This window comes from Streptomyces sp. NPDC004610 (assembly GCF_040609715.1).
Classification (GTDB): domain Bacteria; phylum Actinomycetota; class Actinomycetes; order Streptomycetales; family Streptomycetaceae; genus Streptomyces.
This window is the reverse complement of the sequence record NZ_JBEXLA010000003.1, coordinates 112452-168993: the sequence shown is the minus strand read 5'-3', so window position 1 is coordinate 168993 and position 56542 is coordinate 112452. Positions and strand designations below refer to the sequence as shown.

The following is a 56542-nucleotide window of genomic DNA, read 5'->3' as shown; positions in this document are numbered from 1 at the left end:
CCCGGGGTGCATGTCCCAGCCCTGGTAGTAGGCGCGGGCCAGGGCGCGCCGGGTGAGGCGGTAGTGGAGCCGCCAGGCGTCGTGGACCCGGTCGGTCGGGCCGACCGGCAGGACGTTGGTGGAGCCGTCGGAGAGGCGTACGCCGGTGCCCGCGGCGGCGACCTGCATGACGGCCTTGGCATGGTCGGCGGCGGGGTGGTCACTGGACTGGTGGGCGGCCGACACGCCGAGGCAGGCGCTGTAGTCGAAGGTGCCGTAGTGCAGGCCGGTGGCGCGGCCCTCGGCGGCGTGGATCAGCCGGGCGACGGTGGCGGTGCCGTCGGCGCCCAGGATGGACTGGCTGGTCTCGATCTGGATCTCGAAGCCGAGCCGGCCGGGCTCCAGGGCGTGTGCCTTCTCGAAGGCGTCCAGGAGCCGGACCATGGCGGTGACCTGCTCGGGGCAGGTCACCTTGGGCAGCGTCAGCACCAGTCCGCCGGGCAGGCCGCCCGCCTCGACGAGTCCGGTGAGGAAGATGTCCAGGGTGCGGATGCCCCGGTCGCGGACCGGCGCCTCCATGCACTTCATACGGATGCCCATGTAGGGCGCGGCGGTGCCCCCGGTGTACGCCTCGGCGATGAGCCGGGCGGCGCGGGCGGCGGTCTCGTCCTCCTCGGCGTCGGGGCGGGGCCCGTAGCCGTCCTCGAAGTCGACGCGCAGGTCCTCGATGGGCTCCTGGGTGAGTTTGGCGCGCACGCGCGCGTGGACGGGTTCGGCGAGGGCGTCGTCCAGGCCGAGGACGGCGGCGAAGGAGGCGGCGTCGGGGGCGTGTTCGTCCAGGGCGGCGAGGGCCTGGTCGCCCCAGGAGCGGACGGTGTCGGCGGTGAAGGCGTCGCCGGGGACGTAGACGGTGTGGACGGGCTGGCGGGTGCCGGGGTCTCCGGGGTAGCGGCGCTCCCGTTCGGCGTCGACCGGGGCGAGGAAGGCGCTGATCTCCTCGCTGACGGCGCCCGCGAGGCTCGTGCGCACCCGCTCCTGCTGGCCCTGACCCATGCCACACCCTCCGCTTTTCCGCTTCATGGAATCAACAATCCGTTGAATGAAGCTATCCGCCGCTCCACCCCGGGTCAACACCCCTTCCATGTCGGGACACTCCTGCATATCGGCATGTTCACGCCCAACTCATACGGCGGTAGAACACTTCGGTACACACTTCGGTACACCCGCCTCGCCCCGCGCCGGTCCGGCCGCCGGGCCACCCCGCGAAGGAGCCCCCGTGCCGAACCGCAGCCGTGTCAGCCGCCGTACGGGTCTGAAGAGCGCGCTCGCCGCCACGGTCGCCGTGCCCCTGTCGGGCGCCGCCGTGACCGCCGCCGCGTCCGGCGACGAACGCCCACAGGGGCGGCTGGAGGTCATGTCCTTCAACCTGCGCTACGCGAGCACCGCCGAGCCGAACAGCTGGAGCGTCCGCAGACCGGTCATGCGCGCCCTGCTGCGCCGGGAGCGGCCCCATCTGATCGGCACCCAGGAGGGCCTGTACCAGCAGCTGCGGGACATCGAGAGCGACCTCGGGCCGCACTTCGACTGGATCGGCACCGGCCGCGCGGGCGGCAGCCGGGACGAGTTCATGGCGATCCTGTACGACACCCGGCGGCTCGCACCGCTGGAGTTCGACCACTTCTGGCTGTCCGACACGCCGGAGGTGATCGGATCGAACACCTGGGGCGGCGGTTCCATCCGGATGGTCACCTGGGTCCGGTTCCGCGACCGGGCCGACGACGGCCGGGAGTTCATCGCGCTCAACACCCATCTGGACAACAGCAGCGCGCACGCCCGCACCCGCGCCACCGAGCTGCTCGTGCGGCGGATCGCCGCCCTGGACCCCGCCCTGCCGCTGGTGGTCACCGGCGACTTCAATGTGGCCGCCCACCGGAGCCCCGTCCACGACACGCTGCTGGCCGCCGGACTCACCGACACCTGGGACACCGCCGCCGAACGCGGCCCCCTGTACGCCACCTTCCACGGCTACCGCCCGCTGACCCCGGACGGCGACCGCATCGACTGGATCCTCACCACGCCCGGGGTGACCACCCACCGCGCGGACATCAACACCTTCTCCCTGGACGGCCGGTTCCCGAGCGACCATCTCCCGGTGCAGGCGACCCTCACCCTCGGCTGAACGCCACCGTGCCCCACGACACGCCCGAGGCCCCCGCGCCCGCCACAAGAGCGGTCACAGGGGCCTCGTACAGCGTTCCAGGGGCCTCGCACAACGTCCCAGGGGCCTCGTCCGACGTCCATAGGGACCCTGTAGGGCTCCACAAGGGCCTCGTAGGGCGTCCGGGGAACGAACCCGCCCTCGCGGGTGATCAGCCCTTGCGGGTCTTGATCTCCTCGGTGAGCTGGGGCACGACGGCGAAGAGGTCGCCGACGATGCCGTAGTCGACCAGGTCGAAGATCGGGGCCTCGGCGTCCTTGTTGACGGCCACGATGGTCTTGGAGGTCTGCATGCCCGCGCGGTGCTGGATCGCGCCGGAGATACCGGCCGCGATGTAGAGCTGCGGCGAGACGGACTTGCCGGTCTGGCCGACCTGGTTGGTGTGCGGGTACCAGCCGGCGTCCACGGCGGCACGCGAGGCGCCCACGGCCGCGCCCAGCTCGTCGGCGAGGGCCTCGATCACGGCGAAGTTCTCGGCGCCGTTGACCCCTCGACCGCCGGAGACCACGATCGCGGCCTCGGTCAGCTCCGGGCGGCCGGTCGACTCGCGCGGCGTGCGGGAGGTGACCCGGGTGGTGGTGGCCAGGTCGGAGAAGGTCACCGAGAGGGCCTCGACGTCACCGGCGGCCGGCTCGGCCTCGACCGCGGCCGAGTTCGGCTTGACCGTGATGACCGGGGTGCCCTTGGAGACGCGGGACTTGGTGGTGAAGGCTGCGGCGAACACCGACTGGGTGGCGACCGGGCCCTCGTCACCGGCCTCCACGTCGATGGCGTCGGTGATGATGCCCGAGGAGACCCGCAGCGCGAGGCGGGCGGCGATCTCCTTGCCCTCGGCGGAGGACGGCACCAGCACGGCGGCCGGGGAGACGGCCTCGTAGGCGGCCTGGAGGGCGTCGACCTTGGGGACGACCAGGTAGTCGTCGTACTCGGCGGCGTCGTGGGTGAGGACCTTGACGGCGCCGTGCTCGGCGAGGACGGCGGCGGTGTCGGCGGCGCCGTTGCCCAGGGCGACGGCGACCGGGTCGCCGAGTCGGCGGGCGAGGGTCAGCAGCTCCAGGGTGGGCTTGCGGACGGCGCCGTCCACGTGGTCGACGTAGACGAGAACTTCAGCCATGGGACTTCTTCTCTCCTGCTGTGCGAAGGGGGCGGGGCGGTCGGCGAATCAGAGTCGGCGGGCAGGCCGGGCGGCGGGCGGGATGCCTCGCCCGCGCGGGCGCCGGTCGAGCTGCCGTGCGGCAGGCTCAGACGAACTTCTGACTCGCGAGGAACTCGGCGAGCTGCTTGCCGCCCTCGCCCTCGTCCTTGACGATCGTGCCAGCGGTGCGGGCCGGGCGCTCGGTGGCGGAGTCGACGACCGTGTAGGCGTTCTCCAGACCGACCTCGTCGTCGTCCAGGTCCAGGTCGGACAGGTCCCAGGACTGCACCGGCTTCTTCTTGGCCGCCATGATGCCCTTGAAGGACGGGTACCGGGCCTCGCCCGACTGGTCGGTGACCGAGACGACGGCCGGCAGGGAGGCTTCGAGCTGCTCGGAGGCCGCGTCGCCGTCCCGGCGGCCGGTGACCTTGCCGTCCTCGACGGCAACCTCGGAGAGCAGCGTGACCTGCGGGACCCGCAGCCGCTCGGCGAGCAGCGCCGGGACGATGCCCATGCTGCCGTCGGTGGAGGCCATGCCGGAGACGACCAGGTCGTAGCCGGCCTTCTCGATCGCGGCGGCGAGCACCAGGGAGGTGCCGATGGCGTCGGTGCCGTGCAGGTCGTCGTCCTCGACGTGGATGGCCTTGTCGGCGCCCATGGACAGGGCCTTGCGCAGCGCGTCCTTGGCGTCCTCGGGGCCGACCGTCAGGACGGTGACCTCGACGTCGTCGTCGGAGTTCTCGGAGATCTGGAGGGCTTGTTCGACCGCGTACTCGTCCAGTTCGGAGAGCAGGCCGTCGACGTCGTCGCGGTCGACGGTCAGGTCATCGGCGAAGTGCCGGTCGCCAGTGGCGTCGGGCACGTACTTCACAGTGACAACGATCCTCAAGCTCACGCCGGCTCTCCTACTGCAATCGTCATTTCTCGGCTGCCTTCCAGCAGGCAGCATAGGCGCCCCTGGCAGCCGGTCCCGGTCGGGGCGACCTGCGCACCTACCAGAATATTACTCGTCAGTACACCCAGTTCATGCCCGCTAAGCAAGCGCTTTGAACTGTGACCTTTGCAACGCAGCGTAACCGGAACTGGACGGTCCCGCAGGCGCGCGGCCACGTGATCAATCCCGCAGGCCGGTGAAGTCCCCCCGGTGGTACAGCAAGGGACTTCCGGACCCCGTGGGGTCACCCTGGACGACCTCGGCGATCACGATCCGATGGTCACCCGCGGGCACGCGCGCGTGCACCCGGCACACCGCCCACGCGAGCACCCCCGCCAGCAGCGGCACCCCCTCGGGGCCCTCCCGCCACCGGGTGGGCGGCCCGAAGCGGTCGGCCCCGCTGCGCGCGAACGTGTCCGCCAGCTCCCGCTGGCGCTCCGCCAGCAGATGCACCCCGACGTACTCCGCCGTCTCGACCGCGGGCCAGCTGGAGGCCCCCGTGGCGATCCCGAAGGACAGCAGCGGGGGTTCGGCCGCGACCGACACCAGGGACGTGGCCGTGAAACCGGCCGGACCCCGGGCACCGCGCGCGGTGATCACCGCGACCCCCGCCGCGTGCCGCCGGAAGAACGACCGCAGCAGTTCGGGCGAGCCGGGCCGGACCCCGCTCAGGGCGGACTCCAGATCCGGTACGGCCGTCATGGGGCGATCCCGCGCATGGCACCAGGCTCCCGACGCCCGGCGGCCCCGGTCAAGTACGCCAGGGCACATGGGACCTGATTCACCGCCGGTGAGTGACCCAACCGACGCTCCGCCACCTCCCGGCTCACACGGCCTCGCCCAGTGCCGCGATCACATCCGCCCGGCGCGGCTGCCCGGTCGCCCGCCGCACGATCCGCCCGTCCGCGTCGAGCACCAGCACGGTCGGCGTCCTGAGGATCTCCAGCGCGCGGACGAGGTCCAGCCGCGCCTCGGCGTCGATCTCCACATGGGCGACGCCCGGCACCATCCCGGCGACCTCCCCCAGGATCCGGCGGGTCGCCCGGCACGGGGCGCAGAAGGCGCTGGAGAACTGCACCAGGGTGGCCCGCTCCCCCAGGGCCCCGCCCAGTTCGGCCGCGCCGAGCCGTTTGCCGTCGTCCCGCCCGCGCACCCGTACTCTCCCGCTCCGCCGCTTGTGCAGCACTCCATAGGCGCTCGCCACCGCGAGCACCGCCAGGCACACCATCAGTCCGGTCATCGACGGGTGCAGCGTTCATCAGACTGCAAAGATTCCCGGCCGGTCGAGCCGTCCGGACTACGGAATAGTTGATTCATGGACATCGATGTGAGGGGGCCCCGGTTCGGGGCGGCCGTGACCGCCGTGGTCCTGGCGGTCGTACTGGTCACCGGGAGTGCCTGGCTGCTGGCCTGGCAGACCCTGGCGTTCGCGCTCGGCGCGGCGGGCGGGGTGGGCCGCTCGCCGTACGGCTGGCTCTACCGGCGGCTGGTACGGCCCCGGATCGGGCCGCCGACGGCGTTCGAGTCACCGGAGCCGCCGCGCTTCGCGCAGGCCGTGGGGCTCGGCTTCGCCCTGCTCGGTCTCGCCGGCTACGCGCTGGGCCCCCAGTGGCTGGGCCTCGCGGCGACCGGGGCGGCCCTCGCGGCGGCCTTCCTCAACGCCGCGTTCGGGTACTGCCTGGGGTGCGAGATGTATCTGCTGGCGCGGCGGGTGGCGGTGCGGCCGAGGTAGCGCGGCGGGGCGGGAAGCGGGCCCCGGGAACGGCGTCCCGCGCGCGATGTGCCGCCGATGGCATGGGACGTGACGAGGATTACGCCGGTCGCGGGCACCAGGGCTGGCCCCCTGTTCGTTCTTCGGGCACCATCTGCGAGATGCCGTAAACCTACGGCCGCGTAACTTTCCGCCGGGAGTCCCTTCCCAGGCAGAGCAGGAAGGGCCTGTCCCGCCCATGGCAGAGCTTGTGTACCGCCCGGTGATCGGTTTCGCCCGCACGCTGTTCAAGGTGTGGGACCTGAAGATCGACTGCCAGGGTTCGGAGAACATCCCACCGTCGGGCGGTGCCGTGCTGGTCAGCAATCACATCAGCTATCTGGACTTCGTCTTCAGCGGTCTGGCGGCCCTGCCCCAGAAGCGGCTGGTCCGTTTCATGGCCAAGGAATCGGTTTTCCGGCACAAGGTGTCCGGTCCGCTGATGCGCGGCATGAAGCACATCCCGGTGGACCGCAAGCAGGGCGAGGCCGCCTACCGGCACGCGCTGGAGTCCCTGCGCTCCGGCGAGGTGATCGGGGTCTTCCCAGAGGCCACCATCTCGGAGTCGTTCACGCTGAAGAGCTTCAAGTCGGGCGCGGCCCGGCTGGCGCAGGACGCGGGCGTGCCGCTGGTCCCGATGGCCCTGTGGGGCACCCAGCGGCTGTGGACCAAGGGCCACCCGCAGAACTTCAAGCGCAGCCACATCCCGGTCACGGTCCGGGTGGGCGAGGCGATCGAGGCGACCCGCGAGGAGTACGCGGGGGCGCTGACCCGGCGCCTGCGCGGCCGGGTGCAGGAGCTGCTGGAGGCCGCCCAGCGCGCGTACCCGGTCCGCCCCAAGGGCACCGACGACACCTGGTGGATACCGGCCCACCTGGGGGGCACGGCACCGACCCCGGAGGCGGTCAAGGCGGCGGAGGCCCGCTGAGCGCTGACGCGCGGGTGGGGGGGTGCTCGCGAGCGCGTTCCCGGCCTGGCTGGAGTTCTGGGCCCTCCCGCGCGCGCAGGACAGTGCTCGTCGTCTGTCATGGCCCCGGTTGGTGGCTGGGGACGCTCCCGTGCGCGTGAGGCGGTGTCGGTGGGAGGCGGTAGCGGTGGCGACCTTGGTGCCTAGCACCCCGATAGGGGCACTTCCGCGCACCTAGGGCGGCGGCCAAGTCGTGCGCCCCGTTGCCTGCTTGCCGCCCGATGTTTGTGCCGCCCATGGTTCGTTGCCGCCTGCCCTCGCGTACGTCTGCCGGGGCCGTACGCGCGCGATCGTTACCGCGCTGCCGGTGCCCCCGGGCCGGTCGTCGCGCCGCCGAGTGTGATCTCCGCCCCGGGGCTGAACTTCTCCAACAGCTCGGCGAGTTCCGTCGCCGCCGTCCGCACCTCGGTGACGGGCATCGGGGCGAGGCTCTCCAGCAGGAAGATGCCGGAGACGGTGTCCTCGTCGAGCCGGGTGCGCGGGCCCTGGCGCCAGTTCCAGCGGCGGCAGGTGACGCCGAGGTCGTCGCGCCACACCACCTCGCCGGGCTCCGGGTGCTCGACCGTCTCCGCACCCCCGGCGGCGGTCACGAAGTCCTCGTCGCCGCGCGCCCGCACCAGCCGCATCCCGCCCTCGATCCGGTCGATGTCCTCCCCGCCGACCGGGATCAGATGGGCCACGCTGACGGCGTTGTAGAGGTCCACCAGGAGGTTGATCCGGGGCAGTCCGGCATCGGTCAGCGCCCGCCGGGCCAGTGCCTCCGCGGAGTTGCGGGTGCGGGACGGCTTGGCACCGAAAGCGCTGTACGCCGTACGCCAGGCGGCCATGTGGGGGTCCTCGTGGGGTGCCCTTCCGGCCAGACGTACGGCGAGTCGGCGGGTGGCGTCGTCCAGGAGGGCCGCACTGGCGTCGGTGCTGGGTCCGCCCACCAGTCCATGGGCCTCGACGGTGACATGGGTGAATCCGGGCGCGAGGGCGCGGACCTCGTCGGAGACGGTCAGGGAGAACGTCATGGCTGCCTCGGGAGTGCGGTGGGGAGCGTCTGCCAGAGCTGGGCCCGGTCGGTGGCGGCCTTGAGGGCGTCCAGGACGACCGGGTGCGGTTCAGCGTACAGGACTGGATAGTCCACCTCACTGGACTCTTCGTCCGGCGCACCGGCCACCGGGAAGGCCAGCCGCTCGCCGGTCAGCGAGAACCGGGCATCCACCCCCGGTTTGTTGCCGCGCGGGTCCTGCCGGTGCCAGGCGCCCCGGAACCGGACGGCGATCAGGCCGTGCACCACATAACCGCTGCCGTCGTCGTGCCGGAGGCGCTGGTAGCAGAGCGCGGCCGGGATGTCCTCGGCGCGCAGCAGGGCGGCGAGGGCGTGGGCCTTGGCGTAGCAGATGCCGGTTCGCTGCTCCAGGACGTCCGATGCCCGCCAGGTGACCCGCGGATCGCCGCTGTCGGCGGAGTGCGGGATGGTGTCGCGGATGAACTCGAAGGCGGCCCGCGCATAGTCATACGAGTCGGTGACGTTCCGCGTGAGCCGGGCGGCGGTCCGCCTCACCAGCGGATGGTGATGGTCGATGACCTCGTCGGCGGCCAGGTAGGCGGACAGGTCGGGGGTGTGCTGGATGAGCTGCATGCCCGCAGAGCATAGAAAGGCGATCACCCAGGAGTCAATGAATTTCCGGATTACCGCATATCTATGCAATGCATGCTTGTGGGAGTCGCGCGCCCCGGCTCAGCGGGCCATCTCCTCCTTGAGGGCCGCGACGAAGGTGTCCACGTCCTCCTCGGTGGTGTCGAACGCGCACATCCAGCGCACATCCCCGGCCGCCTCGTCCCAGAAGTAGAAGCGGAACCGCCGCTGGAGCCGGACGGTCACCTCGTGCGGGAGCCGGGCGAAGACGGCGTTGGACTGGACCGGGTGGAGCAGTTCCACCCCGTGCACCGCGCGGACGCCCTCGGCGAGCCGCTGGGCCATCTCATTGGCGTGCCGGGCGTTGCGCAGCCACAGGTCCCGCGTGAGCAGGGCCTCCAGTTGCACGGACACGAACCGCATCTTCGAGGCGAGCTGCATGGACAGCTTGCGCAGATGCTTCATATGGCTGACCGCGTCCTGATTGAGCACCACAACCGCCTCACCGAACAGCGCCCCGTTCTTCGTGGCGCCCAGGGAGAGCAGATCGACGCCCGCCGCATTGGTGAACGCCCGCATCGGAACGTCCAGCGAGGCCGCCGCGTTGGCGAGCCGCGAGCCGTCGAGATGGACCCGCATCCCGAGCGCGTGGGCGTGGTCGCACAGCGCGCGGAGCTCGTCCGGGGTGTAGACGGTCCCCAGTTCGGTGCTCTGCGCTATGGACACCACCTGCGGCATCGCCCGGTGCTCGTCGTCCCAGCCGTACGCCTGCCGGTCGATCAGCTCGGGGGTGAGCTTGCCGTCGGGAGTGGGGACGGTGAGCAGCTTCAGCCCGCCGACCCGCTCGGGCGCCCCGCACTCGTCGACATGAATGTGCGCGCTCTCGGCGCAGATCACCGCACCCCAGCGGTCGGTGACAGCCTGGAGGGCGACCACATTGGCACCGGTGCCGTTGAAGACCGGGAAGGCTTCCGCGGTGGCTCCGAAGTGGCTGCGGACCACACTCTGGAGATGCTCGGTGTAGTCGTCCTCCCCATAGGCGACCTGGTGGCCGCCATTGGCGAGCGCGAGCGCGGCGAGGATCTCCGGGTGGACGCCGGCGTAGTTGTCGCTGGCGAAGCCGCGGACCTCCGGGTCGTGGTGGCGGCGCGCGTCGGTCTTCGGGGGGTTCACGGCTTCTCGGTCAGCCACAGACGTCGTCCATTCACTTCGGCGGCGGGCTTGTCCCAGACACCGACGACGGCCTCGGCCAGGTCCGTGACATCGGTGAAGCCCGCGAACTTCGCGTGGGGTCGCTCGGCGCGCATCGCGTCGTGCACCAGCGCCTTGACGACCAGGATGGCAGCCGCCGCGTTCGGGCCGCCCTCGCCTCCCGCCTTGCGGAAGTAGTCGCCGAGGGCCAGGGTCCACGCCTCGGCGGCGGCCTTGGCGGCGGCGTAGGCGGCGTTGCCCGCGGTGGGCTTGCCCGCGCCGGCCGCGCTGATCAGTACGTACCGGCCCCGGTCGCTGCGCTGGAGTGCCTCGTGGAAGGCGAGCGAGGTGTGCTGGACCGTGCGGATCAGCAGCAGCTCCAGGAAGTCCCAGTCGTCGAGCCGGGTCTTGGTGAAGGTCTCGCTGCCGCGCCAGCCGCCGACGAGATGGACCAGGCCGTCGACCCGGCCGAAGTCCTTCTCGATGCGGTCCGCCCACTCCTGGGCCGACTCCCGGTTCAGCAGGTCCACCGTGTCGCCGACGACGGTGGCACCGCCGTGCGCGTACCCGGCCGCGTCGACGGCCTCGGCCAGCCGCTCCGGATCGTTGTCGGCGCCGATGACGGTCGCACCGGCCTCCGCCAGCCGCAGCAGCGTGGCCCGGCCCGCCGGCCCGCCCGCGCCGGCCACCGCGATCACCGCGCCGCTGAGCGCCCCGTTCCCCATGATCCTCGCCTCCGTAGCAGCGTTCTCGTTGCGTGCGTCGCTCACGCGGCGACGCGCTCGGCGGTGTCCGCCGTGATGCCCCGGGTAGAGGCGATCACCTTCTTCAGCTTCTTGGACAGCGCCTCATAGAACATGCTCAGCGGAAACTCGTCCGGAAGCACGTCATCGACCAGTTTGCGGGGCGGCAGGGACAGGTCCAGGGCGTCGGGGCCCTTGGCCCACTTGGATCCCGGGTGCGGGGAGAGATAGGTGGCGACCAGCTCGTACCCCTTGAACCAGTGGACCAGCTTGGGGCGGTCGATGCCGTCGCGGTAGAGGGTCTCGATCTCGGCGCAGAGCTGGTTGGTGATCTGCGGGGCGCGTTCCCAGTCGATCGACAGCTTATTGTCGGTCCAGCGCACGACGTCGTGCCGGTGCAGGTAGGCGAAGAGCAGCTGGCCGCCGAGCCCGTCGTAGTTGCGGACCCGCTCACCGGTGACCGGGAAGCGGAACATCCGGTCGAACAGTACGGCGTACTGCACGTCACGAGCCTGCGGGACACCTTCCCCGGCGAGCCGCACGGCCTCCTTGAAGGCGGTCAGATCGCAGCGCAGCTCCTCCAGGCCGTACATCCAGAACGGCTGGCGCTGCTTGATCATGAACGGGTCGAACGGCAGATCGCCATGGCTGTGCGTACGGTCGTGGACCATGTCCCAGAGCACGAACGCCTCTTCGCTGCGCTTCTGGTCATGGACCATCGCGGCGATGTCCTCGGGCAGTTCGAGGCCGAGCAGGTCCACGGCGGCGGCGGTGACCCGGCGGAAGCGGGCGGCCTCGCGGTCGCAGAAGATCCCACCCCAGGAGAAACGTTCAGGCGCTTCGCGTACGGCGATGGTCTCGGGGAAGAGAACGGCGGAGTTGGTGTCGTACCCGGCCGTGAAGTCCTCGAAGGCGATCCCGCAGAACAGCGGGTTGTCGTAGCGGGTGCGCTCCAGCTCCGCCAGCCAGTCCGGCCAGACCATCTTCAGCACGACCGCTTCGAGATTGCGGTCCGGGTTGCCGTTCTGCGTGTACATCGCGAACACGACCAGATGCTGGAGGCCGTCCCGGCGATCGGCGGCCGGCTGGAACGCCAGCAGCGAATCGAGGAAGTCCGGCACCTGGAAGCCTCCGGCCGACCAGCGGCGGAGGTCCTCCACCAGGGCGGCGTGGTAGGGGGCGTCGTGGGGCAGCAGGGGGGAGAGGGTCTGGATGGATTCGATGATCTGGGTGATGGTTTGGGTGGCGAGGGTTTGGGTTGGGGTTGGGGTGAGGGCGCGGGATGGGGTGGGGGTGGAGGTGGGGGTGTTCCCGGGGGTCGGCTCCGCGGTGGGGACGGGCTCGGTCGCGGGGGTGGGCTTCGCGGCTGGGGCGGGGTTCGTCGCCGGGGCAGGCGCAGCGGCGGCCGGGGTGGGCTCGGCGGTCGGGATGCCTTCAGGGGCCGAGGTGTGGTCGGTGGTGAAGTCGATGGAGCCGTCCGCGGACTGCCAGCTGCGGATCCGCTCGACGGCGTCCTTCAGCACGGGCCAGGCCGGGTGCTCGACCACCCGGGGCGCAGCAGAAACCTGCCCATCGATCGTCGGGTGATCAAGAATTTCCGTCATGTCCCATCCTCCACGGGAGAACCTTGCGTATGGACACCGTATGCGTACGACCTTTCTTCCAGCAAGGGGAGTCGCCGGAGATCCTCCTGCGCTTACCCGAGGTCCACCGGATTATTTCCTGCGGGATGGGGAAGTGGGGGTGGGTTGGCGGGGGCGGGGTGGGCGCGGGGTGGGTGCGGATTGGCGGGGGCGGGGTGGGCGCGGAGGGCGGCTCGCGGCGGGGCGGGTTCCGGGCTGAGCGGGGGGGCGGTTCGGGGTGAGGGCGGGTTCGGGGCTGGGCGAGGGGCGGTTCGGGGTGAGCGCGGGTTCCGTGACTGGGCGGGGGCGGTAGAGGGCTAGGAGAGGCCGGTGCAGGGCCAGGAGAGGCCGGTTCGAGGTTGGGCGGGGCCGGTTCGGGGAGCAGCGGGATTCGGGGAACCACCGACGGGGCTCGGCTCGGGGGATGACGGCGAGGGACGGCGGAACGGGACGGCGGCACGGCACGGCGATACGGGACGGAGGACTGGGGCGACGGACGACGACCCAAGGCGAGCGCGGCGGAATGTCGCGATGATGGCGTTCGGGTGAGGATGGGAGGGGGAGCGGAACGAGAGGGACGGGTGCCCTCCCGGGGTGCTGTTCCTGGGGCCCTCGTCCCCGGCACGGCGGCGCCGCCACGCTTGTCCCTCCCCGGCACGGAGGTGCCCGGCCGTGTCGCTCTCCCGTTCTCCGCCACTCACCGAATCCGCAGCGTACGTACGGGTTTCATCTCACGCCCCGGCCACTAAAGTGCGGAACTCACACCGTGCGGACGGTTGCTGGTCCGCTCGGCCGCCTGCCCGTCGACGGAAGCGAGCCGAACCTTGAACTTCCTCACCATCGGACACCGCGGAATCATGGGCGTCGAGCCCGAGAACACCCTCCGTTCCTTTGTCGCCGCCGAACAGGCCGGCCTCGATGTGATCGAACTCGATGTTCATCTGAGCAAGGACGGCGCTTTGGTCGTTCTGCACGACGAAGACGTCGACCGGACCACCGACGGCACTGGTCCCGTCGCCGAGAAGACCCTCGCGGAACTACGCGCGCTGGACGCCGGTCGCGGCGAGCGGATCCCGGTCTTCGAAGAGGTGCTGGACGCCGTCCGCGCCCCGCTCCAGGTCGAGATCAAGAACACCGCGGCGGCCCGCGCCCTGTCCGAGGTGCTGCTCACCCGGGATCTGGTGGAACGCGTGGAGGTGTCGTCCTTCCACGACGAGGCGATCACCGAGATCACCCGCCTGGTGCCGGGCGTACGCACCGCGCTGATCGCGAGCCGCTATGGCACCGATGTCGTGGACCGGGCGGTCGAGGCCGGCGCGCGGACCGTCTGCCTGAACATCCGCCGCCTGACCCTGGAGATCACGGAAGCCGCCCATGACGCGAACCTGCGGATCATCGGCTGGGTCGTGAACACCCAGGACCATCTACGTCTGGTTCGCGCACTGGAACTGGACGGAGCGACCACCGATCATCCGGACATCAAACGAACAGGCCGCTTCACGGCGTGAGAGGCGAGGGCCCAGCGGCTTCTGGACCGAGGGGCCCACGACACCGCCGCCCACCCGCGACAGGGGTAGCGCCCCTGCCCGATCCCGCTACCGCTACAACCCCTTGACCAGCAGCTCGAACTCCAGGTCGTCCCGCTGCGGAACCCCGAACCGCGCCTCGCCGTAAGGGAACGGGGTGGTCCGCCCGGTGCGCCGGTAGCCGCGCCGCTCGTACCAGGCGATCAGATCCTCCCGGACGGTGATCACGGTCATGTGCATCTGTGCGGCGCCCCAGAGATCGCGGGCCCGCCGCTCGGCCTCGGCGATGATCGCTTTGCCGAGGCCGGCGCCCTGGAGTACGGGACTGACCGCGAACATGCCGAAGTACGCATGATCACCGCGGTGTTCGAGCTGGCAGCAGGCGATGATCCGGCCGTCCCGCTCCACCGTCAGCAGGGTGCCGTCCGGCGCCTTGATCACCTCGAGCACGCCCGCGGCGTCGGTGCGCTGCCCCTCCAGGATGTCCGCCTCCGTCGTCCATCCGGCCCGGCTGGAGTCCCCGCGGTAGGCCGACTCGATCAGCGCGACGAGATCGTTCACATCGGCGTCGGTGGCATCGCGGAACGTCAGTCCGTCGGTGGTGGCGGGGCGGGCGTTCATGGGGGCACTTCTCCGTTCGGCGGTGCGGGGTTCGGCACGGACGAGACTAACGCGCACGGGAGGCACCGTCCCGGCGCTGCCCAGGGGTGCGGGCAGCGCCGGGCTCAGGGGTGATCGTGTCCGGACTCACGGACGGCCCTCGGCCGACTCGCGACGACGGCCGGACGGTCGGCTCACCGGCGGCCGACGGCTGACTCAGTGGCGGCCGGTGCCGGGTCCTCGGGGGCGGTGTCGTCGTCGGGGCGGTAGCGCCACCCGCGATCGGTCCGGGTGAGTTCCCGGAAACCGATCGCGATCAGACGATCGATCGCTTCCTGATCGTTTGATCCTTCGTACGCCAGAAGCCGATCCGTTCCGCACCACCGCAACCAGTCCGCCGCCTGCCCGAGCAGCCACTCCTCCCAGCCCTCCTTCTCCCGTACGACGACCAGGTCGCCGATGTCCGCGAGACCGGCAGCACGGGAGTGCCGTTCAGGGCGGGCGAGGGAGGTGTCGATCTCGATGTGCCCGAGGGCGTCACCGTCGGCCGCGTACGCGGTGAACCGGGTGCCGCACTCCCCCAGGGTGCGCTCGACCCGGACGCCCGGCCGGTGCTGCGGCTCCGGCAGGTCGTCGACCCGGGTGATGAGCAGTATCTCGGTGTCACCGGTGTGCCGGAAGCCGGCGTTCTCGTACACGGCCCGGATGTGCGGCCAGGGGCGCGGTACGCCGTAGACGGCCGGTGCGGGGAGGGCGCCGTCGGCGAGGCACGCCCGGACGTCCCAGCGGGCGAGCTGGGCCAGGCAGGCGTTCATGAGCAGTTCGGCGGCCTTGTCGGCGTCCGGCTGGAGGGACGTCCCGGGGCGGCTGACGAACCAGCCGATCTCGCCGGTGCCGCGGTAGTCGTCGCCGACCTCGTCGTCCGCGCGGTAGCGCAGCAGATGCGCCGCCGCGACGACGTGGCGCCGGGATTCGGCGATCAGGGTGATCCGCTCGGCGACCCAGGGGTCGGTGATGAACTCGTCCGGCTGCCGCTCCAGTGAGCTGAGCACGGTGTTCACGGAGACTGAGACGCCGGGCAGCACGGCGGCGACGTGCAGATTGATCAGATCGGTGAGCTGATCGCGGTCCGCGCGGTGAAAGGGGCGGACAGTGGGCATGGGTGACCTCCGGTCGAGGAGTGAGCTACTGGGAGGCCGCCATGCGATGCGGTATGCGAGCACCCTACGACGGGTAGGGCGCCGGGCGCGAGGCGGTATCGGGCACCGGGCGCGAGGCGGTATCGGTCGACCGGGGGGGGCGGTATCTCTCGCCGTCGCCCCGGCCACGGTCGTGATCGTCACCTGCCGTGCTCCCGCGCGTGCTCCCCGTATACGACCGTGCGCTGGCGTGCGCGCCGCACGGGTCGGGCATCGCTTCCGTGGACCGTGTGTCGAGCGGGGAGGTGCGTGTGCACGGACCGGCCTCGCCCGGGTGGCTACTGGTGGCGCTGTGTGCCGTGACCGGCGCCTATTGCGTCCTGCGGATGCGCAGCACCGTCGCGGAGCAGCGCCGTACGGCTGGCGACGAGGCGCTGATGGGGTTTGGCATGGCCGCGATGGCCGTACCCGCGACCGTGTTCACTCCACCGGCGTGGACCTGGCCCATGTACGTGATCGTGTTCGGTCTGGCGGGGCTGCGAGCTCTGTGGGCCGCTCGGGCGAGCGCCCATCACGCACACCACGCCGTGGGCGCGTTGGCCATGGTCTACATGGCGGTCGCAATGACCGTCTCCGGCGGGCAGGGTCACGTCCATGGGGGCGGTTCCGCCGGACTGCCGCTGGTCACCGGGGCGTTCCTGCTGTACTTCACGGGATACGTCCTCGTCTCGGGAACGCGGCTCCTGCCGGTGGCGGGCGTCGCGGACGCCTCGGTGGGTTCGGCGGGGTGGGGTGACCGGCCGGAGCTGGCTCGGGCGTGTCGGCTGTCCATGGGGATCGCCATGGTGGCGATGCTGATGCCGATGTGATCGATCGATCGATCAGAACCGTGGTCTGCGTCACTTTGCGGTCGAGGGCCGTACCCGTCAACCACCGCGCACTCATAGGCTTTCGCCATGATGGTCCCCGCGGCACTGCTGCTGCTCGGCGCCCTGATCGCCGTTCTCGGCCCCAGGACACTCGCACGGGCCGACTGGCCCGATCGTGAACCGGTGGTCGCCCTGTGGGCGTGGCAGTGCGTCGTGGCGGCCGTGCTGCTGTGCTGCGCGCTGTCGATGACACTGAGCGCGGCGGCGGCCTGGCAGGCGGTGCGCGGGCAGGTGTTCGCGTCCGCGCCGAACGGGGTCATGGAGGCGTACGCGCTCGGTACGACCGGGCCCTGGGCCGCGGCGACTGCGGTGACGCTCGCGCTGGCCGGGCTGTGGAGCGGCGCGATGCTCCTGCGGGAGATCGTCGGCGCGCGGGCCCGGCGCAGGCTGCGGCGGGCCGAACTCCGGCTCCGGTCCCCGCTGTTGCCCGGCGAGGAGACCGGCACCGCGGGTCGCCTGGTGGTGCTGGAGGGAGAGCGACCGGACGCCTGGTGGGTGGCGGGGACGCCGCCCCGGATGGTGGTCACGACAGCCGCGCTGCGCCGCCTGAAGGGCCGCCAGTTGGACGCGGTCGTGGCCCACGAGCAGGGCCACGCGCAGGCCCGGCACGACTGGCTGCGGCACTGCTCGGCGGCGCTGGCCGCCGGGTTCCCGCAGGTCCCGGTATTCGCGGCGTTCCGGGGCGAGATGCACCGCCTGGTCGAACTGGCCGCCGACGACATGGCGTCCCGCCGTCACGGCCGGCTCACCACCGCCCTGGCACTGGTCGAACTGAACGAACACCGCGGTGTGTTCGGCCCCTCCCCCGCACCCCAGGCGCATGTCCCGCAGCGCGTACAGCGGCTCCTCACGGCCCCGGACCGGCTCCCCGCGATCCACCGGCTGCGTCTGACGGCGACGGCGGCGCTCGTTCCGGTCGTCCCGGTCCTGGTCGCTTTCGTGCCCGGCCTCAGGGCTCTGGGTTAGCGATCGACAGGCATCGGATCGATCGGATCGACCGAACAGCGGATCAGCGACCGAACACCGGATGAACGACCGATCAGGGATCAGCAATCGATCTGCGGGCCCCGGCGGTGGCCTTGCGCCCCACTGGTCGGCGACAATCGCAGTATGACCCTCACGCCCGTCGACCGTCCCACCCGTCCGGCGGAGCGGCACCTCGCCGTGCGCGCGGCACTCGGGTTCGCCGCGAGCTCCCTGGTGCTGCTGATTCTGGTGGCGGCGTCATGGGGACCGCTGATCACCGTGGACCGGGAGATCGCGGTGACCACCCATCGCTGGGCGGTCACCGAGGACGGACTGACGCACACGTTCCGGATTCTCACGGACTGGGTGTGGGACCCGCTCACCATGCGCATTCTGTGCGGCGCGGTGATCATCTGGCTGGTGTGGCGGCGGGCGGCCTGGTTCACCGCGGGCTGGCTGCTGGTGACCGTGGCCATCAGCACCCTGATTCAGCAGGGCCTCAAGGCGGCCGTGGGCCGCGAACGCCCCGTCTGGCCGGACCCGGTCGACTCGGCCCACTACGCCGCCTTCCCGTCCGGCCACGCCATGACCCTCACCGTCGTCTGTGGCCTCCTCGTCTGGCTCCTGCACCACTACGGCGCCTCCCGTACGGTCCTGCGCTGGGCCACGGCCGTCGCGGCCGTTTCGATCGTCGGCGTCGGCCTCACCCGGGTCTGGCTCGGCGTCCACTGGTTCAGCGATGTGGTGGGCGGCTGGCTGCTGGGCGCGATGGTGATCGCGGCGGCGGTCGCGGTACATGAGCGATTGCGTCCGACCGGGTCCTGATCGGGGGATCCGGGGTCGGTCGTCGAACCGGGCCTGGATCGGTGACCCAGGGCCGGGGATACGGCATAGCGCATATGGCATCCGGGGCCGACACGGTCATGGCCGTCGCCGACGGCGGCAGCACACGGCGGTGCCGCCGCCGCATGGAAGCCGCTCCCCGGCCCGACAGCTCGGCTGCCATCCGATACGCATCGCGGCCTGGCGCATACCGGCGCCCTCCCCAAGCAACCGCCCCTAGGATCACCGCATGACCGCCGTCCTGTTCGACTTCTCCGGCACCCTCTTCCGCGTCGAACCCACCCACTCCTGGCTGCGCGCGGTTCTCGACGCGTCCGGACTCGACCTTCCGGAGACCGAGAGGGCCGCCCTCGCGGAGGCGCTGGAGGCGGCCGGGGCACTACCGGGCGGACGGAACCCGCAACGACTCCCGGAGGAACTGGCCGGCCTGTGGGCGGTGCGCGACGAGAGCGCCGAACTCCACCGTGCCGCCTACACCGGCCTCTCCCGCCAGGTGCCACTGCCCGCTCCTGAGCTGCATGAGGCGCTCTACGACCGCCATATGGCGCCGGCCGCCTGGACCCCGTACCCGGATGCGGGAGAGGTGCTGGCCGGGCTGCGCGCGCGGGGCATCAAGGTTGGTGTGGTCAGCAACATCGGCTGGGATCTTCGCCCGGTGTTCCGTGCGCACGCTCTCGATGTTCATGTGAACACCTACGCGCTGTCCTTCGAGCACGGGATCCGCAAGCCGGACCCACGCCTCTTCGCGACCGCCTGTGCGGCGCTCGACGTGGATCCGAGGCAGGTGCTGATGGTCGGGGACGATCGAGGGGCGGACGGCGGGGCCGCAGCCCTGGGGTGCGCGGTGCACTTCGTCGATCATCTGCCGGTCGCCGAGCGCCCGGACGGGCTGCGCCCGGTTCTCGACCTGATCGATCTCCTGTCTGATCGATCTCCAGCCTGATCGAAGGAAATGAAAGGCACGCGGTCGATCGATTGATCAATCGCCCCTCTGATCCGTACCCGATGGCCCGCCACCCACGGGGTAGTAGCCTCAGCACACTACTTCGGCAGAGAAAGCCGCCCACCTCGGACGATCCCCCGTGTCGCCCGAGGCAGGCGGCGGCCAGGCCGGGCCTGTGCAGGAGCCGGTCCGGACGCCCTGAGTATAGTTGGCTGGCAGCCAGTCAACGCAGGAGTTACAGGATGTCCCCGCGCAGCGCCCAGGTCAATGAAGAGCTGCGGCGCCGTTCCCGGGAGCGACTCCTCCAGGCGGCGATCGAGTTGGTCAGCGAACGCGGCTACGAGGCGACAACGTTGGCGGACATCGCCGACCGGGCGGGCTCGGCCCGTGGCCTGGTGTCGTACTACTTCCCCGGCAAGCGCCAGCTCGTCCAGTCCGCGGTGCACCGACTGATGCATCGCACACTGGAGGAGGGTCTGGAGCGCGAGCCGCACACGGACGACGGACGTGAGCGGATGGCCCGAGCGATCGACGCGATCCTGAGCCTGGCCCGCGACCAGCCCGTACTGATGCGGCAGCACATGGCCGGCCTGCTCCAGGCCGAGGGTTTCGTCCAGTGCCCGGAACAGCGCCGACTCGCGGAGCTGCTCCGGGACACGGTCGCCCGGCGCGGCTCGGGGGACGTGGAGTCCGCGTACCCGATGCTGCGGTCCCTGCTGATGGGCTCGGTCTACGCGATGGTGCTGCCGAACGTCCCGATGCCGATCGCCGCCGTGCGCGCCGAACTGTTCGAGCGCTACGGCCTCGGCTGGGAGCAGGGCGTCCCGCCGGACACCGAGGTGCCCGGCGGGACGTGCGAGGGAGACCTGTCACGGTTCTTCGCTCCGGGCCGACCGCCCGGCGCTCCGGACGACCGCCCGACGTGAGACCAGGTGAACCGGCCACCCCAGCGGAGCCGACCACACGGCCGACCCGACCGATCCGGTGGGACCGGTGGGACTGACGGGACCGCTCTGGTTTTCCGCTGGGATCGGCGCACCGATTGTGAGACCGATCGATTCGATCGATCGACAGGTGACCATTCGATCACTCGATCGTTTGATCGCTCAACCGGTCAGTCGAAGTAGTCCGGCTGGGTCTGGACGTTCAACTCCCGCAGATGCACCCAGCGCGCCGGGTCCGTTCGACGGTCGTTGAGCTTCAGAACGTCGAAGCCCTTCGCGATGTCGTTCGAGTAGATGTAACCGTTGTAGTAGTACGCCGACCACGAGCCGCCGACCGTGAGCGTGTCCGTCGTGAGCGGACCGCGCTCGAAGTAGCCGATCTCCTTGGGACGCTTGGAGTCGGTGAAGTCCCAGACGGAGACACCGCCCTGGTACCACGCCTGGACCATCAGGTCCTTGCCCTTGACCGGGATCAGCGAGCCGTTGTGGGCGACGCAGTTCTCGGTGTCGGCCTGGTGCCGCGGGATCTTGAAGTAGCTACGGAAGACCAGCTCGCGCTTGTCGCCCTTGCCCACGATGTCGTAGATGCCGTTGGCACCCCGGTTCGGGCCGATCGCAGCGTTGCAGGTGGCGCCACCGCCGCCGCCCAGCTCGTCGGTGAAGACGATCTTGTTGGCCTTCTGGTTGAAGGTGGCCGAGTGCCAGAACGCGAAGTTCACATTGTCCTGAACCTGATCGATGACCTTCGGGCGTTCCGGATCCTTGATGGAGAACAGGATGCCGTCACCCATGCAGGCGCCCGCGGCGAGGTCCTCCTCGGGCAGCACGGTGATGTCGTGGCAGCCGGTGGTCTTGGACACGCCCGGGTTGGTCGGTCCACCCGGGTTGCCGCCGCCGTCCGGGCCCGTGCCCGGGAACAGCACCGGGAAGCCCACGACCTTCGCCTTCTCGGGGGCGCTGCGAGGCACCTTGATGATCGAGATGCCGTCGTGCGGCGGCTGGCAGTCCGGGTAGGCGGAGCTCGGCGAGTACGAGGAGACGTACACGTAGACGTTCTTGCGCTCCGGCACCAGGGTGTGGGTGTGCGAACCGCAGGCGGTCTCGACGGCGGCGACGTACTTGGGGTTGCGCTTGTCGCTGATGTCGAAGACCTTCATGCCCTCCCACGAGGACTTCTCGGTCGCGGGCTGCGTGGTGCTGTTGCAACTGTTGTCGCTGCGCGAGGAGTCCGTCGACAGGAACAGCAGGTCGCCCGAGACGGAGATGTCGTTCTGGGAACCGGGGCACAGCACCTGGGAGACGGTCTTCGGCGCCTTCGGGTTGCTGATGTCGAAGATGCGGAAGCCGTCGTAGTTGCCGGCGAAGGCGTACTTGCCCTGGAAGGCCAGGTCCGAGTTGGTGCCGGGCAGAGCATCCTTCGGGATGTTCGCGAGGTGCTCGATGTTGGACGAATGAACAACTTCGTCCTGGGCCGGTATCTCGCCCGCGGCTATCGCCGCACGCGCCTCGGCCTGATCTGACGTCGACACGGACTGCTCTCCGGCCGGGGTGTCACCCGGGTCCGGGGTGGCTGCGGCCTGTTGGGCCGTCAGCAGCGTGGCCAGAAGGCCGGCTGCGGCTACGACAACTCCCAGCCGTCTGTGTCGAGTCCGGGATCTTTTAAACAGGGTCACTGCGTCCTCCCTTGTTCCGTTCGCGAGGGAACGCTTAACGGATCAACGGAAGTATCGTCCGAGTCATGCACAGATCAATAGGGTGCAACGGAGTCGTAATGCAGTTTTCTGATCGGTCGAGCACAGAAGCGTGCTAGGACAGTCACCGGCGCTCACAAAGCGCCACCTTGCGGTACTGGCCGTCACTCCCCGCGAGGGGTCACCCCCAGCCACAGGAGGTAGTTGTGCTCTTCCGTCGCGCTTCCCGCGCGTCCCTCACCACCGCGGGCCTGGCCATGGTCGCGGTGCTGGCGCTCGGGGCGTGTGAGTCCGGGTCGGACGACGAGTCCAAGTCCCCCACACCAACCGGACCTTCGGTTTTGATGCCGGGCAATCCGGGCGAAGGGAATGAGACCCTGTCCGCCGAGGAGGCCGCCGAGCAACGCATCGAGGACGACTCGCCGAACTCGGCCGATGTGTCGTACGCGCGCATGATGATCGAGCATCACACCCAGGCCCTGGAGATGACCGAACTCGCCCCGAAGCAGGCCGAATCGGATGAGGTGAAACGTCTCGCCGAACGGATCTCGGCGGCACAAGAGCCCGAGATCGCCGCCATGGAGGCATGGCTGAAGCGCCACGGCAAGGACGGCGAGGACAACAGCGGTCACGACCACTCCTCGATGCCCGGCATGGCGACCGAGGGACAGCTCAAGAACCTTCGCTCAGCCACAGGCGGCGCGTTCGATCAGCTCTTCCTGACACTGATGATCACCCATCACGAGGGGGCGATCACCATGGCATCGGACGTCAAGGGGCAGGGCAACAACATCCAGATCGAGGAAATGGCCGACGATGTGATCGCCCAGCAGACGGCCGAGATCGGACGGATGCGCGAGATGGGCTGACGACGGCTCCTACCGCCCGCCCTGCCGGCTGGCCAGCAGGGCGTGGGTGCAGGTCAGCGACGGGCGTGACGTGGGGGCACAGAGCCCGCGTCACGGGCCTGCGCGAACAACAGGAGCGACTTGCGGCGACTGTTCCCGGTTGCGCACACCACCGCGAGCACGGGATCGACGCCGCCTTGCCGAGCGGCGCGATACTCGTGGGCGACCAGCCAGCGCCCTTAGATGCCACGAGGCCAGGAGGGCCAGGCAGGTCGGGGAACGCCGAGGCAGGCCGGTTTCTCGCCATGACGACCTGGGCGCGGGCCCTCGTATCAGCGTGGGGAGGATAGGCGAACGTACGGGCCTCGCTGTTCGATTCGACGCGACCCTGCGCATCCTAGTCATAGGTGGTGCACGAGACCGTCCGATCAATCTGATCGCAATCGCTCAATCGAACATGAGAAACGGCCTCTGCGTTCCGCACCCACGGATGAACGGACGCCGAGAGTACGCGATACGGACCCGAATCGGCTTCGCTCTGCGCGATGTCACCGTGAGGCGACACACCGAACCACTACGACCCCGTCCCCCCAACCCTCTCCCCCGCGCTCCGCGAACACCGCCGCCTCGATCCACTCCTTGAGCACGGCCAGATCTCACTGCGACAGGGCGGGGCGAGCACTGATGTCCTCCAACAAGACGCGCCCCTGATCCAGCACCGCCAGCGCGTCCACCCGAGCACCGTCCGCGAAGGCGAGCCGCACGGTGAACCATCACGTGGCGGTACCCTCCCTCGCACTTCCCACGCCGACCACACGGACACCTCACCGCCCTCAGGCCGACGATCGGAAGGGTGAAGAGCGGACGCTTCAGATACACACGCAACGTAACCGCCTAATCACATTCCATACGAACGAACACGCACGGTGGCACACCGTCGGCGCAGTGCTACACCCCTCCCCCTCCGGCTGAGCTGGTGGGATGCTGGGGGCATCAGCGATCTCCTGCCAGGCTCCGGGTGACCGGACAGGACGGACAAGGAGAGTTCCGCCGTGTTGCGTGTTGCCATCGTCGGCTCCGGCCCCAGCGGGGTCTACACCGCCCAGAGCCTCGTCCAGCTCGATCCCGAAGTGCGCGTCGATGTGATCGACCGGCTGCCGTGCCCGTACGGCCTGGTGCGTTACGGCGTGGCACCCGATCATGAAAAGATCAAATCGCTCCAGAACAATCTCCGAACCGTGCTCGAACAGGATCGAGTGCGCTTTCTCGGTGGAGTCGAGATCGGCGCCGGTGGTGTTCCGGTCGAGCGACTGCGGGAGTTGTACGACGCGGTGGTGTACTGCGTCGGCGCCGCGAGCGACCGGCGGCTGGGCGTCCCGGGCGAGGATCTGCGGGGCAGTTGGTCAGCGACCCAGTTCGTGTCCTGGTACAGCGCCCATCCGGACGCCGTGGACGACGGATTCGTGCGGGGCGCGCGCTCGGCGGTGGTGATCGGGGTCGGCAATGTCGCGGTGGACGTGACGCGGATCCTGGCGCGCGGCGCGGGGGAGCTGAGCCCGACGGACATGCCCCAGACGGCCCTGACCGCGCTGGCCGAGAGCCGGGTGACCGACATCCACATGGTCGGCCGGCGGGGCCCGTCCCAGGCCCGCTTCACGACGAAGGAGCTGCGCGAGCTGGGCGGGCTCCCGGACGCGGACGTCCTGCTGCGGCCGGAGGAGTTGGACCAGGACCCGGCGTACGGCGATCCGTCCGGGCTGCCGACCGTACGGCGGCGGAACGTCGAGGCGCTGCGCGCATGGGCGGATCGTCCGGCCGGAGGAGCGTCGCGGCGCATCCATGCTCGGTTCTTCCTGCGCCCGGTCGCGTTCCTCGCCGATTCGACGGGTACGCGAGTGGCGGGGGTCCGCTTCGAGCGGACTCGTCCGGAAGGGGACGGCGGGGTCACCGGCACCGGGGAGTACGAGGAGATCGAGGCGCAGTTGGTGCTGCGCTCGGTGGGCTATCGCGGAGTGCCCGTGGAGGGGCTGCCGTTCGACACGCGCGGCGGGACGGTGCCCCATCGGGCCGGGCGGGTGCTGCGGGAGGGCGCGGTGGCACCGGGCGAGTACGTGGCGGGCTGGATCAAGCGCGGCCCGACGGGTGTCATCGGCACCAACAGGCCCTGCGCGAAGGAGACGGTGACGTCCCTGCTGGAGGACGCCTCCGTGATCGTACGAACATTGCCGCGCGATGATCCGATCACGCGGTTGCGGGCCGACGGGATCACTCCGGTCGAATGGGCAGGCTGGCAGGCGATCGAGCGGGCGGAGGCCGCCCTGGGGGCGTCTCTGGGCCGCAGCGGAGTGGTAAAGCTGCCCGACTGGCCATCACTCATGACCGCCGCCGCGCATGGCGATACCGCGCCGTAGGGCGCGGAGTTCTGCGGCTCCGAAGTGCACCGGGCGCCTGGTCCGGCAAGCGCACCGTTCTGCAGACGGGAGTTCGTTCGCGCAAACAGCATGCGCGCGATCAATCGATCACCCCCACACACGGACACGAACCAGAAACCCACCTGAAATCAACAAACTGTTTAAGCGACCTACGGTCTCGCCCATGACGAAATCCGGCTCCACAGAGCCCGCGATACACCCCGTGGACGAAGTCCCACCCCTACGCCAACTGACCGCTTTCGGCCTCCAACACGTGCTGGCGATGTACGCGGGCGCCGTGGCCGTCCCTCTGATCGTCGGCGGCGCGATGAACCTTCCGCCCGCCGATCTGGCCTATCTGATCACCGCCGACCTTCTGGTGTGCGGCATCGCCACGCTGATCCAGTGTGTGGGCTTCTGGCGGTTCGGTGTTCGTTTGCCGATCATGCAGGGCTGTACGTTCGCGGCCGTCTCACCCATGGTGCTGATCGGTACGACCGGCGGCGGACTGCCCGCGATCTACGGCTCGGTGATCATCGCGGGGCTCGCGATCGTGCTGCTCGCGCCGGTCTTCGGACGCCTGCTGCGTTTCTTCCCGCCCCTGGTCACCGGCACAGTGATTCTGATCATCGGCGTGTCGCTGCTGCCCGTCGCGGGTAACTGGGCGGCCGGCGGCGCGGGCGCCGAGGACTTCGGCGAGCCCAGGAACCTGGCCCTGGCGGCGTTCGTGCTCGCGGTCGTCCTGGGCGTGCAGCGGTTCGCGCCGGTGTTCCTCAGCCGGATCGCGGTTCTGATCGGGATCGCGGTGGGCCTGGCGGTGGCGGTGCCGTTCGGGTTCACGGACTTCGGCGGGGTGTCCGGCGCCGACTGGCTGGGCATCAGCACGCCGTTCCACTTCGGAGCGCCCACCTTCGAGGTGTCGGCGATCGTGTCGATGCTGGTCGTGGCACTGGTATGCATGACGGAGACGACGGGTGACTTCATCGCGGTCGGTGAGATGACCGGCCGCAGGGTCGAGCGGCGCTCGCTCGCCGACGGGCTGCGCGCGGACGGCCTGTCGACCGTGCTCGGCGGAGTGTTCAACACATTCCCGTACACGGCGTACGCGCAGAACGTGGGCCTGGTCGGGATGACTCGGGTGCGCAGCCGCTGGGTGGTGGCCGCGGCGGGCGGCATCCTGGTGCTGCTGGGGCTGCTGCCGAAGCTGGGCGCGGTGGTCGCCGCGATTCCGGCCCCCGTACTGGGCGGCGCGGGCCTGGTGATGTTCGGGACGGTCGCGGCGAGCGGGCTGCGCACCCTGGCCGAGGTCGACTTCCGCGGCAACCACAATCTGACCGTGGTCGCGGTGTCGGTGGCCATGGGCGTGCTGCCCATGGGTGTGCCGACGATCTATGACGCGTTCCCCGACTGGTTTCAAACGATCATGCACAGCGGGATCAGTGCGGGCTGTCTGACAGCGATCATCCTGAACCTGCTCTTCAATCATCTGCCCGGCCGGGCGGGCTCAGCTCTCACCGAGGCGGGCGGCCTGACGGTCGGCGCCGGTGAGCACGGAGGCCAGCAGGTTCGGGAAAAGACCGTCTAGATCACTCAGGCGAAGGCTGTTCATTTTGGCCGTGCCCCGGTAGTTCTGCTGGATCATTCCGCTCTCACGCAGCACCCGGAAGTGATGCGTGGTGGTTGATTTGGTGACCGGAAGATCGAAATGCGAACACGAAAGCTCGTCGCCCTGGACGGCGGCGAGCTCGCGCACGATCCGCAGCCGCATCGGATCGGACAGCGCGTGCAGCACCGCCTCCAGCCTGATCTCCTCACGAGTGGGGTGCGGCAGTTCACGGGCGCCCACAGCGGCGGTACTGGTCATTTCGGCTCCACTTCGTCAGGGACGCCCCTGGCGGACGCTCTCCGCCGCCCGGACCAGCAGGCGCTGCCACGGCCCTGGCGGGCGATTCCCATACTACGAAGACCCTCGTAGTTTGACATCCACCGTACTACGGCGTCTATCGTACGAGTCGACCGCTCGTCCTCGACGAATGGAGGCGCGCCGTGAGCGCACTCTTCGAGCCCATCACCCTGCGCGAAGTGACGATCCCGAACCGGGTCTGGATGCCGCCGATGTGCCAGTACTCGGCCGCACCCGACGGCCCCCTGGCCGGCGTCCCGGGCGACTGGCACTTCGCCCACTACGCCGCCCGCGCGACCGGCGGCACGGGTCTGATCATCGTCGAGGCGACCGGCGTGAGCCCCGAGGGCCGGATCTCGCCCTTCGACCTCGGCCTCTGGAACGACACCCAGATCGAGGCGTTCCGCCGGATCACGGGCTTCCTGACCTCGCAGGGGACCACGCCCGCAATTCAGCTGGCCCACGCGGGGCGCAAGGCTTCGACCGAACGGCCGTGGAAGGGAGGAGGACCGGTCGATCCCGACGCGCACGGATGGCAGCCGGTGGCACCGAGCGCGATCCCCTTCGCCGAGCGTCATCCGGTGCCGACTGAACTGACCATCGATCAGATCCAAGTGATCGTCCGGCAGTTCGCCGACGCCGCGCGCCGCGCGCTCGCCGCCGGATTCGAGATCGCCGAGGTGCACGGTGCCCACGGCTATCTGATCAACGAGTTCCTGTCGCCGTACTCCAACCGCCGCACCGACGCCTATGGCGGCTCGTGGGAGAACCGCATCCGCCTCGCCCTGGAGATCGTCGACGCGATCCGCGCGGTCTGGCCGGACGACAAGCCGCTCTTCATGCGGCTCTCCGCGACCGACTGGCTGGACGACGCGGGCTGGACGGCCGACGACACGGTCCGTTTCGCGCGGGTTCTGCACGAACACGGCGTCGATCTCCTCGATGTCTCCAGCGGAGGAAACTCGCCGGGCGCGAGCATCCCGACCGGTCCCGGCTACCAGGTTCCGTTCGCCGCACGGGTCAAGGCGGAGACACCCCTGCGGGTGGCCGCGGTCGGCCTGATCACCGAAATCGAGCAGGCCGAGAAGATCGTCTCGAACGACGAGGCCGACGCGGTTCTGCTGGGCCGCGAGCTCCTGCGCAATCCGTCCTGGGCACGGCAGGCGGCGAAGGAACTGGGCGGTGCAGTGCGGGTGCCGGACCAATACCTCAGGTCGGTATGAGTTGATCCGCCGGACTGGCGGTCCGATCGATTGATCGATCACCCCGGCACTGATCGTTTCGGCGGGACAGGGTGGGACAGAGCGCGGGCACGATCACTCAGCGATCGTGCGTGCGTGTCACTGCGCACCTGATCGTCGCCCATGCACATCTTCGATCACGCACGTTCAGCGCACATCCCCGATCACTCGACCGCACATCTCCGATCGTTCGACCCCATCTCTTTTCCCTCACGTGACCCCGCGCGCGGACAGCCGTACGCGACGCGCAGGCTCGGGATTGCCCCCATCCACCGCGTCCGGCCACTGCGTCACGTCCGGGGCACCAAGCCTCCGACTTCCCGCCGATAGGCCCCGTAGGCGGCCCGCAGGGCCGGTCCGGGCCAGTCGGCGGGGAGCAGATCCGCGGGTAGGACCGGGTCGGCGAGCAGATGCCGTACGACGGCCGCGAAGGCGGTGAAGCGATCGGATGGGCGGCCCGCTCGCGCGACGTGGGCCAGGAGGGACCGTGCGGTGCCTGCCCAGTCGTCAAGGGGCCACAGGCTCACCACCAGGTCGCTCACGGGTTGCTCGGGGCGCGCCGTGTAGTGCTGGGCGACCGCGGCGAGGTCGGCCGGCAGCGGGCGGAGCAGGTTGGCCGGGCGCAGCCACACACCCTCACGGAGTTCGGCCAGCCTCAGCGCGATCAGCCGGGCACGCAGATCGGCGCGCTCGGCGGGACCACGCCCGGTGGCGGTGATGACGGCCATCTCCCAGTCGCCATCCCACGCGCGCGTGCGGGGCTCCACGGCATCATCCTGGCGGCGCTGGCGTTCCAGCAGACGGTCGCTGAGCCCGTACACGGTTCCTGCGCGCCGTAGATCACCGGCCGCCACCATGCGGCTGAGAGCCGCCCTGAGCGTGGACCCGCCGACTCCGAACGGCGACACCGCGCTCACCAGATCCCGTACCGGCAGTTCGGGCGGATGCACTCCCAGGAGCAGACTCAGGACGACTGATCGGGCCGACAAAGGACGCAGTTCGACGCCGCGCTCGGTGGCGCGGACGGCTGGGTTCATGGGCGTGCCTGCGCATGCATGGGCGTACCCTACGCGGGAGCAGTGTTGCACTATTGCTGCACCCGTCGAAATAGTGCAACACTTCTGGTATGACCATCACTCCCGCGCACAACCCGGTCTCGGCCGATGGGCAGCACGCCACGCACGAGGTGATCAATCAGCCGCCTCCGCTCGCGCCCTACGACGCCTCCGACGACGTGGCTCTGCTGGAAGGGCTGCACAGGGAGGGCGCCGGGTGGGCCGAGGACGCCCTACGGCGGCTCGGACGACACGCCGGTGGGGTGGAGGCACAGGAGTGGGGCGAGCTGGCCAACCGGAATGAGCCCGTTCTGCACACTCACGATCGTTTCGGCCATCGGATCGACGAGGTGGAGTTCCATCCGAGCTGGCACGAATTGATGCGCGTCGCCGTGGAGGAGGGTCTCGCGGGCGCGCCCTGGGCCGACGACCGGTCCGGCGCGCATGTCGCCCGTACGGCCGGCGGTCTGGTCTGGGGGCACAGCGAGGCCGGGCACGGCTGTCCGACGTCGATGACCTATGCGGCCGTTCCCGCGCTGCGCCGCCAGCCGGATCTGGCGAAGGTGTACGAGCCCCTGCTGACCAGCCGGGTCTACGACCCCGGACTGCGGGTGCCGACCGAGAAGCGCGGGCTGCTCGCGGGCATGGGGATGACCGAGAAGCAGGGCGGTTCGGATGTTCGAATGAACACCACAATCGCGATTCCGACGTCCGAACAGGGCGTGTACACCCTGCGCGGGCACAAATGGTTCACCTCGGCGCCGATGTGCGATCTGTTCCTGGTGCTGGCCCAGGCACCGGAGGGACTGTCCTGTTTCCTGGTCCCCCGCGTGCTGCCCGACGGCACCCGCAATCCGTTCCGTATCCAGCGGCTCAAGGACAAGCTGGGCAACCGGTCGAACGCGTCGTCCGAGCCCGAGTTCGACGGAACGATCGCCTGGCTGATCGGATCTGAGGGCCAGGGCGTCAAAACGATCATTGAGATGGTCAACTGCACGCGCCTGGACTGTGTGATGGCCTCGGCGACACTGATGCGCAAGACCCTGGTCGAGGCCGGGCACCATGTCCGGCACCGCAGCGCCTTCCGTGCACCGCTGATCGATCAGCCGCTGATGCGCAATGTGCTCGCCGATCTGGCGCTGGAGTCGGAAGCCGCCACAACGCTCACGCTGCGGCTGGCGGGCGCGGCCGACCGCGCGGTGCAGGGCAACGAGACCGAGCGCGGTTTCCGGCGGCTCGCGACAGCCGTCGGCAAGTACTGGGTCACCAAGCGCGGCCCGGCGTTCACGGCGGAGGCCCTGGAGTGTCTCGGCGGCAACGGCTACGTCGAGGAGTCGGGGATGCCCCGGCACTACCGCGAAGCACCGCTGCTGTCGATCTGGGAGGGCTCCGGCAATGTCAACGCGCTCGATGTCCTGCGCGCCCTGGGCCGCGAACCCGGTACCGCCGACGCCCTCTTCACCGAACTCGCCCTCGCGCGCGGAGCCGACGCCCGCCTGGACGCTGCGGTGACCCGCCTCAAGGACCTTCTCCCCTCCGCCGCGCCGACGAACGCGCGCCGACTGGTCGAGCAGATGGCCCTGACCCTCCAGGCGTCCCTGCTCGTCCGCCACGCCCCGCCCGCCGTCGCGGACACCTTCTGCGCGACCCGGCTGGGCGGCGACTGGGGGCACTCCTTCGGCACGCTCCCGGACGCGGCGGACATCGACACGATCCTGGAACGGGCACTGCCGAGCGGCCGGTGAACGGTGATCGAGCACGAGGGCCGCGGGCTGAAGCGGCGGTCCTCGGTGACGGGTGGATGACCGAGATCATCGGCGCTCACGGTTGATCGTAGATGATCAACCGATCAATGCTCCCGGCTTCGGAGTAGCCGGGCTCGCCGGACCGGACCCGGCCCATTTCATGGCTGATCCAGGCCGAGCCTCCGCCATTCTGCGCTCGCATGCGGGTGTGCCTACGCTTCACTCCAGGAAAGATGCACGCGGACGAGCGGGTGCCGGACCTGCTGCGGCACTCGTGGGAAGGCGCAGAAAGGGCTACCTGCGCGCGGGCAGGTACCGAGCCGGGAACCGGACATCGGCGCCCACTGAACATCCCCACGCCTGAGCCGCGATGCCGCCGAGGGACGCCCACCTCCCCGCCGTGCTCCCGCACGCGCGCGACCCGCGATTCCCACCTCGCAAGGGCCCCGGGGCACGTCCACCCGCGCGCGGGTCCTCGTTCGCCGCCCAGCCGCCGCCGGTCGCGGCGGGAACGTCCACCCGCGCGCGGGTCCCCGATTTCGCGGTCTCCCGCCCGCACGTGTCGGAGATCCCATATCCTCCCGGCCGGATTCCGGTTCGTTGTCAGTGCCGTGGTGCAGACTCCAGATCGGAAGGGCAGTGTGACCGCTGCGCCCGGGGGAGGACGGGATGTTCACGGGGATCGACGACATCGACTGGGCATCGCTCACGCATGCGTACGGCAGCGCACGGGACGTGCCGCGACTACTGCGGGGACTCGCCTCTGACGACCCGGCCGAGCGGGAAACCGCGCTCGACGGGATGTACGGCGCGGTGCACCACCAGGGCAGCGTGTACGACTCGACGCTCGCGTGTGTTCCGTTTCTGCTCGCTCTGGCGGAGCGCGAGGAGGGCCGGGACCGGGCCGGGATCGTCGAGTTGCTGGTGAGCATCGGAGGCGGGGCGGACGACGCCGAGGATGGCTCGGACGGCACCGCGGGTGGTTCCCGGAGGGGCCGGGAGTTGCACGCGCGGGCGCAGGCCGCGGTGCGGGCGGGTGCGCCGGTGTTCGCGCGTCTCGCCGGGGACGCGGACGCGGGGGTGCGCCAGGTGGTGCCCCGCGCGGTGGTCCGCTTCCTGGACGAACCGGCGCGTGTGCTGGCCCTGTTGCGTGACCGGATCCAGCGCGAGCGCGAGGACCACGTCCTGATCGCGCTGGCCGAGGGGCTGGGGCTGTTCGCGCGCCGGCATCCCGCGTACTCCGGCCCGGCGCTGGACATCCTCGCCGTGCAGAGTGCGCCGCCCAATGGGCCGGCGTTGCGTCTCGCCGCGCTCGGGCAGCTCGCCACGGGCGCCCCGGACCGCCTCCCGGAGAACCTGGTCCCCATGGCCGTGGAGCTGCTCAGGGAGCGGTCGACGGTACGGCAGCTCGGGGAGCCGTGTCATGCGGTCACGGATACCCTGGCCCGGCATTTCCGGCGGCTTCGCCCGTCGGACGAGGAAGGCTCGCAGCTGCTGAGGACGCTCCACAGGGCGCTCGACGACCGCGTACCCGAGCGCATCGCGCTGCTGAACGGCCAGTTGACGAGCCCGAGCACCTCGGACCGCTGCAACGCGGTGTGGATGTCCTCGGGCCTGTTCCGGGAGTGGCGGGGCGACTACACCGGGCCCGTGGCACTGATCGGGCAGCAGCTGAGCGCGGAGGAGGGCGGATTGCGGGACGCGGCGGTGTCCGTCCTGGGTGACCTCTTCGAGTTGGCGTCCCCGGCCGCCGACGCCCTGCACGCTCTGTCGACGACACGCCCGGATCTGTGGATACGGCACTGGGAGCATGGCACACCCACCCTGGGCGGCCCTCTCAAGGCGCTCGCCAGAACCGGCGACCCGCGCGCGGCACCCCTGCTCGCCCAGGTCCTCGCAGGGCCCGTCGTCCCCGACGGCCTCGGCGCCGCGGTCGGGCTCCTCGGCCCGCACGCGGCCCCGCTGGCACCCGCGCTCCGGCGTGAACTCGCCGCCGTCACCCCCGGCTCCCCCACCGCGATCAGCCGCGCACTGCCCCTGCTCAAGACCCTGACCGATCTCGGTGACGAGGCCGCGGCGGCCGAAGCACTGCGGCTGCTGCGGAGCGGACCGGGTGAGGGGCTGAGCGGGCTGATCGCGCAGGCGGCCCTCCGCGCGGTGGGCGCGCTCGGCCCGGCCGCGCGTGAAGCGGCGCCCGTGCTGCGCGGCTACCTGGACAGCGGCTCCGCCACCGCCGCCGCGGGCGCCCTGTGGTCGATCGAGGGCGACGCGGAGGCCGTCCTCCCGGTACTGCTCGGCGAGCTGAAGGCCAAGGACCCCTATCGGCGTACGGCGGCTGCGGGCGAGGTGGCGAGCCTGGGACCGTCGGCCAGGCCCGCGCTCCGCGCGCTGAAGCGCATGGCGCGGTCGGGCACGGTCTGGGAGCGCACGGCGGCGGCGTACGCCCTCTGGCGCATCGACGCGCAGGCCCTGGAGCCGGTCCTGGCCGCACTCCGGTCCGCCTGGGCGGAGAGCCCGTACCCGCGCGTGCGGATCGCCGGGTATCTGCGCGAGATGGGGGCGGCAGCGGACCCCCTCCGGGACCTGCCGGAGGCCGAATTGAACGCGCGGCGACGCCATTTGGCCCAGCAGGGCGGCCATGGCAGTGATGACATACCCAAGGACGAGCGCCTGCTGAGAGTGTGCCGTGAGGTGGTGCGGGGCGGCCAGGGGGACGCCTGAGGCGGGTCTGACAGTTCCCGCCCGCTCCGCCGCGCCCTGCCCGAACCGGCCACGCGCTGGACACCCGGCATGGGCCATCGAGGGCCGAACACCGAGATCAGCAGCCGGCTGGCGGCGTACCCGCGCCCATGCGGCGCATACGGGACGCCACGGGACGTCACCCCATGTGCCGCCCCCACAGCGCGTCGAAGCGGGCCCAGTCCGCGTCCCACCGGTCCAGGCGACGCCGTTCCAGGCGCCCACGCACCGCGCTCCCGGCGACAAACGGAACGACGGCCGCGACAACGCCCGTCAGGCCGCCCACCAGGAACGAGCGCACCTTGGCCTCCGCGGCGGTGGCGGGCTCCGCGACCAGGCGTCCCGTGGGATCCGTCCACACAGTGGTCTCGCCGCCCTTACGACTGCCCGGTGCGACCCGGGCCTGTCCCGTGCGCGCAGAGCCGTCCGGGCCGGTCCAGGTCACCCGTGCCCACACCAGCTCTCCGACAGCCCTGGACGAAACCCCTGGAGCCGGTTCGGTCAACACGGCGGGGATCGGACGCCAGTCGACGCGTTCGCGCGCGAGGGCGTCCCCGACCGAGCGGGCCGTCACCAGCCCGGCGAGCGCGGCGACCAGGACGGCGAGCGTCCAGGTGGCCAGCAGGACCCATGCGTCCACCGCGTCCGACCGCCGTCTGAGCGGATTGCTCCGCCAGCGCCACAGCCACACCGTCCGACCCCGGATCGCCATCGAAGGCTTCCTCCTCGTCCCCGCACGCGGCGGGCGGTCGGGCCCACGGGAGCCCGAGCACCGCACCGGTATCTCGTCCCCCCGCGCGCGGGCGCCCGTCCTCTCCAGCCCCCTTCGGGGCCTTCGTCGTCCTCGTCCCGGCACACGCGCGGGCGCCCGGCCGTCATCCTCCGCACCGCCGGTGCCCGGTACCTGGCCCCTGCACGCACGCGGGCGCCCATCGTCGGGCAACAAGACCGTGTGTCCTGGTCGGCCCGCCCCCGCACGCACGCGGGCGCCCGCCGCACTGGCCCCACCGTCCTGCCGTACGAGACCTCGTCCCCCGCGCACGCGGGTGCCCGGCGAGTGCGCTGTGCCCGCGCTCGCCTCCGCCCGCCCGCGCCCGGTGCCGTGGCCCTCCATCCATACGGACATCGTCGGCCCGGCGCTCAGGCGTGGATCGTGACCTGGCGCGTTCCGTGCGGTCGGCCGGTGGCCGGACAGCTCGGTTCCGGGCCATGGCGCCCACTCCCCTCGCACCACGACCCGACGGCTCTGACCTGCGCGGACGGCGCTCACGGAGGAGACTGTCAGTGCCAGGGTGCAGACTGGCCGGTGTCTGGGACAACGACGTCGCGGAGGTGACCGGCATGACCGAAGCACTACTCGCCGTGGGGACGCGCAAGGGCCTGTTCATCGGGCGGCGGCGCGGCGGTACGTGGGAGTTCGACGAGAGCCCGTACTTCAACGCGCAGGCCGTGTACTCGGTCGCCGTCGACACGCGTAGCGGCACCCCGCGGCTGCTGGCAGGGGGCGACAGCGCGCACTGGGGGCCGTCGGTGTTCCACTCCGACGACCTGGGCCGGACCTGGACCGAACCGGCCCGCCCGGCGGTGAGGTTCCCCAAGGACACGGAGGCGTCGCTGGAGCGGGTGTGGCAGTTGCACCCGGCGGCGGCCGAGCCGGACGTGGTGTACGCGGGCACGGAACCGGCGGCGCTGTACCGCTCGGAGGACCGCGGGGAGACGTTCGACCTGGTCCGGCCGCTGTGGGAGCACCCCACGCGCGCGAAGTGGGTGCCGGGCGGCGGTGGCGAGGGGCTGCACACAGTGATCACCGACGCGCGGGACCCGGGGACCGTGACAGTGGCGGTGTCCACGGCCGGGGTGTTCCGCACCACGGACGGCGGCGAGAGCTGGGCGCCCTCCAACTCGGGCGTGTCGGCGGTGTTCCTGCCGGATCCGAACCCGGAGTTCGGCCAGTGCGTGCACAAGATCGCGAAGGATGCCGTGGACCCCGACCGGATGTACCTCCAGAACCACTGGGGTGTCTACCGCACGGACGACGCGGGCGCGCACTGGACCGACATCGGCGAGGGCCTGCCGTCCACCTTCGGCTTCGCCGCCGCCACACATCCCACGCGCGGGGACACGGCGTACGTCTTCCCGATCAACGCGGACGCGGACCGGGTGCCGGCCGACCGTCGCTGCCGGGTGTACCGCACCGGGGACGCCGGGCGGAGCTGGGAGGCGCTGACGGCGGGGCTGCCGCAGGAGGACCACTACGGCACGGTGCTGCGCGACGCCCTGTGCACGGACGACGACGACCCGGCGGGCGTGTACTTCGGCAACCGCAACGGCGAGGTGTTCGCGTCGCCCGACGACGGCGACAGCTGGCGGCAGTTGGCCTCCCACCTGCCCGATGTGCTGTGCGTACGCGCGGCCGTCGTGGCCTGACACGGGAGGGTGGCGGAGCGCGTGGCGTTCGGGCGTTGGCCATCGGTTGATCACCGTGCCGTGTACGGCAGTAGGGTGACACCGTGGCACCACGACCCTTGCATGAAATCGTCGAAGCAGGATGGGCGAAGGCCCTGGAACCGGTCGCCGGACGGATCGCCGGTATGGGCGACTTCCTCCGCGCGGAGATCACCGCCGGGCGGACATATCTGCCGGCCGGACCGAACGTTCTGCGCGCCTTCCAGCAGCCCTTCGACGACGTCCGCGTGCTGATCGTCGGACAGGATCCGTATCCGACCCCCGGGCACGCGGTGGGGCTGTCGTTCTCGGTGGCTCCGGAGGTACGGCCGCTGCCCGGCAGTCTGATCAACATCTACCGCGAGTTGAACACGGACCTGGGGCTGCCCCAGCCGTCCAACGGGGATCTCACGCCCTGGACCCAGCAGGGCGTCCTGCTCCTGAACAGAGCGCTGACCACCGCCCCGCGCAAGCCGGGCGCGCACCGCGGTCAGGGCTGGGAGGAGGTCACCGAGCAGGCGATCCGCGCGCTGGCCGCGCGGGGCAAGCCCCTGGTGTCGATCCTGTGGGGCCGGGACGCGCGCAATCTGCGCCCGCTGCTCGGCGCACTGCCCGCGGTGGAGTCGGCGCATCCGTCGCCGATGTCCGCCGACCGCGGCTTCTTCGGTTCGCGTCCCTTCAGCCGTGCCAACGACATGCTGATCTCCCAGGGCGGCCAGCCGGTCGACTGGCGCCTGCCGTGACCGGGGGCGGGGACAGGTCCAGGGACACCGCGGGCGTCCTCGCCGTCGACTCGGGCGGCTCGGGCCTGCGGGTCGTCGTCGGTACGGCGGCCCGGGGAGCCCTCGCCCAGCGCGCGTCCACCGAGCCCGTCCGCACCGGCCCGCGCGGTATCGACCCGGACCATCTGCTGGGCCAACTGGTGCCGATGGTCCGCTCCCTGGCCGACGAAACGGGCTTCACCGCGCTGCGCACGGCCGCGATCGGCGCCGCCGGGCTCGGCACCCTCGGGAACGCGCTGCGGGCCGAACTGCCGGGAGCGCTGCACCGCGCGTTCGGCACGGACACGGTCGCGCTGGCCGCCGACGCGGTCACCGGGTACATCGGCGCGCTCGGGGAGCGGCCGGGCGTGGTGGTGGCCGCCGGGACCGGTCTGATCGCCGTAGGCATGGATCTGTCGCGGTGGCGGCGGGCCGACGGGTGGGGGCATCTGCTGGGCGACTCCGGTGGTGGGGCCTGGATCGGCCGGGCCGGGCTCCAGGCGGCCCTGCGCGCGTACGACGGACGGCCCGGCGGTTCGGAACGGCTGATGGCGCGCGCGGAGGCGGAGTTCGGGCCGCTGGCGGGGCTCCCGGGGCAGGTGTACCCGCGGCCCGACCGGCCCGCCGTACTGGCCTCCTTCGCGCCCCAGGTCGCCGCCTGCGCGGACGAGGACCCGATGGCTGCGGAGATCCTGCGGGCCGCGGCCGGGCACATGGCCGACGCGGCGGCGGCCGTCTGCCCCGGCACGGACGACGCCCGAGTGGCGCTCACCGGTGGCCTGTTCAAGATGGGTCCGCCGCTGTTACGGCCCCTAGAGGCCGCGTTGGCGGAGCGACTGCCGCACGCCCCGCTCACGCGCGCGGAGGGCGACCCGCTGCACGGCGCCCTGCACCTCGCGACCCGACTGGCCAGCGGCACGCTGGCCTTGCCCTACGACGAGAACATGCTGTCGGTGACACGCACGCCCGCCCGAGCCGCTGACGCCCAGTTCTGATCCGTACGTAACTCATCAGACAAAACCGGACGGATACCGCTCACCTGCACCCTCCCCGAACAGGGGAGCCCAGGAAGCCAGTAACATGCGGCGCCATGAGTTCCTCCACTGGGCCCGCACCCGGCCTACCCGTACGAATGCCGCGCCCCCGCCAGCCCGGACGGCACCGCCGCCCCGAGCCGCTCGCGGCTCCCGAGGGCGCGCCCGCCCTCGTTCTCGCGGTTCCCGGGACACCCAGTGCCGCCACCCGCGGGCTCGCCGAGGAAATCGTGAGCATCGCGCGCTCGGAGCTGCCCGGTCTGGACGCCCGCATCGGCTACCTGGACGGCGACGACGCGGAGTTCCCGTCGCTGCGGGCCGTACTGGCGCATGCCGCCGCGGAGCGCGCCGCGCGCTACGAGCAGGCCCTGGCGGCCGGCCTGGAGGTCAAGGAGCCCGAGGGGGCCGTAGCGGTCGTCGTACCGCTTCTGGCCGGTCCGGACAACGCGCTGCTGCGCCAGGTCCGGCAGGCCGTCATGGACAGCAAGGTCGCCGCGGAGCTGACCGATGTGCTGGGCCCGCACCCGCTGCTCGCCGAGGCGTTGCACGTACGGCTGTCGGAGGCCGGTCTGGCCCGCGCCGACCGCGCCCGGCTGTTCACGGTGGCCACCGCGGCGGACGGCATCATCCTGGCGTCCGTGGGCGGCGAGGAGGCCGTGCAGGCGGCCGGGATCACGGGCATGCTGCTGGCCGCGCGGCTCGCCGTGCCGGTGATGGCCGCCGCTCTCGACGAGGAGGGCTCGATCGCGGCAATCGCCGAGCAGTTGCGCACCTCGGGCTCGCAGCAACTCGCGCTGGCGCCGTACCTGATCGGCCCGGAGATCGACGCCACGCTGATCCAGGCCGCCGCGGAGGAGGCGGGGTGCGCCGCCGCCGAGGCGCTCGGCCCCTACCCGGCGATCGGCAAGCTGGCGCTGGCCAAGTACACGACGGCGCTGGGTATCGCGCCGCAGCAGTCGCAGGGGGCACCGGTGCGGTGAGCGCGCCCCGCACGACCGTGCTCGCGCTCATGCCCGTGCCGGGTGTCACTGGAGACGGTGATTCGGCGTGTCGGCGGCGGCGGTCGGCCGTGCAGGGATGTTGATCGGGCTCGCTCCTTGTGTGGGGCGGGCCCTTTGGCGTCTTCGGGGTCGGTCAGTTGGGGGTGGTGCGCTCGTGGGTCGTGTCGGCGTGTCGGTGCGGGTCGGCGCGTTGCGAGTGGTGGTGCTTTGGGTGCGTGGCGCGCCTATGTGTCGGGCATACGGGGGCGCTTGGCGGTCGCTCGGGCGTGTCGCGGTGTCGTTCGGTGGGTTCGAGGGTGCCCGGGTGTCGCGTGGAGGAGGGTCAGGCCGGGCCTGAAGCGTGCACATGGGGAGGGCCTCGCCTGCCGAGGCCACGGTGGGGCCGGGCGGGCGGACGGGGGGCGACTGAGCAGAGCCGGTGGGTGTCTAGTCGAAGATCACGCAGGACGCGGCGGGGACCCGGATGGAGCCCGCGCGGCTCGGGACGCCGGTGGACGGGTCCAGAACGAACCAGGTCACGTCGCCGGAACGCTCATTGGCGACGTACAGGAAGCCCCCGGACTCGTTGATCGCGCGCGGCCAGTGGCCCCCGCAGGGGATTGTCCCGACCAGCTTCAGTTCGTCCTCGTCGACGGCCAGCACGGACAGGACGTCCGCCCCGCGCGTGGCGGCCCATACGAACCGCCCTTCCGGCGCGGCGACGATCCCGGAGGGGTAGGCGTCGCCGTCCGGTGTGCCGGGCAGCAGCGGGGCCTCGGAGAGGGGCTTGAGCGAGCCGTCAGCGGCGTTCCAGCGGCAGACGGTGACGGTGGGGGCCAGCTCGTTCACGATGTACGCATGCGTGCCACCGGGGTGGAAGGCCAGGTGGCGCGGGCCGGAACCGGGGCGGAGCGCGATCTCGCGGTGCAGGGCGAGACGGCCGTCGGTAAGTGTGCACACCCGGACGGAGTCGGTCCCGAGGTCGACACTGACGGCCCAGCGGCCACTGGGGTCGGGCTGCACCTGGTGGGCGTGCGGCGCCTGCTGGCGGGGCGTGTACGGGCCCGCGCCGGAGTGCGTGAACACATCGGACGCGGCCGGAGCGAGCGTGCCGTCCGGACGGACCGGCACCGCGCTGACGCTGCCGGAGCCGTAGTTGGCGGTCAGCACGTGGCCCGCGTGCACGGTGAGGTGGGTGGGCCCACTGCCTCCGACGGGAACGGGCGGTCCGGCCAGCTCCGGGGTGTCGCCGTCGACGCGGTACGCGGCCACGGCGCCCTCGGCCGTCTCGCTGACGGCATAGAGCATGTCGCCGGTGGGCGCGAGAGCGAGGAACGACGGGTCGGCGACACCGTCCACGCCACTGAGCACCGTCAGCGCTCCGTCGCGCGGATCCACGGCCGCTGTCACCACGCCGGGTCCGCCGGCCGCCGTGAACGTCCCGATGAACGCCCGCTTCCCTCTGCCGCCGTGTGTCACCGCTGTCCCCTCTCGGTGGCTGTGCCGTCCGGGGTGACGGTAGCAGTCGATCTCCTGCGGTCTAGACCAAGGGCCTGATGATTGGCGCGGGGCTGCTCGTCCCGGGCTGGGGAACATCCGCCGGGGAGCAGGGCGGCCCTGTCGGCCGATGTGGTGCTTCGGCATGCCCGGCTCTGCGGGGGATGTGTTCACCCTGGATTTGTGCGCACTGGTTCTGGTCGCACTGATTCTGCCTGTGAGGGTTCTGCCCGTTGCAGTTCTGTCCGGCCTCGTTTTGATTGCTCTCGGTCTGATTGACCTTCTGATTGACCTTGTTCGTTTCACGCTCAGCGTTCGGCCTGATCCTGATCATTCGCCCTGATCGTTCGCCTCGGTCCTTCGGCAGAACGATCGAGCCGTTCGGTTCGGTTCAATCTGAGCGTTCGATCAGGTGCCGACCAGAGGCGAACCGGAGGGCGCGCGCAAGGGCGCGGCGAGTTCCGCCAGTGCGCGTTCCAGCCCGTGCAGGTGTGCGAGGGCGGGGGCGTCCACGTGCGGCTCGGGCACGTGCGTGAACCGTTCCTCCGGCCCACCGGTCAGCGCCTCCACGGCGGCCTCCACCCGCCAGCACGCGGCTGCCAGGCGGGCGTCGTGCGATGCCTCCGGGTCCGCCGCGACGGCGACGAGGCCACGGATCTCGCGCGCACAGTCGTCGAGCAGGTCGATCACCCGGCGGGCCCGTCGCTTGCGGCTGCGCATGGGGTTCAGCGGGTGCACGAGCGGGGCGAGGGCGAGCCGGACACGCCCCAGGAACTGTTCCAGCTCCGCCACGCGCGGCGCCGGATCGGCGTCCGGGTCGCCGGCGAGCCGTGCGGCGGCCTGCGCCGTCGAGGCGTGCACGGAGCGCAGGGCGCGCTGGATCCACGCGTCCGTGACGGCGTGCGTGGTCACCGGGAGAACGAACAGCACGGCGAGAACGGCCCCCAGCGCGCCCACACCCGTCTCGACCAGCCGCAGGGCCAGGAGAGCGGGATCGAGAATGCCGAGCAGACCGTAGAGCAGTGAGGCGAGCAGCGTCACCGAGAGCACCATCCAGGTGTACGAAACGGCGGCCGTGTAGAAGATTCCGAACACGCATACGGTGAGCAGAACGGCCGTAGGCACCGGCTCCGTGTGGAGCGGGAGAGCGATCAGCAGGCCGAGTCCGATCCCGAGAACCGTGCCGAGGACGCGCCGGAATCCGCGGACCAGCGTCTCGCCGCGCGAGGTGGTGTTCACGAAGACCCACCAGGTGGCGCCGACCGCCCAGTACCAGCGCTCCCCCGACACCAGTTGCCCCACGACCAGGGCGAAGCTGGCGCCGAGCGTCGCCTGGACTGCCTGGCGGGTGGTGATCCGGCCGAGTCCGGTCCCGTCGAGCGGCGCGGGTGCGGGGACCGGTGGGAGGCGGCGCTCGTAGCACCAAAGGCCGAAGCGAACAGCCACCGCGACCAGTACGGACAGGAGCATTGCGGTGTACAGCTCCGGCAACTGACCAGGGGTGGTGTGCAGGAATTGGGCGATGAAGTAGGTCATGAAGGCGAACACGCCGAGGCTGTGCCCGCGCGGGCCCCAGCGACGGGCGTAGACGCCGGCACCGACCATCGCGAGGAAGACGAGATCGCGCGCCACGGGCCGGTCGTGCAGCACGGCCGCCACGGCGAGCACAGGCAGCCCGATGACCGGGAGCAGCGCGGTTGTGATCGATTGATCGCGCACGGTGGAGTCCGTGACGGTGAAGAGGGCGAGCAGCGCGGCAAGCCCCCCGGTAACGGCTCCGACCAGGGAGTTTCCGGCAAGTCCGCTGACGACGACCGCCAGACCGATGCCGAGCACCGCCCGTAGGGCGAAGCGCATCCGTATCCGCCCTGGATCCGGTGCCACGAACACCGTCTTCAGCACTGCCACCTACCCTTGGCCGACTTGATCGAGCGAGCACATCGCATAAGCGCTTCGCATGAGCGCGCAGAACGAACACGCGGAACGAACAACAACGGAACCCGGATCACCAGTGCGCCCGTCCGGCCCGTGGCGAACAGTCGCGCATGACAAAGGCGCCGCGGAGGTACGCAGCGCCATCGACCTCACCATGAGAACATCTCGCACATCAGTGGCTCAATCGACATCCTGATGACTGAGCCATTGGTCCAAGATTCTGCGCCTAAGCCCGTCCAGAAGCAGACCAACGGTCCATGCTCGAGGGCGGGGCGTACGGATCGACCGAGCTGCCGTTGGCGGATTCAGCGGAGATCGACAAGGAGGATCGGTGTCATGACCGTGGACGAACTGGACACCCGCATTCTGCGGCTACTACTGGAGCAACCGCGTACGAGCGTGCGCGAGTACGCCCGGATCCTCGGTGTCGCCCGCGGCACGCTTCAGGCCCGCCTGGACCGGCTCGAACGGGATGGAGTGATCACCAGCACCGGTCCGGCCCTGTCCCCGTCCGCGCTCGGTCACCCGGTGCTCGCGTTTGTGCACATCGAGGTCACTCAGGGTCATCTGGACGACGTGGGGGAAGCTCTGGCGGCGGTCCCGGAGATCGTGGAGGCACATTCGATCACGGGTGGCGGGGATCTGCTGACCCGGGTCGTGGCGCGGGACAACGCCCACCTGGAGGACGTCATCCAGAAGCTGATCAGTCTCCCCGGGGTCGTCCGGACCCGCTCTGAGGTGGCCTTGCGCGAACGAGTGCCGCATCGGCTTCTGCCCTTGGTCGAATCAATCGGCCGCTCGGTGCGCAAATGATCGACTGAGCACAGTGCGGGCTGGCCTGATCGATCTGGAAACGATCACCCGATGGCCGACCGGTCACTCCTTCTTGGCATGCTGGTCGTATGAGCACCCTCTCCGGCTTCTCGGTCGTCTTCGATCTCGACGGAACGCTCGTGGACAGCGAGCCGAACTACTACGAGGCCGGCCGACAGGTGCTTGCCGCCCACGGCGTACCTGCCTTCTCCTGGGCAGAACACGAGGAGTACGTCGGTATCAGCACCCTGGAGACGGTCACCGACTGGAAGCGGCGGTACGGGCTCACAGCGTCGGTCGACGAACTGCTCGCCGAGAAGAACCGCATCTATCTGGACCTCGCTCGGACCTCTACGCGCGCGTACCCCGAGATGCGCGAGTTCGTGGGGCTGCTGGCCGCTGAAGGAGTTCCCATGGCGGTGGCGTCCGGCTCGTCGATCGAGGCGATCAAGGCAGTGCTGGCCGGCACCGGCCTGGACGCTCATCTGCACACCCTGGTGTCCGCCGACGAGGTCGACCACGGCAAGCCCGCACCGGATGTCTTTCTGGAGGCCGCACGCCGACTGGGCAGGGACCCCGCCGACTGCGTGGTGGTGGAGGACGCCGCCCCCGGAGCGGTCGCCGCGCATGCCGCCGGGATGCACTGCATCGCCATTCCGTATGTCGCCGCCCAGGCGGATGCCCCGGAGTTCGCGACGGCCGGGCTGCTGGTGCGGGGCGGTCAGACGGAGTTCACTGCGCGGGACGCGTACGGGTGGCTTGTGGGGTCGGTGCTGGGGTCGTGAGCGGCTGGCTGACTGGTCCTCTCGCGCCGGGCGCGACCTGCGCGATCAATGGGCGGGCTGGTGTTCGTTTCCGGGGTTGATGTCCCTTTCTGGGACTGATGGGGGTTTCCCAGTCGATGTTCGTTTCCGGCCCCATGTTCGTTTTCCGACCCGGCCTGGCCTCGTGATGCTCGTCTGGGCGTGGGCGGTGTGAGGGCGCTCCGTCAGACGCCTGCCTGCCCGGCGTCGGCAGGAATCAGGAATGGCGGCGGGGGCGTCCGCGCTTTGCTCCAGTGGTCGAACCACCCCGCGTTCGGGCAGTTGTCGGCTTCTTTCCGCCAGCGGGCTTCTTGTTCGCCGCTGCCTTGCGCTGTCCCGCTCCGCCGCCTTCGGTGCGCTTCTCCTTGGGCTGTGGTTCGGGCTTGGATCGACCGCGGGTGCTGTTGACCGTCCGGCCGCGCACGATGCCGATGAAGTCCTCGACCAGCTCCGTCGTGGAGTCTTCGCGCCAAGAGAGGGCGACGCTGGACTGGGGGGCGTCGAGGAGCGGGCGGTAGGTGAGGTCCTTGCGGTGGTGGAGCCGGGCGAGCGACTGCGGAACGATCAGGACACCCACGCCCGCCGCCACCAGCTCCATGGCGTCTTCCGTGGCGGCGGGGCGTTCGATCGCGGGCTTGCCGGGCAGCGCGGCCCAGTCGAGGACGTCGTCCAAGGGGTGGAACACCACGTCATCGGTGAGATCGTCGACCGAGACTTCGTCGACTGCCGTGATCAAGTGATCTTTCGGCGCCACGACGACCGTTGTTTCGGTGTAGAGCGGAATAGCGCTGAAGATCGTTCGATCAACCGGCAACCGAACGATCCCGGCGTCCGCCTGGCCGTCGCGCAGCATGGCGAAGGCTTCAGCGGCTGGCGCGGCGAGCAGGGTCAGAGGCGTGTCGGGCAGCCGGTCGTTCCAGATCCGCACCCACTTGCCGGGCGTCGCCCCGGGGACGTAAGCGAGCCGGAACGCGGAGGGGGTCTCGGAGCCTGTCACCTCGCCAGGCTACCGGCCGTGACCAGATGTCTCGTGTCCGGCGGATAGTCTGGACAGCATGAAGTCGCACCAGACCGCCCAGACGATGAAGCCCGCGACCGCGGCGAAGAAGTTGGGTGTGTATCTCCCGGCCACCCCCACCGAGTTCCAGCAGGGCGAGGTCTCGCGCGCCGAGCTGAACCAACTCCAGGCCGATCCGCCCGAGTGGCTGCGCGACCTGCGACGCGACGGCCCGCACCCGCGTCCGGTGGTCGCGGCCAAGCTCGGTGTGTCGATCGCAGGTCTTGCGCGGGGTGGTGTGACCGAAGCGCTCACGAGTGAACAGATCGAAACACTCAAGCAGGAACGGCCGGCGTGGCTGGAAAAGGAACAGGAGACGCAGGCAGAGGTGCGCAAGGAGGCAGCCCGTCTCAAGCAGCGGGACGCCGAGCGGGCGGAGGCGCCCGGCCCGCACGACTGACGCCGCCCGGGATCGGTGCGCGGCGGGCGCCTGAGAACCAATCGCCGCGCGGTTGATCACTTCCGGGGCGGGCACCGCGCGGCGCCCGATTCACTCACCGCGGTGACGGGGGCACGGTCGGGGCGTGCCAGGCCCGGAGCCCTCACTGTCACTGGCCGAAGAAATCCGGCCCGTGACATCCGTCGTCGGCGGGCGTGGCGGAAGGCAGAGCTGAGGCGTGTGGTGAGGACTGGGGCGATCACCGCCGAGCGGACGGTACTCATCCGTGGCCTTCGCCGTGGCTGTCGTCTGTGCGGCGGCCCTGGCCACGGCGGCGACCCTGCGCGGCACCGTGCTCTCCCCCGGCATCAGGCCGTACTGTTGACGAGCAGGCGGTGTACGACAACGAAGTCTTGGTCGATCCGCGGGACACCGCCGTCACCCGTGATCTGCTCGCCGGCCTGCCGGTACCGGAGGCGGCGGTGACGTCCAACATCAAGCTGGTGCTGCCGTCGGCGGCGCTCAGGGCGCTGACCCATCAGCAGATCCAGGCACTCGTCGGCTATCTGAACGGTGACCGTGACACGCTGGTCCTCACCGTGGACATCAGTGCGGTGCTGGCCAATGTCGAGGACCTGTCCCACATCTACTTCGGGGACCTGGTCGCTGGGCTTCAGGGGCAGGACGAGCCGGATTTCGACAGGCTCACGGCCGAGTTGTCGGTGGCTCTGGGTGAGCTGGTCGACGGACGGGCGCCCCCAGCGGACTTCCCGTGGTGCCGCTCTCCGCGGAGCAGGCCGACGAGGCCGCCCAGGCAGTGCTGCAGACGATGCCTGCCCAGCGACGGGAGGCTGTCCGGCCCGAGGTCGAGGTCGCTCTGGCCAACGGTGACATCGGCACCGCACTCGCGGTGGTGGCACCCGAGGTCCTGGCCGGACGGACCGGCGACGCAGTGATCGATCTGCGCGGCACTGCGGGTGACACGCAAAGAGATCTCACTCGATACCTGAAACGAACAAGAACAATCTGAACGCCATGCACGAAGTCCGGTCGTACTCGCGGCTCAGGCTGGGGCTCGTCGAAGGACTGGCCGGTGCACTGCTCATCGATTCGCTGGCGGTGCTGTGGCTCCGGGGACCGGCGGCGTCCGGGCCCGCTTGATGACGCTGGGCCGACCGCTTGCTGCGGGCGGCACGCTGTCCGCGCTCGTGATCGTTCTTGTACGAATGCCCTGCAATGATCGGTTGATCAACTCTCCGGCTACCTGGCCGCCGAGTGCCGCACGTCTGGTCTGGGACGTACAGCGTGCGGCGTTCGACCGGTTCACGGAGACGGGGCTGTGGACGGCTGCCGTACCAGTGGCCATGGGGGTGCTCCTCACCGGAGTCGGCTGACTGCTCATCGCCCGCCCGCGAATGTCCGAGGTGCTGTCACAGGTCCGGCCGCGCACCGTGGCGGCGACGGCGACCGTGATGGCCGTAGCGGGTGCCGTACGGTGCCGGTCGCCGTGAGCCCTTCGGCGGAGCGCAAGCGTCAGGGCAGCGAGGAGTTGCGCGATCGGCCGCACGACGAAATCGCCTATGCGACGTCCCACAATGCGATGTCGACAACCGCTGATCGATTCACCGGTCCTCTCCAGGACCCGAACATCACGGCGCAACTTAATGACGGTGTGCGGGCGCTAAAGATCGACACCTACCGGTGGGAGCGGTCCGAGCAGATCGCGGAGCGGCTTGAGCAGTCGGACTTCATGGCCGAGCAGCGCGCACTGATCACCTGTGCTGTAGACACGTTCAATCCGCCTGGGGAGGGCCTCTGGCTGTGCTACTCCGTGTGCCGTCCCGGGGCGCTTCCCTTGGTACCGACCTTGCGGGAGATCGGTGCCTGGATGCGTGATCATCCGAATGATGTCGTCACCCTGATCATTCAGGATGCGATCACGGGTGACGAGACCGTGCAGGCCATCAAGGAAGCCGGGCTGCAGGATCTCGTGCATACGCCCCGTCCTGACCCCGAGATGTCCTGTGCGCCGCATCGCGGGGGCGCGGACAAGCGGTTGTTCCTGTTGAATCACTTCGTCACCATCGATGGTGGGAGTCGGCCGGACGCGGGAGAGGTGAACGCTGGTCAGTTCGTGATCGGTCGTGCACTCGCGTGTGAGCGTGAGCGGGGCCGACCGGTGAACTTCGTCGCGGTGGACTACGCGACGCTCGGCGACGCCCAGGGCGGGGTGGCGGCGCTCAACGAGCGAGACGGCGACGACAAGGCTTCGATCACAGAGTGATCATGTGATCGACCGTTCGACGCCTACGCCACCGTGTCGACCTCCAGCGGTTCTTTGAACTGTGTGCGGTGCAACTCCGCGTATCGTCCATCCGCTGAGATCAGTTGCTCGTGTGTGCCGCGCTCGACAATCCGGCCGTCCTCGACGACCAGGATCAGATCCGCCGCCCGTACGGTGGAGAGGCGGTGGGCGATCACCACGGCCGTGCGTCCCTCCAGTGCCTCTGTGAGTGCTTCCTGGACCGCTGCCTCCGAGGTGTTGTCCAGGTGAGCCGTGGCCTCGTCCAGGATGACCACGCGCTGCCGGGCCAGTAGCAAGCGCGCGATGGTCATGCGCTGGCGTTCGCCGCCGGAGAGTCGGTAGCCGCGTTCACCGACGACCGTGTCGAGGCCGTCGGGCAGCGAGCGTACGAGGGTGTCGAGGCGGGCGCGGCCCAGTACGTCCCACAGTTCGTCCTCGGTGGCGCCGGGGCGGGCGAGCAGGAGGTTGGCGCGGACGGTGTCGTGGAAGAGGTGGCCGTCCTGGGTGACCATGCCGAGCGTTTCGCGCAGGGAGCCGGCGCTCAGGTCACGGACGTCGACGCCTCCGATGCGGACGGCACCCTCGTCGGTGTCGTACAGGCGAGGGAGCAGTGCGGCGATGGTCGACTTTCCGGCGCCGGATGAGCCGACGAGGGCGACGGTCCAGCCGGGTTCGGCGCGGAAGGAGACGCCGTGCAGGACTTCGGCGCCGCCGCGGGTGTCGAGGGAGGCCACTTCTTCCAGGGAGGCGAGGGAGACCTTGTCGGCGGCCGGATAGGCGAAACGAACATCGTCGAACTCCACCGACACCGGTCCGTCCGGAACCGCGCGCGGATCGGTTGTTTCTTCGATCAGCGGTTTCAGATCAAGTACCTCGAAAACGCGCTCGAAGCTCACCAATGCGCTCATGATCTCGACGCGCGCTCCGGCGAGAGCGGTCAAGGGTGCGTAGAGGCGGGTCAGGAGGAGGGCAAGGGCGACGATGGAACCCGCGTCCAGTGTGCCCCGCAGGGCGAACCAGCCGCCCAGGCCGTAGACGAGGGCGAGCGCGAGGGCCGAGACCAAGGTCAGGGCGGTGATGAACGCGGACTGCGCCATGGCGGTCCGTACGCCGATGTCCCGGACCCGGCGGGCGCGTACGGCGAACTCCGTCGACTCCTCCTCGGGGCGTCCGAACAGTTTGACCAGGGTGGCGCCGGGCGCGGAGAAACGTTCGGTCATCCGGGTTCCCATGGACGCGTTGAGGTCGGCCGCCTCGCGCTGGAGCCGGGCCATGCGCCTGCCCATCCGCCGGGCGGGCACCACGAACACCGGGAGCAGTACCAGCGCGAGGAGAGTGATCTGCCACGAGAGGGTGAGCATCACGGCGAGGGTGAGCAGAACGGTCACGATGTTGCTCACGACTCCGGAGAGCGTGTTGCTGAAGGCCCGCTGTGCACCGATCACATCGTTGTTCAGCCGACTGACCAGCGCGCCGGTGCGCGTGCGGGTGAAGAACGCGACCGGCATGCGCTGCACATGGTCGAAGACGGCGGTGCGCAGGTCGAGGATGAGTCCTTCGCCCAGCGTGGCGGACAACCAGCGGCCCAGCAGTCCGAGCGCGGCCTCGGTCACGGCGATGAGCGCGATGAGCAGGGCCAGGTGCACGACGGTGTCGGCCTCGCCGCCGGAGACGATCGTGTCGACCACTCGCCCGGCCAGGACGGGGGTGGCCACGGCGAGGAGCGCTGTGGCCACCCCGAGCAGGACGAACTGGGTGATCCGGCGGCGGTGTGGACGGGCGAAGACGGCGACCCGGGCGAGGGTGGCGCGGGCGAGGGGCCGGCGCCCCTGCTGGGCGTTCATGACGCTCTGCAACTGGGACCAGGCGGTGGTTTCCATGCTCATGCCGTGGACGGTAGAACCTCAATCATCCTTGAGGTCAAGTGGGCACGGCGGAGAACCGTAAGGAGGTGGAAGGCGGGGGCCTTGAGAAGCCTTCAAGCGATGCGAGAGCGATCATCTGCTGTTTGTTTGGCTGTTCAGATGTTCGTTCGCGCATGCTCGGGTTGGCTTCCGCAGGTCGTTCGCTATCCCCGCGTGCTCGATGCCCTCACCTTCAGCTTCGGAAGGATCGAGAGGTGGTGGGGCGGGCGCTCCGGATCGACCAGACGGCGTACGAGCAGGTCGACGGCGGCGGCTCCCACGGCGTGTTTTGGCGGGGCGACGGCGCTCAGCGGGACGTCGGCGAGTGCGGCCACCTCGTCGTCGTAGGCCACCATCATGGACAGGTCCGGGATCTCCACCCCGCGCGCCCGAAGGCGCTGGAGGATGACGATCGCGTCATGGTCGTTGTGCACGAACAGGGCGCCCATCTCGCCGTCCAGTGCCTTTTCCACGAAGTCCGCGAGCATGCGTTCGCGTTCGGCGGGTTTGCTACTCGGCGACGGCAGCCGGTAGACCGTCGCGTCGTCGGGGATCCAGCCGATGGCGGTGAGTCCTTCGAGGTAGCCCTTGAGGATCAATTTGCCGTGCGGGGTGTCGTCGCCGAGCACCAGGGCGATCACTTCAGGGCGGCCCTCGGCGAGGTGCCGGACGGCGATGCGTGCGGCGTGGGCGTGATCGGTGACGACGCGATCGGCTTCCCATGTGTCGTCGTCCGCGTGGCGTTCGATCAGTACGCAGGGGATGTCGAGACCGGTCAGCCAGCTCTCCGCGGTGACCGGGCCGCAGGGGGTGATCAGCAGCCCGTTGATGCCGTCCTCCAGCATGCGGCGGGCCTGGGAGCGCTCGTGCTCCGCGTTGTGCTGCGAGATGCCGAGCACGAGGCGGATCCCGCGCTCGGCGGCGGCTTCACGTGCGCCCTTGATGATCTCGGGGTAGTGGTGGTCGGCGGCCGGGACCACCAGGCCGATGACGAGCTCACGGCCGCCGGCGGCCTGGACCAGCGCCGATGTGTCGGATACGACGGTCGTGCGCCGCCCTCGGGGCTCGGACAGGACGGCGCCGCCGTGGACCCGGGTGAGCAGTCCGCGTTTCGACAGTGCCTCGACATCGCGGCGGATGGTGATCGCGGCGACCCCTAGTTCGTGGGCCATCTCCGTGACCCGCATGGTGCCTCGCTCATGCAGCCATTCGAGAATTTCCTGGTGCCTCTCTTCGGCATGCATGTATCCGGGCTCCTTCGCCTTGTCCATCGGATGGAGCAGCGAGCTTAGTGCCCGAATGATCGGAGATGAACGTTTCTGCGCAAATAATCAAACGTTCATCACTCCATGTGATGCTCTATGGGGATCCGCCTCAGCGTGCGCCGGTCCAGTTGTGGGCGACGTCCACCACGATCCGGTCGTTGAGCACCTGGACACGGAACGGCAGCCGTGCCCTTACGCCGAGGCCGAGTTGGGTGTCCCCCTCGAAGCTCCCGGCGAAGCGGGTGTCCTTGAAGGTGGGGTAGCCGGTGAGGTTCACACCGGGCAGCGGCTGGGCGACACGCCCGGGGTACGTGGGGCTGCCGGTTTGAGGGTCGTAGGAGGGTGCGCCCACTCGGACCTCGATCACGGCGCCACCGCCGACGGCGATCGGGCGGCCCGTTCCGTCCTGGTAGAGCCGGTCCACGTAGCGGACGGAGTAGCCGAGGCCTGCGCCCGCACCTGGGGCGTCGACGACCATGCGGTCGTAGCAGTCGTGGGTGCCGGTTCTGACGTTCGTCAGCGACGCGGTGGTGGTGGCGGTACCGGTCTTGTCGGAGCTGCCCCAGCCGGTGGAGCACGCGGTCTGTGTGGACGGTGTGGAGGCTCCGGCCGCGGCGGCCGGCGTGGCCGCCACGACAGAGGCGGCGCCCATGAGCGCGAGCGCGGCCAGCACAGTTCTCTTCGTACGTGCCATGACATCCCCCTAGGGAGGGCGATATTGGGATGTGTACTTGGACACCCGGTATCGCCGAATGGTTGTGCCTCGTACACACTGCGCGCGAAACGAACACCGGCAAGGTGTTCAGTGGCCACGGAACGCCTCCTCCAGCCACCAGGCGCCCCGGTCGCGGGTCACCTTCGCGTCGATGAGGAGGGGTGAGGACCGCGGCCCGGTGAGCCAGTTCCCCACGCCCTTGAGATCGTCGAGCATGCGGACTGTGAGCGTGTCGAAGCCATGGCCCCGGGCCACCGCGGCGATGTCGGTCGGCGGGAACTCGACCGTTTCCAGGGGGAATCCATGGGGTCCGAAGTGGTGGACCTCCGCGCCGTAGGCGTCGTCGTTGTAGACGATCACCACCATGGGGAGTCCCAGGCGGCGTACGGTATCGAACTCGGCGGCGCCCATGAGTGCCCCGCCGTCCCCGAGGGCCGCCACCGGAAGGCGGTCGGGGCGGGCCAGCACAGCACCGATGGTGGTGGCGAGGCCGAGGCCGATCGACTGGAATGCCTGGGTGAAGCAGAAGCCGTTCTCGTCCGGCACTGAGAGGTACATGCTCGGATAGCCCATGAAGTTGCCCGAGTCCACACCGATCACCCGATCAGCCGGGAGCAGATCGTCCAGAGCGATACTGAGCGTTCTGGGATCGATCCGATCGTCGGTGCTCGTGTCGTCGTACGGCACATCGCGCCAGCGGACGCGGGACGCGATGGAGTCGCCGACGGCCGTGGTCCGGTAGCCCTGCCGGGATGCGGCGTCTGGTTCCAGTAGGCGGTGCGCGGTGAGTTCTACATCGCCGGTGACGCCCAGATTGATCGTCCTGTGCCGACCGAGCGCGGAACGATCGTCATCGACCTGAACGACGTTCGTCTGCGCACCGATCAGCGTGCCGTGGCGCATGGTCCACATGTTCAGCGCACAGCCCCAGCCGACGATCAGATCGGCGCCCTGGATGAGTTCGGCTGTGACAGGCGATGCGAAGCCGCCGGAGACGTCCAGGGACCAGGGGTTGCCGTGGAAGAGGCCGCGGGCGACGGCCGATGTGGCGAGCAGGGCACCGTACCGGTCGGCGAGGCCCACCAGGGCGTCCCGGGCGCCGGCGCCGCGTGCGCCTCTTCCCGCCACGAAGACCGGACGCTGGGACTGAGCAAGGAGTTCGGTCAGCGAGGTGATGTCCGTGTCCGTGGGGGCGATCGGGTCACGGGTGGGCAGTGGGGTGGTCCGGTGCAGGGCCGTGTCCGGGGCGTCCAGGGGCTGGATCTGGAGGGGCAGTTGGAGCAGGACGGTTGTTCGTTCGATCACGGCGGTACGGATCGCTGTGCGGGTCTGCGCCACAGCATCGTCCGCCGAAGTGATCCGGGTCGTGGTCGCACCCACCGCGCGGGCCAGGGCCTCCTGGTCGACGTAGAAGTTCGAACGGGGTTCGGTCGCCTCCGGGGCCAGCACGATCAACGGAGTACGGCTCTTGGCCGCTTCGGCGATCCCGGTCAGGGCATTGGTCAGACCCGGTCCCTGGTGGACGGTCAGCGCCGCGACACGGCCGCTCATGCGCGCGTACGCGTCGGCCATGGTCGCGGCGCCGCCCTCGTGGCGGGCCGCGACGAAGCGGGCGCCGGCCGCGATCAGGGCGTTGGTGACATGGAAGTTGCCGGAGCCGACGACGCCGAATACATGGTCCACACCGGCTGCGGCGAGGGTGCGGCCCACTGCCTCCGCGACCTTCACCAGCCCTCCACCAGGGCCAGTACGCGCGCGGGGGCGCCGGAACCGGTGACGATGGGCAGGGGTCCGGCGATGACGACGGAGCCGGTCGGTGGCAGTGTGGCCAGGTTTCGCAGCTGGGTCAGTCCGTACTTGTCACTGCCCATGAGGTAGGAGTGGCAGGGGAAGGCGGGGTCGAAGGAGTGGGCCCGTCCGGCGTCGGTGCCGACGGATTCCACGCCGAGGCCGATCACCGGCGACTCCTGGGCCACCCAGCGGGCGCACTCCGCGGACAGGCCGGGGGTGTGGGGGCCGTTCTCGTCCGCATTCAAAAAAGACTCCTGCGTGTCCGAACGATCATCCCAGCCTGTTCGAAGCAGCAGCCAGCCTCCTCGGGGCAGCGGTCCATGGTCCGCCTCCCACGCCTTCACATGGTCGACCTCAACAAGGAAGTCGGGATCCTCCGCGGCCTCGGCGGTGAAGTCGAGCACGACGGCGGGGGCGATCAGCCTGCTCGCGGGAACAGAAGCGACGTCGTGGAGATCCTTGCCGGTGACCCAGTGGTTCGGGGCGTCGAAGTGGGTGCCGGTGTGTTCACCGGTGCGGAAGTTGTTCCAGTACCAGGCCGGGCCTCGGTCGTCGTAGCGGCTGATCTCCTCCAGTTCGAACCTCGCGGTCTGACCGAATTCCGGGGGCAGTTGGATGATCGGGGTCGAGGACGAGAGCGGCGAGGTGAGATCGACGATCCGGATCGATCCACTGGTCAGTCCGGAGACGAGCGAGGCGAGGACGGACGGATCGGGCATGCGGTACCTCCCTGGACGGCGAACCTGCGACCGTCAGGATCGCAGCAGGGTGGCGGTGCTGGTCAGAGGCGGACTGCGGGGCGTTTCGTTTCTTCGGTGGGTGGACGATTGATCGGTCCGGGCGTCAGATCACTCCATCGGTACGCATGCGCTCGATCGCGGCGGTGTCGTAGCCGAGGCCGGTGAGGATCCGGTCGGTGTGTTCGCCCACGCCCGGTATGGCGTCCATGCGCGGGCGCGTGCCGGTCAGGTCGACCGGGGGCAGGAGGGCGGGGACGGGGGTGCCGTCGGGGAGGGGTACGTCGCGCCAGCGGTCCCGGGCCGCGAGCACCGGGTGGGCCAGGAAGTCCATGACGTCGTTCACGCCGGCGTTTGCGATGCCGGAGGCGTCCAGCAGGTGCATCGCCTCGGTGCTCGTCAGCTGATCGAATCGCTCGGCGATGATCGTGTTCAGTTCGGTGCGGTGGGACACACGATCGGAGCCGGTGGCGAAACGCTCGTCATGGACGAGTTCCGGGCGCAGGAGGAATCGCTCGCACAGCGAGGTCCATTCACGTTCGTTCTGGATGGAGAGCAGTACGTCGTTGCCGTCGGCGCTGGTGAAGGTGCCGTAGGGGGCGATCGTGGCGTGCTGGGTGCCGATGCGTGGCGGTTGGGTGCCGCCGAAGCGGGTGTAGTAGGCGGGCTGGCCCATCCATTCGGCGAGCGCTTCGAACAAAGACACCTCGACCGCCCGTGCCACGCCGGTGGTGGCTCGGGTGAACAGGGCGGTGAGGATGCCTGAGTAGGCGTACATTCCGGCGGCGATGTCAGCGACCGAGATTCCCACGCGGGCGGGACCGTGTTCGTTTCCGGTGAGCGAGACCAGGCCCGTCTGGCACTGGATGAGCAGGTCGTACGCCTTGCGGTGGGCCCATGGTCCGGTGGAGCCGTAGCCGGTGATCGTGCAGGTGATCAGGGAGGGGAGGCGTTCGGCGAGCGAGGGCGCGTCCAGGCCGAGGCGGGCGGCGGCTCCCGGGGCCAGGTTCTGGACGAACACGTCGGCTCCGGCGAGGAGGCGTTCCAGTACTTCGCGGCCCCGGTCCGACTTGAGGTCGAGTGTGATCGATTCCTTGGAGCGGTTCAGCCAGACGAAGTAGCTCGACTCGCCGTGAACGGTGGTGTCGTAGCGGCGGGCGAAGTCCCCCTCGCCCGGTCGTTCGATCTTGATCACTTGAGCACCGAGGTCGGCCAGTTGGCGGGTGGCGTAGGGGGCGGCCGCCGCCTGTTCGACGGAGACGACGGTGATGCCGGAGAGGGGGAGGTCACGGGCTGGGATGGTCATACGGGCCTCCGGGAGCGCTGGGGTGCGAGTGCGAGTGCCATCATCCGTGCTCCACGCGCCGTAGGGGCCATGACCATTCCCACCGCTCCTGGTAAGTGCCGGGCGTCGCGACGCTGTGGAGGTCCATCAGAAGCGCCCTGCCGGCGGACCCCGTACACGAGGTGCATCACCCGATCGCCCTGGATGATCACGTGCAGGTCGTCTGGGAGTTGTTCGGTGTCGGAGGAGCCGAAGGAGCGCTTGTCGGAGCCGCGGACGACCGGGGTGACGTCCATGGCCACCTCGTCCACCAAGCCGGGGGCGAGGCGCTGGCCCGCCGACGTCACCGGCCGCCACGCTGACGATGCGTCCGTCGTCGAGGTCCTTGGCCTTCTCGATCGCACGGGGCACGCCGTCTACGAAGTGGTACGGCGCGTTGGGGTGCCAGCCCTCGGGCCTCGGTCGGTGGGACACGACGACCAGATGGTCCCCGGTCGGCCGCCTACCCTCCCCGCCATTGGTGATGTCGAACAGACGACGCCCGATGACGAGGACCCAACGCTGTCCAGCATCCGCCCTACCGTGGTCGGCCGAGGCGCCGTCTACGCGCCCGCGTGCAGCTGTGTTGTCGCCGCTCACAGGGTCGGTGTGTCGGGGTAGCGGGCACGTTCCGCGCCTACGGCCATGTGGAAGGCTTGGGCGGGGGTTGTCGGCGTGTCGTAGCTCAGGAGGGAGGTGTAGAAGGCGGTGACGATAGGGGCGGACGCCTAGTCGTCGGCGGTTCACAGGGTGCCGACGACATGTTTGTGTCCGGCGATGAGGAAGCTGTCCGTGAGGTGGACGGACTCGTCGGCGAGAGCCCGGTGGGCCTGGGTCGTCTCACATACCGACAGATCGGCAAGCCAGGCGTCGCGCAGATGGAGCGGGGCGATGTCGGGGAGACTGCGGGGATGTTCGAGGTGGTCATGGAGCAGCATGCGGCTTCCGTCGAGCGCGTCCGTGTCGCTGATCGTTTGGCGACCGAAGTGAAGCCAGAGGTGATCGGACAGCGCGGCGAGCACGGTGCGTCGCACCGCCTTGTCGGAGGTCAGAACGCGGCTGCCGGGGCGGTGCCTAGTGAGGGGCGTGGTTTCGGCGGTCACGCCGGGGA

51 protein-coding genes and 3 pseudogenes (2 of these 54 only partly in view) are annotated in these 56542 nt (G+C 70.1%); 25 read left to right on the top strand and 29 right to left on the bottom strand.

Annotated features, from left to right (window positions below; all coding sequences use genetic code 11):
- Nucleotides 1–1032: the 5' portion of an aldolase/citrate lyase family protein gene (locus ABZX40_RS04845; protein WP_355737230.1), read on the bottom strand. 270 nt of this gene lie to the left of the window's left edge; the window shows 1032 of its 1302 coding nt (coding positions 1–1032); the start codon lies at nt 1030–1032; its stop codon lies off the left edge, out of view.
- 223 nt (nt 1033–1255) lie between these two features.
- On the opposite strand from ABZX40_RS04845, the gene ABZX40_RS04840 reads away from it, so the two are divergent.
- Nucleotides 1256–2158: an endonuclease/exonuclease/phosphatase family protein gene (locus tag ABZX40_RS04840; protein WP_355737227.1), complete on the top strand. Its 903-nt coding sequence runs from the start codon at nt 1256–1258 to the stop codon at nt 2156–2158.
- Nucleotides 2159–2348: 190 nt separating this feature from the next.
- Here the strand turns inward: ABZX40_RS04840 and ABZX40_RS04835 are convergent, their stop codons facing one another.
- The 4 genes from ABZX40_RS04835 to ABZX40_RS04820 all read right to left on the bottom strand — a co-directional run bounded on the left by ABZX40_RS04835 (nt 2349) and on the right by ABZX40_RS04820 (nt 5506).
- On the bottom strand, nt 2349–3311 hold the full coding sequence (locus ABZX40_RS04835; protein WP_355737225.1) for an electron transfer flavoprotein subunit alpha/FixB family protein: 963 nt from the start codon (nt 3309–3311) through the stop codon (nt 2349–2351).
- Nucleotides 3312–3438: 127 nt separating this feature from the next.
- The gene (locus tag ABZX40_RS04830; protein WP_355737222.1) at nt 3439–4227 is read right to left on the bottom strand and encodes an electron transfer flavoprotein subunit beta/FixA family protein; all 789 of its coding nucleotides are present in this window, start codon (nt 4225–4227) and stop codon (nt 3439–3441) included.
- Between the two features lie 219 nt (nt 4228–4446).
- Nucleotides 4447–4968, bottom strand: coding sequence for a flavin reductase family protein (locus ABZX40_RS04825; RefSeq protein ID WP_355737219.1), 522 nt, complete (start codon nt 4966–4968; stop codon nt 4447–4449).
- Between the two features lie 124 nt (nt 4969–5092).
- On the bottom strand, nt 5093–5506 hold the full coding sequence (locus ABZX40_RS04820; RefSeq protein WP_355737216.1) for a thioredoxin family protein: 414 nt from the start codon (nt 5504–5506) through the stop codon (nt 5093–5095).
- 75 nt (nt 5507–5581) lie between these two features.
- Here ABZX40_RS04820 and ABZX40_RS04815 point away from each other — a divergent pair, with 75 nt between their 5' ends.
- Together ABZX40_RS04815 and ABZX40_RS04810 are read left to right on the top strand one after the other, a co-directional pair.
- Nucleotides 5582–5998: a DUF4395 domain-containing protein gene (locus ABZX40_RS04815; protein ID WP_355737213.1), complete on the top strand. Its 417-nt coding sequence runs from the start codon at nt 5582–5584 to the stop codon at nt 5996–5998.
- Nucleotides 5999–6215: 217 nt separating this feature from the next.
- The gene (locus ABZX40_RS04810; RefSeq protein ID WP_355737211.1) at nt 6216–6944 is read left to right on the top strand and encodes a lysophospholipid acyltransferase family protein; all 729 of its coding nucleotides are present in this window, start codon (nt 6216–6218) and stop codon (nt 6942–6944) included.
- A gap of 332 nt (nt 6945–7276) precedes the next feature.
- Here the strand turns inward: ABZX40_RS04810 and ABZX40_RS04805 are convergent, their stop codons facing one another.
- The 5 genes from ABZX40_RS04805 to ABZX40_RS04785 all read right to left on the bottom strand — a co-directional run bounded on the left by ABZX40_RS04805 (nt 7277) and on the right by ABZX40_RS04785 (nt 12145).
- A complete protein-coding gene (locus tag ABZX40_RS04805; RefSeq protein ID WP_355737208.1) occupies nt 7277–7996 on the bottom strand; it encodes a phenylalanine--tRNA ligase beta subunit-related protein in 720 nt (239 codons plus the stop codon).
- On the bottom strand, nt 7993–8610 hold the full coding sequence (locus ABZX40_RS04800) for a transglutaminase family protein (protein ID WP_355737205.1): 618 nt from the start codon (nt 8608–8610) through the stop codon (nt 7993–7995). Before ABZX40_RS04800 ends, ABZX40_RS04805 begins: the two co-directional genes overlap by 4 nt.
- A gap of 99 nt (nt 8611–8709) precedes the next feature.
- Nucleotides 8710–9780, bottom strand: a complete 1071-nt coding sequence (locus ABZX40_RS04795) for a low specificity L-threonine aldolase (protein ID WP_355737202.1) — start codon at nt 9778–9780, stop codon at nt 8710–8712.
- Nucleotides 9777–10523, bottom strand: a complete 747-nt coding sequence (locus tag ABZX40_RS04790; RefSeq protein ID WP_355737357.1) for an SDR family oxidoreductase — start codon at nt 10521–10523, stop codon at nt 9777–9779. The genes ABZX40_RS04795 and ABZX40_RS04790 overlap by 4 nt, the downstream gene beginning before the upstream one ends.
- A gap of 41 nt (nt 10524–10564) precedes the next feature.
- Complete coding sequence (locus tag ABZX40_RS04785; RefSeq protein ID WP_355737200.1) at nt 10565–12145, bottom strand: DUF6421 family protein; 1581 nt, start codon at nt 12143–12145, stop codon at nt 10565–10567.
- Nucleotides 12146–12987: 842 nt separating this feature from the next.
- On the opposite strand from ABZX40_RS04785, the gene ABZX40_RS04780 reads away from it, so the two are divergent.
- Nucleotides 12988–13671, top strand: a complete 684-nt coding sequence (locus tag ABZX40_RS04780; protein ID WP_355737198.1) for a glycerophosphodiester phosphodiesterase family protein — start codon at nt 12988–12990, stop codon at nt 13669–13671.
- A gap of 93 nt (nt 13672–13764) precedes the next feature.
- On the opposite strand, the gene ABZX40_RS04775 is transcribed toward ABZX40_RS04780, so the two are convergent.
- Entirely contained in the window at nt 13765–14310 is a 546-nt protein-coding gene (locus ABZX40_RS04775; RefSeq protein ID WP_355737196.1) for a GNAT family N-acetyltransferase, read from the bottom strand.
- A gap of 173 nt (nt 14311–14483) precedes the next feature.
- Entirely contained in the window at nt 14484–15449 is a 966-nt protein-coding gene (locus ABZX40_RS04770; protein WP_355737193.1) for an N-acetyltransferase, read from the bottom strand.
- Between the two features lie 290 nt (nt 15450–15739).
- Here ABZX40_RS04770 and ABZX40_RS04765 point away from each other — a divergent pair, with 290 nt between their 5' ends.
- The 5 genes from ABZX40_RS04765 (at nt 15740) to ABZX40_RS04745 (ending at nt 20035) form a co-directional block, all read left to right on the top strand.
- Entirely contained in the window at nt 15740–16297 is a 558-nt protein-coding gene (locus ABZX40_RS04765; protein ID WP_355737192.1) for a DUF5134 domain-containing protein, read from the top strand.
- An 87-nt stretch (nt 16298–16384) separates the two neighbouring features.
- Entirely contained in the window at nt 16385–17323 is a 939-nt protein-coding gene (locus tag ABZX40_RS04760; protein ID WP_355737189.1) for a M56 family metallopeptidase, read from the top strand.
- A 144-nt stretch (nt 17324–17467) separates the two neighbouring features.
- A complete protein-coding gene (locus tag ABZX40_RS04755; RefSeq protein ID WP_355737186.1) occupies nt 17468–18148 on the top strand; it encodes a phosphatase PAP2 family protein in 681 nt (226 codons plus the stop codon).
- 247 nt (nt 18149–18395) lie between these two features.
- The gene (locus tag ABZX40_RS04750; RefSeq protein WP_355737184.1) at nt 18396–19109 is read left to right on the top strand and encodes an HAD-IA family hydrolase; all 714 of its coding nucleotides are present in this window, start codon (nt 18396–18398) and stop codon (nt 19107–19109) included.
- 242 nt (nt 19110–19351) lie between these two features.
- Nucleotides 19352–20035 (top strand): helix-turn-helix domain-containing protein, encoded by a 684-nt coding sequence (locus ABZX40_RS04745; RefSeq protein WP_355737181.1) that lies wholly within the window; start codon nt 19352–19354, stop codon nt 20033–20035.
- Between the two features lie 188 nt (nt 20036–20223).
- Here the strand turns inward: ABZX40_RS04745 and ABZX40_RS04740 are convergent, their stop codons facing one another.
- Entirely contained in the window at nt 20224–21726 is a 1503-nt protein-coding gene (locus tag ABZX40_RS04740; RefSeq protein WP_355737178.1) for a hypothetical protein, read from the bottom strand.
- Nucleotides 21727–22001: 275 nt separating this feature from the next.
- On the opposite strand from ABZX40_RS04740, the gene ABZX40_RS04735 reads away from it, so the two are divergent.
- On the top strand, nt 22002–22613 hold the full coding sequence (locus ABZX40_RS04735) for a DUF305 domain-containing protein (RefSeq protein WP_355737175.1): 612 nt from the start codon (nt 22002–22004) through the stop codon (nt 22611–22613).
- Between the two features lie 53 nt (nt 22614–22666).
- Here the strand turns inward: ABZX40_RS04735 and ABZX40_RS04730 are convergent.
- Together ABZX40_RS04730 and ABZX40_RS04725 are read right to left on the bottom strand one after the other, a co-directional pair.
- Nucleotides 22667–22870: pseudogene (locus ABZX40_RS04730) on the bottom strand (DUF6214 family protein); the annotation flags it as partial.
- Nucleotides 22871–23251: 381 nt separating this feature from the next.
- Nucleotides 23252–23415 (bottom strand): annotated as a pseudogene (locus tag ABZX40_RS04725) (DUF6214 family protein); the annotation flags it as partial.
- Between the two features lie 229 nt (nt 23416–23644).
- Here ABZX40_RS04725 and ABZX40_RS04720 point away from each other — a divergent pair.
- Both ABZX40_RS04720 and ABZX40_RS04715 read left to right on the top strand, forming a co-directional pair.
- Nucleotides 23645–25003, top strand: coding sequence for an FAD-dependent oxidoreductase (locus ABZX40_RS04720; protein WP_355737172.1), 1359 nt, complete (start codon nt 23645–23647; stop codon nt 25001–25003).
- Nucleotides 25004–25187: 184 nt separating this feature from the next.
- Nucleotides 25188–26588 carry a nucleobase:cation symporter-2 family protein gene (locus ABZX40_RS04715; protein ID WP_355737169.1) on the top strand — a complete coding sequence of 467 codons (1401 nt, stop codon included), beginning with the start codon at nt 25188–25190 and terminating at the stop codon, nt 26586–26588.
- Here the strand turns inward: ABZX40_RS04715 and ABZX40_RS04710 are convergent.
- Nucleotides 26508–26867, bottom strand: coding sequence for a helix-turn-helix domain-containing protein (locus ABZX40_RS04710; RefSeq protein ID WP_355737166.1), 360 nt, complete (start codon nt 26865–26867; stop codon nt 26508–26510). The genes ABZX40_RS04715 and ABZX40_RS04710 overlap by 81 nt on opposite strands.
- A gap of 182 nt (nt 26868–27049) precedes the next feature.
- Between ABZX40_RS04710 and ABZX40_RS04705 the strand changes: the two genes are divergently transcribed.
- Entirely contained in the window at nt 27050–28129 is a 1080-nt protein-coding gene (locus ABZX40_RS04705) for an NADH:flavin oxidoreductase/NADH oxidase (RefSeq protein ID WP_355737164.1), read from the top strand.
- Between the two features lie 308 nt (nt 28130–28437).
- Here ABZX40_RS04705 and ABZX40_RS04700 read toward each other — a convergent pair whose 3' ends face one another.
- On the bottom strand, nt 28438–29184 hold the full coding sequence (locus ABZX40_RS04700) for a PaaX family transcriptional regulator C-terminal domain-containing protein (protein WP_355737161.1): 747 nt from the start codon (nt 29182–29184) through the stop codon (nt 28438–28440).
- A gap of 89 nt (nt 29185–29273) precedes the next feature.
- Between ABZX40_RS04700 and ABZX40_RS04695 the strand changes: the two genes are divergently transcribed.
- Nucleotides 29274–30947 carry a DNA alkylation response protein gene (locus tag ABZX40_RS04695; RefSeq protein WP_355737159.1) on the top strand — a complete coding sequence of 558 codons (1674 nt, stop codon included), beginning with the start codon at nt 29274–29276 and terminating at the stop codon, nt 30945–30947.
- Between the two features lie 669 nt (nt 30948–31616).
- A complete protein-coding gene (locus tag ABZX40_RS04690; protein ID WP_355737156.1) occupies nt 31617–33668 on the top strand; it encodes a HEAT repeat domain-containing protein in 2052 nt (683 codons plus the stop codon).
- A 157-nt stretch (nt 33669–33825) separates the two neighbouring features.
- Here the strand turns inward: ABZX40_RS04690 and ABZX40_RS04685 are convergent, their stop codons facing one another.
- Nucleotides 33826–34398 carry a hypothetical protein gene (locus ABZX40_RS04685; protein WP_355737154.1) on the bottom strand — a complete coding sequence of 191 codons (573 nt, stop codon included), beginning with the start codon at nt 34396–34398 and terminating at the stop codon, nt 33826–33828.
- 629 nt (nt 34399–35027) lie between these two features.
- On the opposite strand from ABZX40_RS04685, the gene ABZX40_RS04680 reads away from it, so the two are divergent.
- The 4 genes from ABZX40_RS04680 (at nt 35028) to ABZX40_RS04665 (ending at nt 38906) form a co-directional block, all read left to right on the top strand.
- Nucleotides 35028–36113 (top strand): exo-alpha-sialidase, encoded by a 1086-nt coding sequence (locus tag ABZX40_RS04680; protein WP_355737152.1) that lies wholly within the window; start codon nt 35028–35030, stop codon nt 36111–36113.
- An 83-nt stretch (nt 36114–36196) separates the two neighbouring features.
- Nucleotides 36197–36874, top strand: coding sequence for a uracil-DNA glycosylase (locus tag ABZX40_RS04675; protein ID WP_355737150.1), 678 nt, complete (start codon nt 36197–36199; stop codon nt 36872–36874).
- The gene (locus ABZX40_RS04670; protein WP_355737148.1) at nt 36871–37887 is read left to right on the top strand and encodes a BadF/BadG/BcrA/BcrD ATPase family protein; all 1017 of its coding nucleotides are present in this window, start codon (nt 36871–36873) and stop codon (nt 37885–37887) included. Before ABZX40_RS04675 ends, ABZX40_RS04670 begins: the two co-directional genes overlap by 4 nt.
- A gap of 95 nt (nt 37888–37982) precedes the next feature.
- The gene (locus tag ABZX40_RS04665) at nt 37983–38906 is read left to right on the top strand and encodes a hypothetical protein (RefSeq protein ID WP_355737145.1); all 924 of its coding nucleotides are present in this window, start codon (nt 37983–37985) and stop codon (nt 38904–38906) included.
- Nucleotides 38907–39353: 447 nt separating this feature from the next.
- Here the strand turns inward: ABZX40_RS04665 and ABZX40_RS04660 are convergent, their stop codons facing one another.
- Nucleotides 39354–40385: a lactonase family protein gene (locus ABZX40_RS04660; RefSeq protein WP_355737142.1), complete on the bottom strand. Its 1032-nt coding sequence runs from the start codon at nt 40383–40385 to the stop codon at nt 39354–39356.
- A 426-nt stretch (nt 40386–40811) separates the two neighbouring features.
- Nucleotides 40812–42305 carry an FUSC family protein gene (locus tag ABZX40_RS04655; RefSeq protein ID WP_355737354.1) on the bottom strand — a complete coding sequence of 498 codons (1494 nt, stop codon included), beginning with the start codon at nt 42303–42305 and terminating at the stop codon, nt 40812–40814.
- A 369-nt stretch (nt 42306–42674) separates the two neighbouring features.
- Here ABZX40_RS04655 and ABZX40_RS04650 point away from each other — a divergent pair, with 369 nt between their 5' ends.
- A complete protein-coding gene (locus ABZX40_RS04650; protein WP_355737140.1) occupies nt 42675–43151 on the top strand; it encodes an Lrp/AsnC family transcriptional regulator in 477 nt (158 codons plus the stop codon).
- Nucleotides 43152–43240: 89 nt separating this feature from the next.
- Nucleotides 43241–43936, top strand: a complete 696-nt coding sequence (locus tag ABZX40_RS04645; RefSeq protein ID WP_355737137.1) for an HAD family phosphatase — start codon at nt 43241–43243, stop codon at nt 43934–43936.
- A 235-nt stretch (nt 43937–44171) separates the two neighbouring features.
- Here the strand turns inward: ABZX40_RS04645 and ABZX40_RS04640 are convergent, their stop codons facing one another.
- Nucleotides 44172–44951, bottom strand: a complete 780-nt coding sequence (locus ABZX40_RS04640; protein WP_355737135.1) for a LysR family substrate-binding domain-containing protein — start codon at nt 44949–44951, stop codon at nt 44172–44174.
- Between the two features lie 58 nt (nt 44952–45009).
- Here ABZX40_RS04640 and ABZX40_RS04635 point away from each other — a divergent pair, with 58 nt between their 5' ends.
- The 4 genes from ABZX40_RS04635 to ABZX40_RS04620 all read left to right on the top strand — a co-directional run bounded on the left by ABZX40_RS04635 (nt 45010) and on the right by ABZX40_RS04620 (nt 47674).
- Nucleotides 45010–45411: a DUF5997 family protein gene (locus ABZX40_RS04635; RefSeq protein ID WP_355737132.1), complete on the top strand. Its 402-nt coding sequence runs from the start codon at nt 45010–45012 to the stop codon at nt 45409–45411.
- A gap of 374 nt (nt 45412–45785) precedes the next feature.
- On the top strand, nt 45786–46346 hold the full coding sequence (locus ABZX40_RS04630; RefSeq protein ID WP_355737130.1) for a hypothetical protein: 561 nt from the start codon (nt 45786–45788) through the stop codon (nt 46344–46346).
- A gap of 79 nt (nt 46347–46425) precedes the next feature.
- A complete protein-coding gene (locus tag ABZX40_RS04625; RefSeq protein ID WP_355737127.1) occupies nt 46426–46551 on the top strand; it encodes a hypothetical protein in 126 nt (41 codons plus the stop codon).
- 346 nt (nt 46552–46897) lie between these two features.
- A complete protein-coding gene (locus ABZX40_RS04620) occupies nt 46898–47674 on the top strand; it encodes a hypothetical protein (protein ID WP_355737124.1) in 777 nt (258 codons plus the stop codon).
- Between the two features lie 23 nt (nt 47675–47697).
- Here ABZX40_RS04620 and ABZX40_RS04615 read toward each other — a convergent pair whose 3' ends face one another.
- The 8 genes and pseudogenes from ABZX40_RS04615 to ABZX40_RS04580 all read right to left on the bottom strand — a co-directional run.
- On the bottom strand, nt 47698–49575 hold the full coding sequence (locus ABZX40_RS04615) for an ABC transporter ATP-binding protein (protein WP_355737351.1): 1878 nt from the start codon (nt 49573–49575) through the stop codon (nt 47698–47700).
- A gap of 188 nt (nt 49576–49763) precedes the next feature.
- The gene (locus tag ABZX40_RS04610; RefSeq protein WP_355737121.1) at nt 49764–50843 is read right to left on the bottom strand and encodes a substrate-binding domain-containing protein; all 1080 of its coding nucleotides are present in this window, start codon (nt 50841–50843) and stop codon (nt 49764–49766) included.
- Nucleotides 50844–50973: 130 nt separating this feature from the next.
- Entirely contained in the window at nt 50974–51558 is a 585-nt protein-coding gene (locus ABZX40_RS04605) for a hypothetical protein (RefSeq protein WP_355737119.1), read from the bottom strand.
- Nucleotides 51559–51666: 108 nt separating this feature from the next.
- Nucleotides 51667–53307 carry a thiamine pyrophosphate-binding protein gene (locus ABZX40_RS04600; protein WP_355737117.1) on the bottom strand — a complete coding sequence of 547 codons (1641 nt, stop codon included), beginning with the start codon at nt 53305–53307 and terminating at the stop codon, nt 51667–51669.
- The gene (locus ABZX40_RS04595) at nt 53304–54089 is read right to left on the bottom strand and encodes a cyclase family protein (protein ID WP_355737114.1); all 786 of its coding nucleotides are present in this window, start codon (nt 54087–54089) and stop codon (nt 53304–53306) included. The genes ABZX40_RS04600 and ABZX40_RS04595 overlap by 4 nt, the downstream gene beginning before the upstream one ends.
- A gap of 124 nt (nt 54090–54213) precedes the next feature.
- On the bottom strand, nt 54214–55413 hold the full coding sequence (locus ABZX40_RS04590) for a CaiB/BaiF CoA-transferase family protein (RefSeq protein WP_355737111.1): 1200 nt from the start codon (nt 55411–55413) through the stop codon (nt 54214–54216).
- A gap of 140 nt (nt 55414–55553) precedes the next feature.
- A pseudogene (locus ABZX40_RS04585) lies at nt 55554–55944 on the bottom strand (dihydrofolate reductase); the annotation flags it as partial.
- Between the two features lie 230 nt (nt 55945–56174).
- On the bottom strand, nt 56175–56542 hold the 3' portion of the coding sequence (locus ABZX40_RS04580; protein ID WP_355737108.1) for a CHAT domain-containing protein. The gene runs 361 nt beyond the window's last position; only the last 368 of its 729 coding nucleotides appear in the window; its start codon lies off the right edge, out of view; its stop codon occupies nt 56175–56177.

Bases quoted from the DNA above. Each gene is read 5' to 3' on its own strand.
- ABZX40_RS04835 (WP_355737225.1), bottom strand. From the start codon at position 3,311: ATGGCTGAAGTTCTCGTCTACGTCGACCACGTGGACGGCGCCGTCCGC.
- ABZX40_RS04825 (WP_355737219.1), bottom strand. From the start codon at position 4,968: ATGACGGCCGTACCGGATCTGGAGTCCGCCCTGAGCGGGGTCCGGCCC.
- ABZX40_RS04820 (WP_355737216.1), bottom strand. From the start codon at position 5,506: ATGACCGGACTGATGGTGTGCCTGGCGGTGCTCGCGGTGGCGAGCGCC.
- ABZX40_RS04815 (WP_355737213.1), top strand. From the start codon at position 5,582: ATGGACATCGATGTGAGGGGGCCCCGGTTCGGGGCGGCCGTGACCGCC.
- ABZX40_RS04810 (WP_355737211.1), top strand. From the start codon at position 6,216: ATGGCAGAGCTTGTGTACCGCCCGGTGATCGGTTTCGCCCGCACGCTG.
- ABZX40_RS04805 (WP_355737208.1), bottom strand. From the start codon at position 7,996: ATGACGTTCTCCCTGACCGTCTCCGACGAGGTCCGCGCCCTCGCGCCC.
- ABZX40_RS04800 (WP_355737205.1), bottom strand. From the start codon at position 8,610: ATGCAGCTCATCCAGCACACCCCCGACCTGTCCGCCTACCTGGCCGCC.
- ABZX40_RS04790 (WP_355737357.1), bottom strand. From the start codon at position 10,523: ATGGGGAACGGGGCGCTCAGCGGCGCGGTGATCGCGGTGGCCGGCGCG.
- ABZX40_RS04785 (WP_355737200.1), bottom strand. From the start codon at position 12,145: ATGACGGAAATTCTTGATCACCCGACGATCGATGGGCAGGTTTCTGCT.
- ABZX40_RS04775 (WP_355737196.1), bottom strand. From the start codon at position 14,310: ATGAACGCCCGCCCCGCCACCACCGACGGACTGACGTTCCGCGATGCC.
- ABZX40_RS04770 (WP_355737193.1), bottom strand. From the start codon at position 15,449: ATGCCCACTGTCCGCCCCTTTCACCGCGCGGACCGCGATCAGCTCACC.
- ABZX40_RS04760 (WP_355737189.1), top strand. From the start codon at position 16,385: ATGATGGTCCCCGCGGCACTGCTGCTGCTCGGCGCCCTGATCGCCGTT.
- ABZX40_RS04755 (WP_355737186.1), top strand. From the start codon at position 17,468: ATGACCCTCACGCCCGTCGACCGTCCCACCCGTCCGGCGGAGCGGCAC.
- ABZX40_RS04750 (WP_355737184.1), top strand. From the start codon at position 18,396: ATGACCGCCGTCCTGTTCGACTTCTCCGGCACCCTCTTCCGCGTCGAA.
- ABZX40_RS04745 (WP_355737181.1), top strand. From the start codon at position 19,352: ATGTCCCCGCGCAGCGCCCAGGTCAATGAAGAGCTGCGGCGCCGTTCC.
- ABZX40_RS04735 (WP_355737175.1), top strand. From the start codon at position 22,002: ATGGTCGCGGTGCTGGCGCTCGGGGCGTGTGAGTCCGGGTCGGACGAC.
- ABZX40_RS04715 (WP_355737169.1), top strand. From the start codon at position 25,188: ATGACGAAATCCGGCTCCACAGAGCCCGCGATACACCCCGTGGACGAA.
- ABZX40_RS04710 (WP_355737166.1), bottom strand. From the start codon at position 26,867: ATGACCAGTACCGCCGCTGTGGGCGCCCGTGAACTGCCGCACCCCACT.
- ABZX40_RS04700 (WP_355737161.1), bottom strand. From the start codon at position 29,184: ATGAACCCAGCCGTCCGCGCCACCGAGCGCGGCGTCGAACTGCGTCCT.
- ABZX40_RS04695 (WP_355737159.1), top strand. From the start codon at position 29,274: ATGACCATCACTCCCGCGCACAACCCGGTCTCGGCCGATGGGCAGCAC.
- ABZX40_RS04690 (WP_355737156.1), top strand. From the start codon at position 31,617: ATGTTCACGGGGATCGACGACATCGACTGGGCATCGCTCACGCATGCG.
- ABZX40_RS04685 (WP_355737154.1), bottom strand. From the start codon at position 34,398: ATGGCGATCCGGGGTCGGACGGTGTGGCTGTGGCGCTGGCGGAGCAAT.
- ABZX40_RS04680 (WP_355737152.1), top strand. From the start codon at position 35,028: ATGACCGAAGCACTACTCGCCGTGGGGACGCGCAAGGGCCTGTTCATC.
- ABZX40_RS04665 (WP_355737145.1), top strand. From the start codon at position 37,983: ATGAGTTCCTCCACTGGGCCCGCACCCGGCCTACCCGTACGAATGCCG.
- ABZX40_RS04650 (WP_355737140.1), top strand. From the start codon at position 42,675: ATGACCGTGGACGAACTGGACACCCGCATTCTGCGGCTACTACTGGAG.
- ABZX40_RS04645 (WP_355737137.1), top strand. From the start codon at position 43,241: ATGAGCACCCTCTCCGGCTTCTCGGTCGTCTTCGATCTCGACGGAACG.
- ABZX40_RS04635 (WP_355737132.1), top strand. From the start codon at position 45,010: ATGAAGTCGCACCAGACCGCCCAGACGATGAAGCCCGCGACCGCGGCG.
- ABZX40_RS04625 (WP_355737127.1), top strand. From the start codon at position 46,426: ATGCACGAAGTCCGGTCGTACTCGCGGCTCAGGCTGGGGCTCGTCGAA.
- ABZX40_RS04615 (WP_355737351.1), bottom strand. From the start codon at position 49,575: ATGGAAACCACCGCCTGGTCCCAGTTGCAGAGCGTCATGAACGCCCAG.
- ABZX40_RS04610 (WP_355737121.1), bottom strand. From the start codon at position 50,843: ATGCATGCCGAAGAGAGGCACCAGGAAATTCTCGAATGGCTGCATGAG.
- ABZX40_RS04605 (WP_355737119.1), bottom strand. From the start codon at position 51,558: ATGGCACGTACGAAGAGAACTGTGCTGGCCGCGCTCGCGCTCATGGGC.
- ABZX40_RS04595 (WP_355737114.1), bottom strand. From the start codon at position 54,089: ATGCCCGATCCGTCCGTCCTCGCCTCGCTCGTCTCCGGACTGACCAGT.
- ABZX40_RS04590 (WP_355737111.1), bottom strand. From the start codon at position 55,413: ATGACCATCCCAGCCCGTGACCTCCCCCTCTCCGGCATCACCGTCGTC.